Below are 57267 nucleotides of genomic sequence, written 5' to 3'. Positions count from 1 at the left end.
TTCAGCTGGTTGTCGCCCGGCAGGAACAGCGCCGGATTGACCGGAATGGTGATGTTCTGACCACCGGATTCCGCCGGGGTAAGGCGAATGGTGCGGACCACCTCGCCGTTCAGCAACACGACCAGTTGGCTGAGATCGCCGAGCATGGCCGGCGACCAAGCGAAGTTCAGCGTCAGGCTGCTATCGGTCACCACCTCGTTGCGGCGCATGCCGAAGGGAATGCCGATTTCGCCGCGCGTCCCGGCCAGGCGGATCGGCATCTTGACCTGCAGGTCGCGGAAGCTGAGCCGCTGCTTCTGCACGCCCGCCGCGGTGGCGGGTGCCAGCGTCGCGGCAGGTGCCTGTGCCGCCTGCGCGAAGGCGTGACCGCTGCCTGCGAGCAGCAGCGTCCCGATCGCGGCCAGGCCCAGCAATGCGGCCGCAGCCTGCTTGGCGGCTTTCGCCGCGGCGGCCAGGCGAACGGCCTTCTTCTGCTTGCGGCGCTCCGTGCGGTTGAGGCGGAACAGGCGCTTGAGGGTCATATAGTCGACCACGATGATATCCCAGAGAGAGTGCAGGGCCGAAACCGGCTTGCGGGGGGCAGCGGGCTGCCATGCATCGGCACGGCCCATCACCGCGCGGACAAGGTGGCGCGAAGAGATCATGTCCAGTTCCTGGAAGCGCAGATTGACCTCGCCCCGATCGAACCGGACCATTTCGACCGGGATCGTCAGCTTCTCGTCGCCCATCGGCAGCGACATATAGGCGACGCGCCGGTCGCGCAGCGGGAAGTCGGGCGGCACGGCGATCGCCGCGCCCCCCATCGAAATGTCGATCGTCGTCGCGTCGATCACATAGCCATCGGCCATGTAGAGAGTGACCGGCAATTCGGTGACGATGCGGATATATTCGCGCGCCTGCCGCGTCTCGCGCGCGACCGAAACGGCGGCGATCAGGATGATCAGACTGAACACGGCCCAGACGACGTTCAGCACCAGCGTATCGGTCTGGATGTTGAACAGATGCGGGAAGAAGACCCGCTTCACGATCGCCAGCCCGATGCCGAAGATGATGAGGCCGATGCAGATCAGGTGCGGGCGCACCGTCGACAGGTCGAAATAGGTCCGGTCGAGCAGGCTGCCCTTGTCCGTCACGTTGAACTTGCCCTTGCGCGGCTGGAAGAAGGTCATGACCGTCGGGCGCGCCAGGTGAAAGGCCAGAATCGTCTCGTAGATTTCACCCCAGAACGGTCGGCGATCCCCGCCCTGCGTATTCGCCGACGATGTCATCGAACAGACCAGATGCGGCAGCGCATAGGCGAAGATCAGCGATGCCGAGGCATGGATGATGTTCTGGCCGAAGATCAGATAGGCAAGCGGGCTGGTCAGGAAGACGATGCGCGGCAGCGGAAACTGGAAATGCAGCATCGCATTCAGGTAGCAAAGCCGCTGCTGCCAATTGAGGCCGCGCCCGAACAGCGGATTGTCGATCCGCAGGATCTGGGTCATGCCGCGCGCCCAGCGGATGCGCTGGCCGATATGCAGCACCAGCCGTTCGGTCGCGAGGCCAGCGGACAGGCGCGCGCCGATATAGGCGGTATTCCAGCCCATGCGCTGCAATTTCAACGCGGTATGGGCGTCCTCGGTCACCGTCTCACCGGCAAAGCCGTTGGTCTGGGCCAGCGCATCGCGGCGGATGACTGCGCAGGAACCGCAGAAGAAGGTCGCGTTCCAAAGATCGTTGCCAGACTGGACCGCACCATAGAACAGGTCGCCCTCACCCGGCAGGTCGCGCACCGTGCCCAGGTTGCGCTGGGCCGGATCGGGCGAATAGAAATGGTGCGGCGTCTGCATCAGCGCCAGCTTGGGATCCTGCTGGAACCAGCCGACGGTCATCTGCAGGAAGGCGCGGGTCGGCACATGGTCGCAGTCGAAGATGGCGATCAGTTCGCCATTGGTCTTCTTCATCGCGGCATTGAGGTTGCCGGCCTTGGCATGAAGATTGTCGCCGCGGGTCAGATAGCCGCAGCCGGCCTGGCGCGCGAACGCCTGAAATTCGGGCCGGCGACCGTCATCCAGGATGAAGACGCGGAAACGATCGGCGGGATAATCCATGTCCATCGCCGCGAACACGGTGTTGCGAACGATCTCCAGGCTTTCATTATAGGTCGGGACATAGACGTCGACGCTGGGCCATTGATCGGGCTCACCCTCGATCTCCACGACTTCACGGTCGAGCGGCCAGCCGGTCTGGAGGAAGCCCAGCACCAGGATCAGCCAGGCATAGACTTCGGCCAGATACAGGCCAGACCCCAACAGGAATTCTGCCAGGGTGCCAAACTCCAGCGTTTCGGTGGTGCGCCAGAACATGTAGCGGGTCGATACGATCATCGACAGGATCGCGAGCACCAGCAGGGCACGACGGCTGCGCATCCGCCCCAATATGGTCGCGCCCACGATGGTGATGCCGGCAAAGATCCACTGCGCTTCCAGATCGAGCGGCACGGTGATCGCCAGCAGGGCGAACAGCCCGGCCAGCACCAGCAACCCGTTGCTCAGGATCGCCTGCCGGGCCTTCACGAAGTAGCCTCCTCGGCCGCCTCAACCAGGCCAGCCGCCTGTTCCACGGTCGTGACCAGCCTGCGCAGATCGTTGAGCGCCACGCTGGCCGGCGCGAAGCGGGCCAGCGGCTCGAACATCGCGCTTGCCTCGTTCACCGCCTCGTCACGGCGGATCGTGCCGAGCAGCTTGCTGCCGAACAGTTCGCGCAGGAAGATATGCGTGTGGCGCGACAGGCGATGGGTATCGTCCAGATGGTTGAGCACGAACCCGGTCTTGGCGAGATCGATCGTCGCCGTGCCCGGCTCGACCTTGGGCAGGGCCGCGAGCGATCCGGGACGCGGATGCAGGGGGCAGACATGCAGGGCGGCATGCGGCAACAACATGTCCTTGGTCTCGCGGTCACCCGCCGCCACATCGGCAATGAAGATCTTCTTGCCGGCGAACGGCGAATGATCCGGCTTGCCCAGCAGATCCTGGAAGGTCGCGTCACGGCGCAGGCCATAGGCGGAAAAGAGCGCGACGCCCGACACCGCGATCTGGTCCGCGCTGCCGTCGTTCAGTTCCGGCAGGCCCTGGGCCGGGGTCAGGCCGAAATAGAGCTTGAGAGAATCCTGATAGGTGAAGTCGAGCGCGCTGACATCATGCCCGCGCTGCGCCAGATGGATCGCCAGTTGCGCCGCGATGAAGCTGGTGCCGACGCCGCCCTTGGGCGAATGACAGAGGATCAGCGGCATCAATAATCTCGCTTGTCGGGATCGTTCGACAGATGGCCCAGGAAATCGCGCAGATTGCCGCGCGGCGCAGCGGATGGTGGCGCGTCCTGATAGGCGTCGAACATGCTGGTCACATTGGCGCGGGGTGCGGGCACATGTTGCTCGGGCTCGGCGCGGCGGATCGCCAGCACGGCTTCGGCCTCGCGCGCTTCCAGTTTGGACAGGGGACGTCCGACCACGCGCGGGTCGGTCAGCAGGGCCTCGAAGATCGGCCACAACTCCATGTCCGCGAAACTGTCCGCGAACTCGCGATAGCGAAAATCCCGGCGCCCCAGCCGGGCCAGAAGGCTTTCTGCGTCGGAGCGCATGGCCCTGTTCTCCCTGATATCCAAGGAAAACCTAGAGTAAAATGGTTAACAAAATCTTTAGAAATTCGAAGAAGTTGCGGCATTGCGGGCGCTGCGTGCGACGCACCGTTCGTCGCACGCAGGAAAATCCCCTTTTTGCTTCAACATCTTGGCACCGCGAGCCGCAAAAACGCGCCGCGGCCATTGCCGCGCTTATTTGCGCGGCAATGCAACTTCCGCCTTGGCGGTCGCCAGGGTCGTGCCCAGCTGATTGACCATGCGGCAGTCGATCTGCACCACGTCGCGACCGTCATCGTCGACGAACTTGTCGACCACCGTGCCGGTCATGATCGTGATGTCGCCGGTGAAGGCCGGCCCGCGATAGGAAGCGACCGAATGGGTCACCATGCCCCATTCGCCGGCCCAGCCGGCCAGATAATCGACGATCCATGCGCCCATCGATGCACCATAGCCATAGGCCCGCGGCATGCCGATGAAGCGGGCCCAGCGCGGGAAGAGATGGCCGCGCGACGGCCCGAAATAGGCGCCGTCGGTCAGTTCCGGATTGATCCGCTCCATCACCGGGTCATTTTCATGCCCCGCCATTTCCTTGACGAAGCCGAGCGCCTCCATGTCGAGATCGGTGCGCCGGTGCGTGCCGCCCCAGATGGTGAACAGATAGGCGCGCCATTCGGTGGTGAAACTGGCGATGCTGTGCGGGCCGATGACACGTTCAGGCAGCGCGGCGCCGATCTGGATATCGTCCCAATAACGTTTGCCATGGCCCAGTTCGTGCAGCATCTGCACCCAGTCGAACTTGCGATCCTGGATCTGCGCCAGTTCCTCGTCGCTCCACACCGGATCTTCGGTGCCCTCGACCACATCGGTCGTCTTCTCGCGCCCCGCCTCGGCCAGATAGCGGATCGAGGTGGAGCGCTGCTTGGCAATCAGTTCGCCATTCTGGTTGTAATAATTATTGTCGCCACGCTGGAAACAGGTCGGCCCGGCGAACTTGGTATCCTTGACCGTATAGTCGAACGGGATGCGCTCATTATGGACCAGGTCGCCGCCCTGGATACGCGGGCCATAGAACCACCATTCATCGCCGCCGAACAGCAGATGCGAATTGGGGATGGCACCCACGCAGGCCGGCCCGGCGCCATGGCCGTCATCCATCGTCACGGCAAAGCTCTGCGGCGCGACCAGCCGGCCCCAGCGCCCCTCGGCGGCATAATCGGCATCATAATGGAGCAGATTGGGATAATGCATCGCCTGCGCCCAGCGGCGGATGTCATTATTGTGGATCGGCTCGCGCATCCGCGCAGGCTGCATCGGCTTGCCGAGATATTGGTCGATATCCGAACAGTCGAAGACGGCTATGCTCATGGTTCCCCTCCGAGGAAATCTTTGTTCCGCCCTGCCATGGCGGAGCAGCGCCCGACGGCACAAGTCCACGGCCGGCGACAGCATGCGCACCGACAGGCGAAAACATCCCGCCAAGCCGCAGAAAAGCGCGATTTTTCGTCGTTTATCGCGATGCCGATGTTTGTCCTGTGCGGCCCGGCGCTTGAACAGGGCGGCGATCGCAGCTAAATTGATGCCTCAATTCACCAGAAAAGAGACCGTGCCGTGGATTTCAACCTGACCGCAATGCCGATCCGCAACGCTGCCAGGGAAATTCATGCTCATGCCCGCCATATCCTGTTCCAATCTCGGCTGGACCACGCCTGACGGCCAGTCCGTCCTTTCCGGTCTAGACCTTCGTTTCCAGAGCGAGCGCACCGCCCTTGTCGGCCGCAACGGCGTCGGCAAGACGACCTTGCTGCGCCTGATCGCCGGCGATCTCACCCCCAGCAGCGGCAGCATCGCCGTGCAGGGCCGGCTCGCCCGCCTGCGCCAGGCCGTGCAGTTCGGCGCGGATGAACGGATCGCCGATCTGTGGGGCGTGGCCGATGCCATCGCCCTGCTGCGCCTCGCCGAAAGTGGCGATGCCACCGCCGAGCAACTGGCCGATGCCGACTGGACGCTCGAAAGCCGGATCGACGCCGCGCTGGAGCGGGTCGGGCTCGCTGCCGGGCCGGATACCCGGCTTTGCACTTTGTCGGGCGGCCAGCGCACCCGCGCCGCGCTCGCCGGCGCGATCCTGGAAGCCCCCGATTTCCTGTTGCTGGACGAACCGACCAACAATCTCGACCGGGCCGGGCGCGCGGCCGTCGCCGAACTGGTCGATGGCTGGCGCGCCGGCCTGATCCTCGTCAGCCATGATCGCGAGTTGCTGGAGCGCGTCGACGCGATCGTCGAACTTACCGGCCTCGGCGCCCAGCGCTATGGCGGCAACTGGTCCCATTATCGCGCGCGCAAGGCGGTCGAACTCACCGCCGCCGCCCATGATCTCGACATCGCGGAACGACAGGTCAAGCAGGCCGCGCGCAAGGCCCAGCTCGCGACCGAGCGCCAGCAGCGACGCGACGCCGCCGGCGCCCGCAAGGGCGCGCGCGGCGACATGCCCCGCATCCTGATCGGCGCGCGCAAGAACCAGGCGGAAGCCTCTTCCGCCGCTGGCCGCCATGTCGCGGAGCGGCTGCGCGCCGAGGCGGAGGATCAGGCGCAAGCCGCACGCAGCCGGGTCGAGATATTGGAGCCGATCCGCATCGCCCTGCCCTCGACTGGCCTGGCGCCGGATCGGATCGTCCTGCGCCTCACCGATGTCAGCGTCGGCCATGATCCCGCCACGCCCTTGCTGGCGCATGTCGACCTGCTGGTCGAAGGGCCGGAACGGATCGCCATCACCGGCCCCAATGGATCGGGCAAGACCAGCCTGCTTGCGACCATGGCCGGCACATTGCCGCCGCTCGCCGGACGGATCGACCGCCCGGTGCGCCACGCCGTACTGGACCAAACCGCCGCGCTGCTCGATCCTGCCCTATCGATCGCGGACAATCTCGCGCGCCTGCATCCCGAACTCGACGAAAATGGCCGTCGCGCCCTGCTCGCCCATTTCCGTTTTCGCGGCGACGCTGCGCTGCAACGGGTCGTTAGCCTCAGCGGCGGGCAGATGCTGCGCGCGGGCCTGGCCTGTGTGCTGGGCAGCGCGCCGCCGCCACTGCTGATCCTCGACGAGCCGACCAACCATCTCGACCTCGAAGCGATCCAGGCGGTGGAGGCTGGGCTGCGCGGCTATGATGGCGCCCTGCTGGTCGTCAGCCATGACGCGCGCTTTCTCGACGCGATCGGCATCACGCGCCGGATTGCGCTCGGCTAGGCGGCCCGCAACGCTTCCGCCAGTGGCTGCACCTGATCGCCCAGGATCAGGTGCAGCCAGCCATCGGCCGATGCCGGCAGCACCCAGGCCTTGACCCCGGCGCCCCGCAACGCCGCCGCGTCCACGGCAGCGGGCCGATCGACGCGCACCAGAAGGCGCGTGCCGCGCGGCTCGACCGCGCGCACGCCGGCGCCCTTGAGCAGAGCGACCAGATCGGACGTGCCCGCGATCGGCGCCGGATCATGCCCGGCCAGCGCGCTGCGGATCTCCGCTGCGACCTGATCGGCGATCGGCCCCAGCACCACCTGGAAACCGCCGTCGCGCAGGCGGACGACGCCGCGCGCGCCCAGCGCCCGCAAACGGGCCTCGTCCGCGATTGCACTGTCGCCCAGCACCAGACGCAGCCGGGTGGTACAGGCATCGACCGATCGTACATTGGACTTCCCGCCCAGCGCCGCGACCATCGCCGGCCCGCGCGCACCGGCCACGTTCGGCATGTCCACCGCAGCGGCAGCTTCATCCTCGCGTCCCGGCGTCTTCAGGTTGAAGCGGCGGATGCACCAGCTGAAGGTGGCATAATAGACAGCGAAATAGACAAGCCCGACCGGGATCAGCATCAGCGGCTTGGTCGCCAGACCATAATTCATCAGATAGTCGAACAGGCCAGCGGAAAAGCCGAAGCCCAGCTTCACGCCCAGCGCGTCCATGACCACCATCGACAGGCCGGTCAGCACCGCATGGACGACATAGAGGATCGGCGCCAGGAAGATGAAGCTGAACTCGATCGGTTCGGTCACGCCGGTGAGGAAGGAGGTGAGCGCAAGGCTGAGCAGCAGGCCACCGACGCGCTTGCGCCGATCCGGCAAAGCGGTGCGATACATGGCGAGGCAGGCGGCCGGCAGGCCGAACATCATCACCGGGAAGAAGCCCGACATGAAACCACCAGCGGTCGGATCGCCCGCGAAGAAGCGCTTGATATCGCCGGTCGCGCCATGGAAGTCACCAAGCAGGAACCAGGCGACATTGTTGATGATGTGGTGCAGCCCGGTAATCAGCAGCAACCGGTTGAGCAGGCCATAGACGAACAGGCCGAGCGGTCCGGCCGCCACCACCCATTGGCTCAGGCGATCGATCCCCGCCTCGATCCAGGGGAAGCCAAGGCCGAACATCAGCGCGCCGAACAGGCCGGCCAGCCCCGCGACGATCGGCACGAACCGGCGCCCGGCGAAGAAGGCCAGATAGTCGGGCAGCTTGATGTCGGAAAAGCGGTTGTAGAGCAGGCCCGCGACGATGCCCGACAGGATGCCGGCCGGCACGGAGACCTTGGCGATTTCCTTGGCGCGCCAGGCGGCCTGCGCCGCCTCCGCCACGTCGGGCGGCAGGACCAGCAATACCTTCGCGCCCTCGGTCGTCACCAGATAGGCGATCACCCCGGCGAGGCTCGCCGCGCCATGATTTTCGCGGGCGAGGCCCACGGCGACACCGGCGGCGAAAAGCAGGCCGAGATTGGAGAAGATCGCGTCGCCCGCTGCCGCGACGAAGGGAATGGCGAGCATGTCGGGCTGGCCAAGGCGCAGCAGCAGCGCGGCGATCGGCAACACCGCAATCGGCAGCATCAGCGCCCGGCCAAGGGGCTGTAGCCGGGCCAGCAGGTTGGCGGGACGGAAGCTCATGGCAGGACTCCTTGAGCCATTTCGCGCACGGCAGCGGGGCTTTCGGCGGCGCAGGCGCGCTCCGCCAGGTCGATGCAACGGGCCATGTCGAGCGTGCGCACCACCGCCTTCAACCGGGCAATGGCGGCGGGCGTGGCCGACAATTCGGTGATGCCAAGGCCGATCAGGATCGGTGCGGCGAGCGGGTCGGAGGCAAGGCCGCCACAGACGCCGGCCCAGCGGCCATGACGCTGCGCGCCGTGCCCGACTTCGCGGATCAGGCGCAGTACCGCGGGATGCAGCGCATCGATCCGGTGCGACACCGCCGCGTTGCCGCGATCGACGGCCAGCGTATATTGGGTCAGGTCATTGGTACCGATCGACAGGAAATCGGCCTCGGCCGCCAGCATGTCCGCCAGCATCGCCGCCGCCGGCGTCTCGATCATCACGCCCAGCGGCACCGGCGCGTCGATACCCAGCGCCGCCTTTTCCGCGTCCAGCATCGCCCTGACCGCGCGATAGTCGGACAGGTCCACAATCATCGGCAGCATGATGCGGCACTGGTCCGCCGGCACGGCGCGCAGGATCGCGCGCAACTGTACCTGCATCAAGTCCGGCCGGGCGAGGCTGAGGCGCACGCCGCGCAAGCCCAGCGCCGGATTTTCCTCGGCCGCCATCGGCAGATAGGGCACCGGCTTGTCGCCGCCAATGTCGAGCGTCCGCACGATCAGCGGCCGATCGCCCAATGTCGTTGCGATACCGGAATATATTTCTCGTTGTTCGGCCTCGTCCGGCGCCTCCGCCCGCTCCAGAAACAGGAATTCGGTGCGCAGCAGGCCGCACCCCTCGGCCCCGGCCGCCACGGCGGCGGCGGCATCGGCCTGCGATCCCAGATTGGCGAAAATCTCGATCCGGGTGCCGTCGGCCATGCGACAATCGGCATGAGCCTGCGCCCGGTCGCGGCTGCGCTGCTCGCGCGCGGCGGCGATCCGCGCGCTGACCTCCGACAATGTGTTCACGCCCGGATCGGCATCGATCCGCGCCCCGTCCGCGTCCAGGATGACCGTCCGCCCCTCGGCGATGGCCAGCACATCCCGGCCGGCGGCGACCAGCATCGGGATGCCGGCCGACGCCGCGAGGATCGCGACATGGGAAGTGGGACCGCCGGCCGCCGTGCAGATTCCGGCCAGACGGTCCCTATCGAGCGCCAGGAACTGCGAGGGGAGCAGATCCTCAGCGATCAATATGCTTTGAGGGGGCAGCGGCGGCACCGCGCTTGCCTCGCTGCCAAGCAGGGCGGCGATCAGCTGTCGCTCGATATCGATCAGGTCGGCGACACGTTCCATCAGCAGCGGATCGCCGGTCGCACGGATCGCCTCGGCCGCCTGGGCGGTCGCATGGCGCCAGGCGAAGGCGGCGCTGCGCCCGGCATCGATCTGGTGCCCGGCCGCCTCGGCCAGTTCCGGGTCGGCCAGCAGCGCGCGATGCGCCGCCGCAATCTCGGCCGCCAGGCCATGGCCCGCCGACAATTCGGCATCGACTGTCGCCATCGCCCGCGCGAGCGCGGCATGTTCGGCCGCGCCGCCCTGCCCGTCGCGCGGCACGTCGACATCGGCGACGCGCAGCTGCACCACCTGTCCGATTGCGAGCCCCGGCGCAGCCGTCACCGGGCCGTGCTGCGGCACGACCGGCGCGGGCGCGGGATGATCGACCTTCGCCTCCTCACCCAGCCCCGCTTCGATCAGCGCCACCAGCGCCTCGACCGCCGCGCGGGCATCGCTGCCTTCGCCCCGGATGATGATCTCATCGCCGCTACGCACGCCAAGGCCAAGCAGCCCAACGGTGCTGCGCGCATTGACGCTCTTGCCGTCCCGCACGATCGCCACCGGCGCGACGAAGGTGCGGAGCAGCGCCGCGATCCGCGCGGCCGGACGGGCGTGGATGCCATGGGGGGCGTCGACGCACACGACCCGTTGATGGCTGTCACCTTCGCTGTCACCTTTGACCGCTGCAGGCGCCAGCGCCGTGATCCGCGCAACGCCATCCTGCCAGCCGACCCGCCGGTCGAGCGGCTCCAGCGACAGGGCATAGCCCTCGCCCGCCAGCACCACCGGCGTGATCAGCGCCTTGGCCCCTTGCGCCACGGCGTCGAGATCGAAACCGATCAGCAGGTCTCCGGTCGCAACGGCATCGCCCGGCTTCACTTTCGGCGTAAAGCCCTTGCCGCCCAGCGTCACCGTCTCCAGCCCGACATGGATCAGCAGTTCCGCGCCATTGGCCAGGCGCAGCGAGACCGAATGGCCGGTCGGCGCCACCGTCAGCACGGTCGCGTCGGCCGGCGCGCGGACTTCGCCTGCGATCGGGTCGATGGCAAAGCCCTCACCCATCATCCCCTCGGCAAAAACCGGATCGGGCACGCTTTCGATCGGCGCCAGCCAGCCCGCCAGGGGCGCGCGCAAGGTCACGCTGGCCATCATCCCGCTCATGGGATCAGTTCCACCTGCTTGATCGCCCATAGGGGCTCAACATCCTTCGCCGTATAGGTGATGCACAAATTTGCCTTGCCGCTGCGCGGCGCGATCGGCCCGACCAGCCGGGTCACTTCCGGGTTCCCGACCGCCGGCGCCAGCGGCAGCACGGCGATGCGCTCGCCCTCGCAATTGCCGGCCCGCACTTCCATCTCGCCCGCCGGGGTCGCCGGGGGGCGGAAATGGATGGCGTCGCGATCCTTGCCGATCTGGAAATTGAACGGAAGCTGGCCGACCTCGATCGCGATCCTGGACGCGCCGCCAACCGGGGCGTCGACATAGAGCCAGCAAGGCTGCAAGATATCGATCAGGAAATGCGCCCGCTCGCCCTGCGCCGGGGCATCATCCTCCAGCGAGAGCACGACCTTGTTGGCGCAGCTTGCCAGTTGCTCGTCGGTGCGGCGGCGCAGGAAGGACGCGTCGAGACCGATGTCGATCGCGCCCGGCATCATCCCGCCGCGCCAGACGGTGCCGGCCCGCAACCGGGTGCCGACCGGCAGGCTGAGACCGTCCTTGTAGACCGGCGCGCGTGGCGTCACCGCGCTGCCGTCCAGCGTATAATGGATCGGAAAGCCCGACTGGCTTTCCAGCGTCACCCGCGCCGCCTTGTCGCCTGACGCATAATCCGTCTTCGCCGTCACCGTCAGCGCGCTGATCGCGGGCTTCAGGCCCAGCGTTCCCATCCGCGTCATCTGCGGCACCAGCCGGTCCATGAAGCTGGCAAAATCATGGCTCGCGACCGGCGACCAGCCGATTTCGGCGACGGCGCTGCCGCGCGGGAATTGCTGCCACTGGGCGCGTTCCTCGGTGCGGACATGCTCGGTGAAGAGATTGCCCTGCAGCCCCAATATATGCTGCTGCTCGGCGGCGCTCAGCCCTTCGGGTTCGGGATTGAAGTCATAGACGCTGTGCAGGTCGGACAGATGGCCGCGCCCCGGCGACTCCAGCGGCCCAAAGCCCTGGCGATTGTCGAAATAGAGGATCGGCGCCGGGCTCAATATCGCGTCATGGCCGGACTTGGCGGCGGTCACCGCCCCCTCGATCCCGCGCCAGGAGGTGATGGTGGCATGGGGCGAGGCGCCGCCTTCCAATATCTCGTCCCAACCGATCGGCTTGCGACCATGCTTGGTCAGGAAATCGTCGATGCGGTGCATGAACCAGCCCTGCATCGCATCCTCGCTGCTGATGCCCAGCGCCTTCATCTTCGCCTGCATCGCCGGCGAGGATTTCCACTGGTCCTTCACCGCCTCGTCGCCGCCGATATGGATATAGGGCGACGGGAACAGCGCCATCACATCGGTCAGCACGTCCTCCAGAAAGCCAAAGGTCGCGTCATCGGCATTATAGAGCCAGGGGAAGACGCCCCAGTCGGACTCCGTGCCCGGCGGGATCGGCACGCCCATGCCGAGCTTAGGATAGGCGCGGATCGCCGCCAGCGCATGGCCCGGCATCTCGATCTCCGGCACGATCATGACGCCGCGCGCGGCGGCGTAGGCGACGATATCGCGAATTTCGGCCTGGGTGTAGAAGCCACCGACCTTGGGCAGCGGCGGCGCGCCGGGTGCGCCAGCGGGCACGCGCCAGGCGGAAACTTCCGTGAGGCGCGGATATTTGGGAATCTCGATACGCCAGCCCTGATCATCGACCAGATGCCAGTGTAGCCGGTTGAGCTTGTTGACCGCCATCCAGTCGATCAACTGGCGCACATAGGCGGGCGACTGGAAATGGCGGGCGCTGTCGAGCATCAGCCCGCGCCACTGGAAGCGCGGCGCGTCGGCAATGTGCATCGCCGCGACCGATACCGGGCCAGCAGCCTGATCCTGCGTCATCGCCTGCCACAGCGTCACCGCGCCATAGAGCAGCCCCGCATCGTCGCCGGCGGCGATCGTGGCACCCTTGCCGGTCACGTCGAGGGTGTAGGATTCCGCTGCACCGGTCTTGGCGCGGCGGAACACTATCGCATTGTTGGCGTCAGCGCCCGTCTCGATCCGGGGACGAAAGCCCCGGCTGCGCGCGACCAGATCGGCGAACCGCTCGGCCGCGTTGCGGGCAGCGGCATCGCCGACAGGCACCCGGATCGGCGTGGTCGAGCTGATGAGAAAAACGCCCTGCCCTTCCCGCATCTGCGCGGGCACCGGCAACAGGCGGGGCAGTTCGGCCATGGCCGGGGCGGTGGCGATGCCGGACAGCATCAGCGACGCAAGCAGCGTCAGGCGGCGGGCACGGATCACGAAACAGGCTCCCGAAAATAGCGTGCCCTTGCCGCGCCGCGCGGACGCGACAAGGGACGTGCGGCGGGCGGACGCTGTTGCGTTCCGTCCCGCCGTCTTCAAGTCATGCGCCTTCTGACAGGCGAGGCAATCAATAGTTGAAGTTCACCGTCGCCAGGAACTTGCGGCCCGAGCGATAGACGCCGCGCGGCAGTGCCGTGGTGTTGGCATAGGCATAATATTCCGCGTCGGTCAGGTTCATGCCCGACAGGGTGATGCCGATCTGCGGCGTGACATTATAGGTCGCCGACACGTCCAGATTGTCGGAGTCCCGCACGAACATATTGTCGCCGCGGTCGATGCCGGTGAAATATTTCGACCGCCAGGTGTAGGTGGCGCGCAGCGCGACCGGGCCGCTTTCGAAGAAGGGGCTGACGCTGGCCTGATGCTTGGAATTATAGGGCAGCGCCTGGCCGCCTTCACCCGAACCGTCGGAATAGGTGTAGTTGGCCAATATGCCGAAGCCATAGGGCAGGTTCTGCTGATAGGCGACGGCAAAGCCCTTCACCTCGGCCGAACCGGCATTGTAGGGACGGCTGATCTGATAGGTCGTCACCCGGCCCTGAGACTGGTTGAAATAGCTCTCGGGCGCCGTCTTCTGCAGGATATAGTTGCTGATATCCTTGTAGAAGACTTCGGCCGACAGGATCGACCCCTGCTTGAAATACCATTCGACCGAGGCGTTGAGATTACCCGACGTGTAGGGCTTCAAGTTCGGGTTGCCGCCACCGCCGGTCAGCACCGTGTCCGACAGCCAGAAATAATTGGTCATGTCGGCATAGTTGGGACGCGACATCACCTTGGCGGCGGAGAAGCGCAGGATCAGATCCTGCTGCGCGGTCCAGGCGATATTCGCGCTGGGCAGCCAGTTGTCATAGCTGCGCTCGGTCGTCTGCCAGGTCCAGTCAGCTGCGCTGTTGCAGGGCGCGCCAGCGTTGCAGACATAGCCGGCGCTGTCGGTCTTGGTATTCACATAGCGCACGCCGAAATTGCCGCGCAGCGTGCCGGTGTCGAAATTGGCCTGGGCATAGACCGCGTTGATATCCTCCTGGATGTTCCAGTTACCGGCGGTAAATTCCGCCGCCGCGAAGATCGACGGCGTCGGTAGTGTCTGGCCTTCCAGATAGTCGACCATCGACGGGCCGCTGATGATGAAGCGGTCGGTCATCTGGTCGTTCACGCCGCTGAAGCCGCGCAGATAATTGCCCGCCACCGTCTTGGGATCGAACTGCGCCGCCGCGACGCCCAGACCATTGAGCGCAATGCCCGCATATTGCTGGCCGGTCTCGTGATGGCGATATTTATAGCCGATCTGGATGCGCTTCAAAGCACCGTCGAAATCAAAGCCGAGGTCAGCCTGGCCGTAACGCTCCTTGTCGCTGGTCGGCTTGGTGACGGTGTTGCCGCTCCAGCCCGGATCGGTCACGAAGGCATTGGGGTTGCCCTGAACATCGGTGGCATAGCTCAGCGAGCCGGGCGACTTGGGGGCGCCGCCGATATTCACGGTATAATCCGCCCAGTTGAGGAATTCGAGGAAGACCTGCCGCTTGGTGCCGCCGTCCGCGTCCGACAGGCCGCCTTCGACCGTCAGATCCCAGGTGCCACCGTCCCAACGCGCCTTGCCGCGATAGGTATCGGACTTCATTTCCGCCTCGCGATACTGGACGTCCAGCACCGACAGCGCATTCTTGAAGGTTGCGCTGGTGACGATGCCGTTATTGACCTCCAGACCGGTCAGCGCCCCCAAGCTGTTCCAGGTATTGCCCTGGAAGGCATACATGGACTGGTTGAGGTTGTTGTAGGTGGCGTCGATCTTGAGCCAGCTCGCTTCCAGGGTCAGCTCGTCGACCGGCTTCCACTGGGCGGTGGCCGAATAGGTCAGGCGCTCACGGCCCTGTTCGAAATAGGAGGTGCCAAAGGCGTTGGGGCTGATCGCGTCGAGATTATTGCTCAGCGTGGTGGCGCATTCGCCGACGCAACCATTGTCGCGCGAGTCCACCGGATTGTCGGCATTGCCGCCGGCCCACTGATCGGCCTTCATCGTGCCATAGGTTTCGACGCCGTCGCGGCGCAGCCGGTCCTTGGCGCGCTGGAACGAGGCGAGGATGCCGAACGTGCCTTCCTCATTATGCCAGCTGACCAGCGCCGATCCCTGGATATCGCCCTTCTTCGAGCGATCATTATAGAGATAGCCAAGCTGGCCCGCCATGGTGAAGGGTTTCAAGTCCAGCGGCTTGCGGGTCACGACATTGACCGTGCCGCCGATCGAACCTTCGTCGATGCGGGGTTCGGGCGACTTGTAGACATCGACCCGGCCGACCAGTTGCGGCGCGAGCAGCGCATAGTTGAAGGTGCGGCCCGGCGAGTCGAGGATGAACCAGTCGGCCGACGCCACGGTCTGGCCGTCCAGCAGGGTGCGGTTGAGCGCCGGATCGGTGCCCAGGATCGATACCTTTTCGCCCTGGCCAAACTGGCGGTCGACGGTGACGCCCGGCACCAGCGTCAGCGCTTCGGCGACATTGGTATTGGGGAATTTGCCGACATCTTCGGCGGAAATGCTGTCGACGATCGCGTCAGCGTTACGCTTGACGTCGATCGCCTTGGCGAGCGAGGCGCGATAACCGGTGACGACGATATCGCTGGCATTTGCATCGGCGTCCGGCGCGGAAGCATCGCTTCCCTGCGCATGCGCGGCACCGGAAAACAGCGCGATGGCGCTGGCGGTACCGACCAGAAAAGTCCGAATCCCCATATCTCACCCCTTATTTATATTTGATGCATGGCACCAATTGGGCGGACCAACTGCATACCAATAAGCAGACCATCCGCCGAAGTCATACCGCCGTCAAGAGGGATATTTTCAAAATTGTGACGGGGTTTGAAATTTTTCACTGGCATATGGTATTTAATTGGTCTTAGTGTGCAGACAACACAGATGCTGGTGGAGACGAGATGCCGCTGCTTGCCGAACAGATTGGACCGCTCGACGCGCTGGGCGGTGGCCCGCTCTATCGCCGGCTCGAAGACGCGCTGCGCGAAGCGCTGCGCACCCAGCGACTGAAACCCAATGAAGCGCTGCCGCCCGAACGTGACCTGGCATCGGAACTCTCGGTGTCCCGCATCACCCTGCGCAAGGCGCTGGATTCCCTGGTCGAGGAAGGACTGCTGGTCCGCAAGCAGGGCGCCGGCACCTTCGTCGCCAACCGGGTCGAAAAGCAGTTCGCCAAGCTCTCCTCCTTTTCCGAGGATATGGCGGCACGCGGCCGCACGGTGCGCAGCGAGTGGCTGGGCCGCAGCATCGGCGCCGTCACGCCCGACGACGCGCTGACGCTGGGCCTCAGCCCCGGCGCGGCCGTCTACCGTTTCAACCGCATTCGCTATGCCGACGATGTCGCGATGGCGCTCGAATATTCGACCATTCCCGGCTTCGGCCTCGACGGTGTCGATGTCGTCGGCGCCTCGCTCTATGCAGCCCTGGAAGCTGCCGGCAACCGTCCGGTCCGTGCCCTCCAGCGCCTGCGCGCCGTCCTGTTCAACGCCGAACAGGCCAAGCTGCTGGGCATCGAGGCAGGGGCGCCCGGCCTCTATATCGAACGGCGCGGCTTCCTGGACGATGGCCGCGTCATCGAAGCGACGCAAAGCTGGTACAGGGGCGATGCCTATGACTTCGTTGCCGAACTCGACATGCGCGCCCGACCGAAAAGATGCCTGATACGATGCTCAATCCGCAAGATACCCTGATGTTCGCCGAGGCCGCAGAGGCCGGCGCCGTCATCGCCCGCCAGTTCGCCGCCAACGCCGAAACGGTCAAGGCGCTGGCCGCCAGCCTGCGCGCCGATCCGCCGCGCGGCATCGTCACCTGTGCCCGCGGCAGTTCCGATCATGCGGCGACCTTCGCCAAATATCTGTTCGAAACGCGCCTGGGCCTGCTGACCACGTCGGCCGCACCCTCGATCGCTTCGGTCTATGGCACCGCCCCGGCGCTCGCCGACATGCTGGCCATCGCCATCTCGCAGTCGGGCAAGAGCCCCGACATCCTGGCCACGGTCGATGCTGCAAAAAGCGCGGGCGCAAGGACCGTCGCGATGGTCAATGTCGCCGACTCGCCGCTTGCCGGCCAGGTCGATACGCTGCTGCCGCTCCACGCCGGCCCGGAACGCAGCGTCGCCGCCACCAAATCCTATATCGCCTCGATCGCCAGCCTGCTGAACCTTGCCGCCCATTGGAGCGAGGATGCGGAATTGCTGGCGGCGCTGGAGACTGCCCCTGCCCTGCTCGCCCAGGCCTGGGCCTGCGACTGGACGCCGCTCGTCGAACAGCTCGCCACCGCGCGCGGCCTCTACGTCATCGGCCGCGGCATCGGCTTCGGCATCGCGCAGGAAGCTGCGCTCAAGTTCAAGGAAACCAGCGGCCTTCATGCCGAAGCGTTCAGCGCGGCCGAGGTCAAACATGGCCCGATGGCGCTGGTCGGCCCCGATTTCCCGCTGCTGGTGTTCCGCCAGGCGGATGAAACCGCCGAAAGCGTCGATGAACTGGTGCGCGAGGTCGTTACGCGCGGCGGCCAGGTGTTGATCGCCGGGGAGCCGGTGGATGGCGCCATCCACCTGCCGGTGCCCACCGCCCATCCGGCGATCGAACCGATGCTGCAGGTCCAGGCCTTCTACCGCGCGGTCAACGCGCTGTCGGTCCGGCGCGGCTTCAACCCGGACCAGCCCCCGCACCTTGCCAAGGTGACGGAGACCCTCTGATGCGTCACGCTCTGGTCAACGGGTCGATCCTGATCGACGGCCACTTCCATGCCGGCAAGGCGCTGCTGATCGAGGGCAATCGCATTGCCGCGATCCTGCCCGACGCCGATGTCCCGACCGATGTCGCGCGGCGCGACCTGGGCGGCGACCGGCTGGTGCCCGGCTTCATCGATACGCAGGTCAATGGCGGCGGCGGCGTGCTGTTCAATGATGCCCCGACGGTCGAAGGCATCGCCGCGATCGGCGCCGCCCATCGTCGTTTCGGCACCACCGGCTTCCTGCCGACGCTCATCAGCGACGATCTGGCCGTCATCCGCCAGGCGGTCGCCGCCGTCGATGCCGCGATCGAGGCCGGCGTGCCGGGCGTGCTCGGCATCCATATCGAAGGGCCCTATCTCAATATCGAGCGCAAGGGCATTCACGACGGCGACAAGATCCGCCCGCTCGATGCCGAGGGGCTGGAAGTGCTGTCTTCGCTCAGGCGCGGTCGCACCCTGGTCACGCTGGCGCCCGAGCGGACCTCGCCCGACATGGTGCGCCAACTTGTGGAGCGCGGCGTGATCGTCGCGGCGGGCCACAGCAATGGCGGCTATGAGGATATGATCGGCGCGGTCGAGGCCGGCCTGTCCGGCGTCACCCATCTCTACAATGCCATGTCGCCACTGGGCTCGCGCAAGCCCGGCATCGTCGGCGCCGCGCTGGAGCAGGACAGCGTGACCTGCGGTATCATCGTCGATGGCCATCATGTCAGCGCCACCGCGCTCAAGATCGCGCTGCGCTGCAAGCCGGAAGGCACGCTGATGCTCGTCACCGACGCCATGCCCTCGGTCGGCTCCGACGCGGACGAGTTCATGCTCCAGGGTCGCCATATCCTGGTCCGCAACGGCGCCTGCACCGATGATGCCGGCACGCTGGCCGGTTCCAATCTCGACATGATCACCGCCGTCCACAACAGCGTCGCCATGCTGGACGTCCCGATCGAGCGCGCCATCGCCATGGCATCGGCGGCCCCGGCCGCCTTCCTCGGCCTTGCCGCCGAAACCGGTCGCATCGCGCCCGGCCTGCGCGCCGACCTGCTGCAATTGAATGCCCAGGGCGCGGTCGTGCGCAGTTGGATCGGCGGCAGCTACTGAACCAAACATCGCCGGGGCGGTTGGATCGCGCCCCGGTTCCCTGCCTGCTCGGCCCCGCTTATGATACAGATCGTCTCACGGCCGCTGGACGTCGGGACAAGACCTGTTGCCTTGAGAGGATGCTGATGAAAACCGCCCTGATCGCCACCAGCCTGATCTTCGCTGCGACCACGCCGCACATCGCCATGGCGCAGGCCCCTGCCGCCGCGCCTGCCCCAGCCTATAGCGTCGAGACGACCGACATCGGCACATTGCTCGACAATCCGGCGACCAAGGCCGTCCTGGACAAGAATCTGCCGGGCTTCACCGCCAATCCGCAGATCGACATGGCGCGTTCGATGACGCTGAAGGGCGTGCAGCAATATGCTGCCGACACGCTGACCGACGCCGCGCTTGCCAAGGTGCAGGCCGATCTCAACAAAATTCCGGCCAAGAAATAAGGATAAGGCCGGCGCGCATCATCGCGCCGGCTGACCGGCTAGGCGGTGGGTTCGTCGGCATCCTTGCCGGTGGCGTGGCGCATCAGCGCCTCCACCATGGCCAGCGCCTCTTCATGGCCCAGCGTCACGCCCAGGCTCTGCTCCATCACGATCGACCGGGCCATGCCCGCCGTCAGCACCGAAAGCCCCACAGGCGACAGCCCCGCGCCGTCGGCCGCGCCGATCGCCCGCGCCTGGATATCCCGCAATTCCTCGACAAAGGCGGCGATTTCCTGGCGGATCGCCTTGCGATGGTTGGACAGCGCCATGAACTCCAGCACGATCGCGCTGCCATCCGGATCGGAATTGAGCTGCCACAGCGCGCGCAGCGGATCGGGCGTATCCAGCCGGCTGGCCAATTCTTCCTTGAACCGGGCCGACAGACTGCGGAACAGCGCCAGCAGCAGGTCGTCGGTCGTCGCAAAATGATAATGGACCAGCGCCGGCGTTACGCCGACGATCTTCGCCACGCGCCGGGTGGTGACGGCGGCATAGCCCTCCTCCACCATCAGCCTCTCGGTCGCGGCCAATATCGCGCCGCGCGCCGATGCGCGTTCCTTCCTGCCGGCGCGGGTTATGCCTTTTTCCATCGCCCCTGCGGCTTATTCGTCCAGCATGTCCATCACGTCGCGCGCGGCATTGCGATCGGCTTCATCCTCGAAGGCGACATCCAGATCAGGCGCCGCGCCCAGCATGTAGAGCAACGTCCACAGGGCGAAGCGCCGGGGACGGTCGGTCTCCAGCCCGAAGGCCACCTGCATCCGCTCGATCCCGGCCGCCATGCCCTCGGGCGGTACGCTGGCAAGGTCGTCGGTGCCGAAATAATGGCGAAATTGATCGTCTAAATCCATCGCCGCGCTATCCCACAGCGCGGCGCGCTTGACCAGACGGATCAGGCCGGCCGTTTGGGCAGTTCGATCTCCGCCTTGGCCGTGGCCAGCACTGCCCCCGCCTGATTGGCCATGCGGCAATCGACCTGCACCATGTACCGGCCGTCCTCATCCACGAACTTGTCGAGGATGGTGCCGGTGGTGATGGTGATGTCGCCGGTCAGCGCCGGGCTGCGATAATTGCAGGCGGAATGGCGGATCATTCCCCATTCCCCCGCCCAACCGGCGAAATAATCGGTGATCCACGCCCCCATCGACGCGCCATAGCCATAGCCGCGCGGCATGCCGATGAACCGCGCCCAACGCGGGAAGAGATGGCCGCGCGACGGGCCGACATAGGCGCCGTCGGTGAATTCGGGATTGATCGCCTCCATCACCGGGTCATTCTCATGCCCCGCCATTTCCTTGACGAAGCCCAGCGCCTCCATGTCGAGATCCGTGCGCCGATGGGTGCCGCCCCATTGCGTGAAGATATAGGATCGCCATTCGGTCGCGAAGGAGACGATCGAATGCGGGCCGACCACCCGCTCGGGCAGCGCCGCGCCGACCGTCGCATCGTCCCACCAGCGCCGGTCATGGCCCAGATCGTGGAGCATCTGGACCCACTGCATCTTGCGCGCTTCCAGTTCCTCCAACTGGTCGTCGGTCCAGACCGGATCGTCAAAGCCTTCGGTCGGGACATTGTCCTTGCCCGCTTCCTGGCTGTAGCGGATCGAGGTGGAGCGCTGCTTGGCGATCAGGTCACCCTGCTGGTTATAATAGAAATTGTCGCCGCGCTGGAAACAGGTGGGGCCGGCGAACTTGGTATCCTTGACAGTATAGTCGAACGGGATGCGTTCGTTGAGGATGCGGTCGCCCGCCACCATGCGCGGGCCGTAGAACCACCATTCGTCGCCGCCGAACAGCATGTGCGAATTGGGCACCCGGCCGATGCAGGACGGCGCGGAGCCATGGGCGCAGTCCATCGTCACGGCAAAGCTCTGTGGCGCGACCATGCCGCCCCAGCGGCTCTGCGCGGCATAACCCGCATCATAATGGAGCCGGTTGGGATAATGCATCGCCTGCACCCAGCGGCGGATATCGCCATTGTTGATCGGCTCGACCATCCGCGCGGGCTGGATCGGCTTGCCCAGATAATTGTCGATATCCGAACAATCGAGCGTCGGGCTGGTCATGGATCGTCTCTCCGCAAGGGTCTTGTTTGGCGCCAAGGCTAGCGACGCCCCGACACCACGACTTGACCAAAATGGACAGGCGCCCGGCCATTGCCGCGCCTCATAAAATTGCCCAGAAGCGGAGGCGGAGAAGGACGGAAAGGACGATATGGCTACCGCTCGCAGACTTGGCGCCGAAGGATCGCAGAACCGCGCCCGCTTCATCGACGCGGCCGAAGCGATCCTGACAGAGGTCGGCGAACATGGCATTTCCGCGCGGCAGGTGGCACAGCAGGCGGGCCTGAAGACCCAGCTTCTCTATTATTATTTCCGCACGATGGACGATCTGCTCCGCGCCGTGGTGCAGCGGATCAACGATCGGCGCATGTCCCGGTTCGAGCAGGCACTGGCCGCCCCCCGCCCGCTGCGCGCCATGTGGGAGATGATGCGCGATCCCTCGACCGCTGCGCTCGCGGCCGAACTCAGCGCCATCGCCCATCATCGCGAGGCGGTGCGGGCCGAGATCGTCACCGCCGCTCAGGCCTTTCGCGCGCATCAGGCAGAGGCAGTAGCAGCATTGCTACCAGCCGATCAGGCCGCCAACGCCAGCGGCCTGGTGATGATCACCGCCTCGCTCGCCCGCATGCTGGTCAGCGAAACAGCGCTTGGCCTGACAGAGGGTCATGACCAGGCCCTGGCCATGATCGAGGCGATGCTGGACCAACTCGAAGCCAAATGATCGCCCCGGCGCTATTACCGACCCTGCCATCGCACCACCCCGCCCACCCCTGCTAACAACCTGTTCAGCATCGCGGTCCAGCACAGGCCAGCGGGGCAAGGAGAGGTCATGGCAGCACTGGAAAACAAGGTCGCGCTGGTCACCGGCGCATCCTCCGGCATTGGCGAGGCGGCAGCGCTCGCGCTGGCGCTTGAGGGTGTCAACATCGCTGTCAACGGACGGCGTCGCGATCGGCTCGACGCGCTGGTCGCCCGGATTGAAGCGGCAGGCGGCACGGCGATCGCCCTGCCCGGCGATGTCTCGATCGAGGTGGATGCAGCGGCCGCCGTCGCCGACACGGTGGCGCGGTTCGGCCGGCTCGACATCCTCGTCAACTCCGCCGGCGTCAACGAGGCGGGCGGGATCGAAAGCCTGACCAGCGCTCAGTGGCAGCGCGTGATCGACATCAACCTGATGGGCACCATCCATGCCTGCCGCGCCGCCTTCCCGGTGATGAAAGCACAGGGCAGCGGCGACATCGTCAACATCTCCTCGACCGCCGGCCGCCGATCGGGCTGGCGCTTTGCCGCCTATTCGACCAGCAAGTTCGGCCTGACCGGCTTCACCGAAAGCCTGCGGCAGGAGGGCGGCCAGGCTGGCATCCGCGTGTCGATCATCGAACCGGGCGCGACCGCGACCGAGATCGCCAGCTCCATTTCCGACCCGCAATGGCGCGACATGATCCAGCAGCACACCCACAAGGACGGCGCGATGGCGCCGGACGATATCGTCGCAGGCATATTGCTCGCCGTCAGCCTGCCGCGCCGGGCCAATCTCAGCCGTATCCTGATCCAGCCGACCATCGACACGGAGCCGATGCCATGAGGCTGGCGGGCAAGAGCGCGGTCATCACCGGCGCGGGATCGGGCATGGGCAAGGCGATGGCGCAGCGCTTCGCGCAGGAGGGCGCGCGCGTGCTGTGCGCCGACATCAGCGGCGCACAGGATGAGGTCGCCGCCGCCATCGGCAATGGCGCGATCGGCCTGCATGTCGACGTGGCCGAGGAAGCGGACGTGCAGGCGATGATCGCCGCGGCCCGCGACGGCTTTGGCCGGGTCGACATCCTCGTCAACAATGCCGGCTTCGGCGGCGGCATCATGCCGCTGCACGAACAGAGCAGCGACAATTGGGACCGGGTCCATGCCGTCAATCTGAAGGGCGTATTCCTGGGCATGAAATATGGCGTGATCGCCATGCTGGAGAGCGGCGGCGGCGCGATCGTCAATATCGGATCGGCCACTGGCATGGTCGGGTGGAAGGGCCATGGCGTCTATGCCGCCGCCAAGGGCGGGGTCAGCCAGATGACAAAATGCGCCGCGCTCGATTATGCCGCGCACCATATCCGCGTGAACGCCGTGCTGCCCGGATCGATCTGGACCGGGCTGGTGCCGATGGCAAAGGATCATCCCGAACCGCCGCCGGGCATCTTCCGCGTGCCCGGCATCCCGATGGACCGGTGGGGCCTGGCCAGCGAAATCGCCAATGCCGCTTTGTTCCTCGCCAGTGACGAGGCGTCCTACATCACCGGCACCTTGCTGCCGGTCGATGGCGGCTATTGCATCGGCTTTTCCGGCATGGCCGCCGAACAGGGTTGAGATCGAAGGAGCAGGATCATGAACGTCATTCACAAGAGCCGCGTGACCTTCCGCCCGGTCAAGCCGCTGATCGGCGCGGTGGTCGAGGCCGATCGGGAGGCGCTGTTCGATCCCGAGGTGGTCGCCCAGTGCCGCGACATGCTGGAGGAGCGAACCGTCCTGGTCATGCCGCAGGTCCATTTCACCAATGAGGAGCAACTGGCCTTTACCGATCTGCTCGGCGGGCGGCTCAACCTCACCAGCGAAGCGACGACCAACAAGGACGAGGACGTCTATCAGGTGACGCTGGATCGCAAGATCAACCGCGCGCCGGAATATGTGCTGGGCACCTTCTTCTGGCACATGGACGGCATGCCGATGGAAATGCCGCCGCCGCTCGCGACCCTGCTCTCGGCCCGCCGGCTGGCGCCCAAGGGCGGCCAGACCGAATTCGCCAACACCTTCGCGGCCTATGAACAGATGCCGGAATCACAGCGCACCGAGATCGAGGATCTGCGCATCATCCACAGCGTCGCTGCCAGCCTACGTTCGATCGCCGACGCTATTCCCGAAGCGGAAAAGGGCAAGCTGGCGATCGGCGTCGAGAAGGAACGGCCGCTGGTCCAGACCCACAAGAACGGCCGCAAGAGCCTGATCGTCGGGTCGACCGCCGACCGGATCGTCGGCATGGAGCTGGCCTATGGCCGCGCCTATATCGCCCGGCTCAACGAATGGGCGACCCAGCCCGATTTCGTCTATCAGCATCAATGGCACGCGGGCGACTTCGTCATTTGGAGCAATACCGGCGCGCTGCACCGGGTGGTTCCCTATGCCCGCGATTCCGGGCGGATGATGCACCGCACCTCGATTGCGGGCTGAAGGATCAGGCGGGCGCGTGCAACCGCGCCCGCAACCGCGTCGGCGACGCGCCGAACCAGTGATTGCAGCTGCGCGTCATCACTGACTGTTCGGAAAAACCCAGCTTCTCCGACACATGGGCGAAGTCGATGTCAGTCTGCTCCAGATAGTAGCGCAATATGTCGCGTCGCACCTCGTCCTTGATCTTCTGGAAACTCGTGCCCTCCGTCGCCAGCCTCCGGTGCAGGGTCCGCGGGTGCAGCCCCAGTTCAGCCGCGACCCGGTCATTCGAGCAATGGGCGGTCCACAGCCATTGCATGACGATACCGCGCACCTGCGCATGCAGCGGCGGGTGGCGATTGGGAAATTCCCGTTCGATATAGGCGGTGACGGCGGCGAAGACCGCAGCGTCCCGGTCGATCACCGGGCATGCCATGTCGCGCTCGGAAAAGCTGATCCCGTCCTCATTCTGGCCGAAATGGACCGGGCATCCAAAATAGCGGCGATAGATGCGCGCCGGCGAGATCGGCTGGTGGCGGAAATGCACCCGCCGCGCCCGTGCCCGGCCGCCGGTCAGTTCCATCGCGAAAAGATGGCCGACCAGCAGGATATGCTCCATCGCCTGCGCCCGGTTGGGCACGCCATCGAGCAGGATGTCATGCCCGACGAAGACATGGCGGACCGCGGGAAAGCGGCGGAGCCAGACCGACGCCGCCAGGCTGTGCGCATAATTATGGCTGCACACATAATCGATCGCCGCGCCAAAGGTCGGCGCGTTGCGCATCGCGTCGCCGAGCGGCCCGAACAGGTCCACGCCGCGCTGCCGCAGGGCAAGGCGCATGCCGAAATCCGGGCAGGCGAGCCGATGCGCCGCATCCTCGATCAGCGCAATGGTCTGGCGATAGCTGGGCGACGCATCGCCGCTGTCCGGCGCCTCGCCGCCCAGTTCCGCCACCAGCTCCGGCAGGAACCGCAGCATATGCGCATTGATCGCCTCGAACGCGTCGCGATCCTCATCCATCGCCTGACCTCCCATTCGGACAGGCTGGCACCGCCTGTCCGAATAGGTCAAGCGACTGCCGCTCCATTTCGGCGGGGCGATGTGCTCAGAGCCAGTTGAGCTTGCGGAACCGCCGATAGAGGATGGAACAGATCAGCAGGATCACCGCCAACACGACGAAATAGCCGTAGCGGGTCTTGAGCTCGGGCATATGCTCGAAATTCATGCCGTAGATGCCGGCGATTGCGGTCGGCACTGCCAGGATCGCGGCCCAGGCGGCAAGCTGACGGGTGATCGTGCCGGTGCGCTGCTGTTCCAGCAAATTGCTGAACTCGAAGACGGAATTCAGCACCTCGCGCAGATCGTCGACCATCGTCTGTACCCGCCGCACATGGTCGCGCACATCGCTGAAATAAGGTCGGGTTTCCGGGTCGATGCAGGGCAGGTCGATCTTGACGAACTTGGTCGCGACCTCCTGCATCGGCCCCAATATGCGCTGGAAACGGATAAGCTGCCGCCGCAGATTGAAGATACGGGTGATCTCGTCACGGCCGAGGAAATTGTCGACCGTGTGCTGCTCCATGGTCAGCACTTCCTCCTCGATCCCCTCGACGATCGGCAGATAGCCGTCGACGATGAAGTCGAGGATGGCGTGCAGCACATAATCGACGCCATGGGCCAGTCGGTCCGGCACCGCCTCCAGCGCATGACGCAGCTCGATATGCCCGCGCGCCGAACCATGGCGGACACTGATGATATGGCTGTGGCCAACGAAGATGGCGGTCTCGCCATAGGCGATCGTCTTCTCTTCGACATGGGCGGTGCGGGCGACAACGAAGAGTTGCTCGCCATAAATGTCGACCTTGGGCAGCTGGTCAGCCTTGATCGCATCTTCCACCGCCAGCGGGTGAAGATTGTAATTTTGCTGCAGCGTCCGCATTTCCTCGGCCGTCGGGCTGGCAACGCCGATCCAGACGAACTCCGACTTGTCTTCGGCGCAGTCGATCCGTTCGGTGATCGACACTTCGCGCACGCGCTGGCCGTTGCGATAGAGATAGGCGGCAATGACGGTCATTCGGGCCTCGAAATCATGCTATTCTGTCAGCTTAGCGCGGCCAGCCTTGATCGGGAAGGCGATCAGGCGGCGGGCGACGGTGCCTGCACCACCAGCATCGCGCCCTGCGCGTCGCGCAGCCGGACATAAAGCTTGCCGTCGGTCGGTGCCGGGACCGTCAGGGTCGATCCGGTAAAGCCCTGCGCCACCGGAGCCGGCTGATCGAAGGCGGGATTGCCGGCGACGGCATCGACCAGAAACAGGTCGCGTCCCTTGATGGTGCAGCCCTGATCCTTCTGCTCCTTGCCCGCGCAATCCACCGCCTCGATCCGCGGCAGGCGGGCAAGCGGCATCAGCGGCTGCCAATCCCCCTGTTCGCGGCCCCGCACGATGCGGAATTGCAGCGGACCAAAGGCGGGGCCGAGCGCCGCCGGATCAAGCGTCGCCACCATCACCTGCGGACTTTGCAGTTGCAGGCCGGAACCGGCCGTCAGCCGAACGCTGGCGCCGCCATCCTGCGTCGCCACCTCGATCGCATCGGTCATGGCCAATTTGGTGCCGTCCTGCGCCTGCACGGAAAAGATGAGGCGGCCATTATTGGGCAGCACATCCGATCCACCCAGCGTCACCGGCAGACCCGTTGCCGCAGCTGGCGTGACGCTCTTGTTGAGCAGGGTCACGCGGGGCCGCGCGGGGGCGATCGTGACCGGCACGGATACGATGCGCCCATCCTCCAGCTGCACGCGGGCGCTGGCGCCTTCGGCGGGCACAGTCCCATCGCCCGCGGCCGTCAGACGGAGCCGATCGACCGAACCGTCGCGGGTCAGGCCATCGGGTTTCCAGCTACGCCCGCCAAGGTCGACGCTCGCCACCTGATCGAGCCGTTGCCCCGTCATTTCACCCCAGGCATCGCCCTGATGCACGGTCAGCCAGTCCAGCTTGCTCGCCGGGGCATAGGCGCGCAGCGCCATGGAGAATGGCTTGGCGACGCCCTGATATTTGACATCGACAGTGACAGGTCCGGCGCGCCGATCAGCAAGCGGCAGGGTCAGGTCCAGAGCATCGCGGCCCTGCACCTTCCAGCCGATCGCCTGGGGCGCTGCATTGCCCTGGCGCAGGGTGACACTTTCGACGCAAGAAGGCGCACCGCCCGTCAGCGTCAGGCCATTGTCGCGGCCGACGACCAGCGTCGGCGCCTCGCCCTTCACCTGCCAGGCCGCGTCATCGGGCCGCTGCAGGATATAATCGGGCCCTTCGAACCGGTCGAACCCCCATTGCCCATAGACATGGGCCTCGATCGATCCCCTGAAGTCAGCCGGCCAGGGACCATCGGCGCGGATCACATAACCGCCCCGGTCGGCCCGTGCCTCCAGCGGATATTCGATCGTCTGGCCCGACGCCGCCTTCAACTGCACCGTCATGCCGCGCGCATAGCTGGTCGAATAGATGAGCGGCGCTCCCTCGACCGGCAGCACCGTGCCGGGCAATGCCGCGCAAATCGGCGCCTGCGCACCGCTGCGCAAGCGTGGCGGGCTGTCCGCCTCGATCGAGGGCATGCCGACCACCATCACCGACTTGGGCTTGGCAAAGGACGGCGCCTTGTTCAGCATCAGCCCGATATTGTCGTCGCGGCGCAGGCTGACGGTCGGCAGATATTCGAAACTGGGGCTGCTAAAGGCCCCGAACATCCGGGCCAGATCGCGCACCACGCCAATATAGGGGCTGTAATAGCCATAGCCCGCTTCACGCGTGGAGGCGAGTTGCAGGGCCAGGTCGGTCGGCGTGCCGCTCAACGTCTCGGCAATCGAACTGCTGTGAACATCGGCGAGGACCAGCTGATCCTTATTCTCCAGCAGACAGGCCGCCTGAAGCTCGATCACCTTGGACAGGCAATCCTCGTTGAGCTTCATAGACAGGCTGCGGGCCAGCGCCGGGGCGACGCTGCGCAGGAATTCGGGATGGCTGTTTTCCTGTGTCCGGATTGCCGTCATGAAGGCATCCAGCCGCGAGCGATCAAGCGACGCCTGATTGAGTTCCTGCGTAGCCCGCACGAACTCGCCCGGCTTGCCGCGCACCGCGTCACTAACCGTACCCTCGCCACCGCCGGTCTCGGGCACCAGGAACAGCACCATCTGTCGCGCGCCGTCCGGCACTGTCAGGGCGAGGCGGCGATCCTTGTCCTTCTTCTTCCATGTCTCCGCGCTGTCGATCCAGTCCTTGGGCGGCGGGTTTGTCGCGCCCCGCAGGAAGGCCGACATCAGCACGAAATTGGCGCCCTGTTCCTTGGGCAGGTTCGGCTCGATCAGCAGCTTGTCGCCGGCCCGCAGGCTCGGCACCTGGCTGATCGGCAAGCTGGTCGTGCCGCGGGTCACGCTGACCTTGAGGTCCGGCCCGGTCAGCTCGAACGGCGCAGGCTCGGCCGCAAGGCCCGGCGTCAGCAATGCAGCCCCCAATGCCGTTCCGATCAACAGGCCGATCGGCTGGCGCAGGCGCGCGGTCGGGATCGGGGCGGAAGGCTGGGGCATGTCTCTCTATCCGGCTATCTATGTTTTTCGGCGACCATTGCGCCTGTCCCACAGGAATTCGGCAATTCCAAGGCGGCAGCAAATGCGGGCCATGCCACCCCCTCGCTGAACCTGCGACAACGGGCTAAGAGGGGCAAATTGCACGCAATCAGGCAGGGCCATGCAGACCGGAACGCTCAAGCTCAAGATCCAGATCCTTTGCGGGGGCGAGATCGCCATGGGACCGGGCAAGGCCGATCTGCTAGACGCGATCGCGCAGCACGGCTCCATATCGGCGGCCGGGCGGGCGCTGGGCATGAGCTATCGGCGCAGCTGGCTGCTGGTTGATACGATGAACCGCTGCTGGAACGACCGGCTGGTCGAGACGGTCGCTGGCGGCGGCCGTGATCGTGGCGCGCGGGTGACGGAAGCAGGTCAGGCCGTGCTCGCCGCCTATCGCGCGCTGGAAGAGGTCGCGCTCACCGCGACCGGCGGACAGGCGCAGGGCCAGCTTGACGCCCTGCTACGGCAGATCCCCCTGCCCGCCCCTCTTTCATAGTTTCTTGCCGCAGGCTTCAGCCGGCATGGCGAAGCGTGGATCGGTGAGGAACGCCTGATCGGTCAGGCTGTCGAGGAAAGCCGTGATCGCGATCCGTTCGGCGTCGGTCAGTTTCTGGCCATGGCGCAGGATCGCCGCATCCAGCGTTTGCGCGGACCCATCATGCCACCAGGGGCCGGTCACCGCGACGTTGCGGAGCGGGGGTGTGCGAAACCGTCCCGCATCACTGGTCAGCCCCGTCTTTTCGGCCAGTCCCGGATCGGTGGCCGTCGCCGGTTCCAGCCGATGATAGGCGCCGTCACTGAAATCCCGCCCCGCATGACAGGACGCGCAGCCCTTGTCCGCGAACAGATGTGCGCCCCGCCGGGCCGATGGCGACAGGGCATCGGCCTGCCCCCGTCGATCGCGATCATAGGGGCTGTCGCGCGAAATCAGCGTGCGTTCGAACGCCGCCAGCGCCGCCGACACCGTCGCGATGTCGATCCGGCCGCGACGGTCCGGGAAAGCGCGCGCGAACATCCGGCGATAGCAGGCATCGGCGCCCAGCCGACGCGGGAGTTCCGCCTCCAGCCCCTTCATCCCCATTTCGACGGGATGCTCGCCGAGCAGCGGCACGGCGACCTGCGCCTCCAGGCTGGTGATCGCCGGATCAGCAATGGTGAGGCGCGGCAACCAGGCGACATTGGCCAGGCCCGGCACATTGCGCAGCCCCGGATCGCCATGGACGCCGGGCCGCGTGCGATTGCCGTCGGCAAAGCCACGATGCTGCTCATGGCATCCAGCACAGCTCAACGTGCCATTGGCCGACAGGTCGGCGTCATAGAAAAGGCGGCGGCCAAGCTCGACCTTCGCCGCGCTCATTGCGTTGCCGACCGGGACTGGGGGCGGCGCTTCGCCCAGGGCCAAGCTCCAATGCCACGGCCGCCCCGCCCCGATCAGCAGCAGCGTCGCGAGCAATAGCAACCAGCGCGCCGGCTTCACGGCAGACGGGTCACCAGCACCGTCATCTGCGGATCGCCATTGGCCGCGAGTTGCAGGATATAGTCGCCTGGTTCCAGGCTGTAATCGACCATCTTGCGGATGCCGGTGCAATCGGGGCCATGGCCATGCGCGATCGAGGTCGCGGCAGTGCCGTCCTTCACCACATCGACCCAGGCGCCACTGCTCAGCGCCACCCGCCATGTGCCGGGCTGATCGACGGTGAAATGGACGATGCCACCGAAGCTGACACTGCCGCCGGGTTTGGCCGGCCGAAGCGGATAGCTGATCCTGGGCGTCGGCAGCAGGGTCAGCGCCACGGCCTGCCCGGCTTTCAGCTTGACCTTGCTGGCTCCCTTGGCATCCGCCGCCGCCTTCATCGGCTGCGGCGCGCGCCAGGATGCCATCTCCGCCGGCGGATCGGCCGGGGCAGCGCAGGCCGGCGTGCCCGACATTTGCGCGAAGGCCGATGCCGGCACCACAGCCGCACACAGGGCCGGAAACAGCAGGAACAGTGGCTGACGCACGGACTTCCCTCCCGAAGGCAAAACTATATACGGCGGGATATAGCGAGTCGAACGACCAAGAATAGGGGGATTTTCATGCGACAGACCATGATGCGCATTTTGCTGGCCAGCGCCTGCTGCTGGACCGCGACGGCCCAGGCACAGGGCGCGCCCGACGCGACCGGCGACAGCGATCGCTTCTCGCTCGGCCAGATCATCGTCACCGCCCCCCGCACCAGCGGGATCGAGATTGACGGCAGTACGCTGTCTTCCGATGCCATCTACAGTTTCAACCGCACCTCGCTCGACGATGCGGTCAACCTCATGCCCGGCGTGTCCGCCGGCAACAGCGGCGGCACCCGCAACGAGAGACTGGTCTTCGTGCGTGGCTTCGACCGGTTCCAGGTACCGCTCTCGATCGATGGCATCCGCGTCTATCTGCCCGCCGACAACCGGCTCGATTATGGACGCTTCCTGACCACCGACATTGCCGAGGTCCAGGTGGCCAAGGGCTATGCCTCCGTGCTGGACGGCCCCGGTGCCATGGGCGGCGCCATCAACCTGGTGACCAGCAAGCCGACCAAGGCGCTCGACATCGATCTTCGCGGACAGGTCAACTTCGACAATGACATGGACTATGCCGGCTATACCACGTCGGCCAAGGTCGGCACCCGGCACGATCTCTGGTATGCGCAGGCCAGCTATGCCCGCAGCTTTACCGATCATTGGGACCTGCCCAATGATTTCACGCCGCGCGTGTCCACGCTCGAAGATGGCGGGGCGCGCGACTTTTCACGGGCGGAGGACTGGCGGGTCAATGCCAAGCTCGGCTTCACTCCCAATGCCACCGACGAATATGCGCTGAGCTATACCTATCAGGAAGGATCGAAGAGCGCGCCGCTGCATATCAGCGACACGGTCACCACGGCCCGTTTCTGGGACTGGCCGTCCTGGGACATCACCAGCGTCTATTTCCTGTCGACCACGGCGCTGGGCGACCGGGCCACGCTCAAGACCCGCGCCTATTATAACCAGTTCGATTCGATGCTCCGCTCCTTCAACGACCGGACGCTGACCACGCAGAGCCGGCCCTACGCCTTTGACAGCCCCTATGAAGACAAGGCGTGGGGCGGATCGGCCCAACTCGATTTCACCGCGACCGATGCGGACACGCTGCGCCTCGCCTTCCATTATCGCCATGATGAGCATGTCGAATATCAGACCAGCTTTTCGACGGCCGGCGTCGCCACCACGGAGCCGAAACAGACCCAGAGCGAGGCCACCTATTCCATTGCGCTGGAAAATGAGCTGGCGCTGAGCCCGACGCTTCGCTTCACCCTGGGTGGCAGCTATGACTGGCGCAACCTGGAACGGGCCGAGGAATATGGCGCCCCGCTCGGCACGTCGGGGACGCCATCGGTCATCTACAATTACCCGCGCAGGGACGCCGACACTTGGAATGCGCAGGGCCGATTCGACTGGCAGGCAGGCGACGCCCTCGCGCTCCACGCCAGCCTCTCGTCTCGCGCCCGCTTCCCGACCATCTTTGAACGGTTCAGCCAGCGCTTCAACACCGCCATTCCCAACCCCGACCTGAAGGCCGAACGGGCGACCAATGCGGAGATCGGCGGAAGCTGGAGTCAGGGATCGATCCGGCTGGAAGGCGCGCTCTTCTACAGTTGGGTGCGGGACGCGATCTTCAGCGTGCCGACGCCGGCCTATCCCTGCACCGCATCGACCACGCCGCCCGCCGTGCCGACCACGGGCTGCGCCCTCACCAACCTCAGCCAGAGCCGCAATGTCGGCAAGGGCGAATATTATGGCATCGAACTGTCGGCGTCGGCGACGCTGCTGCCGTGGCTGGACGCGGGCATCAACTATACCGGCATCAAGCGCGACCTGACCGATCCGTCCAATGCGCGCTTCCGTCCCACCGGGGTTCCCACGCACAAGGGCTTTGCCTATCTCGACTGGGCGCCGGTCGAACGGCTGCACATCGTCCCCAGCGTCGATCTGGCGTCGAACCGCTGGACCCTGTTCACCGCAACCCCGGCGTCGCAGCCAGCCCGCTATTACCGCACCGGCGCCTATGTGAATGCCAGCCTGCGCGTCGATCTGGCGCTGACCGACCAGATCGACCTCAGCATTGGTGGGCGCAATCTGTTAGATGACTATTACACGCTGACGGATGGTTTTCCCGAACCGGGACGCACCGTCTATGCATCGGCGCGTTTCCGCTATTGAACCGAACGTGGCCGGGTGGGGATAATGGTTTATCTTTGCCCGGCCGCAGGTTATCGTGATCTGCGGTCGCTATTCTCGCATCGCATCGGGAATGATGATGGTCGATCTGTTTCCGCCACCACAGGATCGCAATGCCGGACACGACAGCGCCCGGTCGGCGCCACGGCATGATCCCGTCCCGCAGCATGGCGAGGATGCGGATGGCCCGAGAATCTGGCCTTTCCCCCATCATCTGGCCGAATCCGGCGTGCAATTTCTGTCACGTTGGGCCGGCCCCGTGGCCCTCGTCGGCGCATTCCTTCTGATCGGCTGGTGGCTGTTTCGCTGAGCGATTTGATTCGACGTCGTTTCCATCAGGCCGGCAAGGCCTCTCACCGCGTCTGATCGTTTTTCCCTGCGACAGAACGAAGGGGCGGCAGGATGAAAAATGGGCGCTCAACGGATCGTCGGAAATGTGCGTCCGAATATCCCTCCCCCAATTGTAACAACCGAGCAACTATGTCCTGCTGCTACGCAACATAAATCAAAGGCAGCGGATGTCCTGGGGAAAGATCGCCACCGTCTGACGACGGGCGGGCGGACCATGACGTCACGACGCATTTAAAGGGTTGCCGATGTCCAAAATAGATCTGGCGATTGCAGGAACCCCCAGTCGCCAGCCCGCCACCGCCGCTTTCCAGCGGAACGCGCGCCTGTGGCTGAGCCTAGTTCTGCTGCTTGCAGACATGATGGCCCTCGCCGCAGGGTTCGTCATCGGCCTGCGCGTGGCGGGTATTCCGATCCTGTCGATGGAGGTCTGGCAGCCGCTCGCCGGCGGGATCTTGGTCTATGGCACCATCGCCTTTCACAATCAGGCCTACAACCCGCGCTGCCTGACCAGCATGACGGCTTCATGCCGCAGTGCAGTAATGGCCTTCGCCGGAACCCTGCTGATCTTCCTGCTGGTCGTCTTCTCGCTGAAGGTCACCGACAATTTCTCGCGCCTGGGCATCAGCACTGGCCTGTTCTTCAGCGGCGCGCTGATCGTGATGCAGCGGGTGCTGGTCGTCCGCGCCGTTCGTCGCCATTTCGCCGAAGGACTGTTCGCCCAATTGCTGATCATCGACGACGGCCTGATCCCCGACGATGTCAACGGCATGACGATTGTGGACGCACCGACGCTTGGCCTGCGCGCCGATCTGGACGATCCCTATATGCTGCATCGCCTGGGCATGCTGCTGCGCGATTTCGATCGCGTGGTCATTTCTTGCCCGCTGGAGCGCAAGGCCGACTGGGCGCAGATGCTCAAGGGCGGCAATATCCTGGGCGAGATCATCGTGCCGGAACTCGACCCGATGGCGCCGCTCGCGGTGCAGAGCCATCGCGGCGTGTCGACGCTGGTGGTCGCCCGCGGTCCGCTCAACCTTGCCAATCGCGCCAAGAAGCGGCTGCTCGACATCATCCTGACCGTGCCGGTGCTGATCGCGCTGGCGCCGCTGATGATCGCCGTTGCCGTCGCCATCCGGCTGGACTCGCCGGGCCCGGTCTTCTTCCGCCAGGAACGGATCGGCCGTGGCAACCGCCTGTTCCACATCCTCAAGTTCCGCAGCATGCGGGTGGAACAGTGCGACACCGCCGGCGCCACCTCGACCCAGCGCGACGATAACCGCATCACCCGCGTCGGCCGCTTCATCCGCAGCACCAGCATCGACGAGCTGCCCCAGCTCCTCAACGTGCTGCTTGGCGAGATGAGCCTGGTTGGCCCGCGCCCCCATGCGCTGGGTTCGACCGCCGAGGACCAGCTGTTCTGGCAGGTCGACCGCCAATATTGGCATCGCCATGCGCTCAAGCCTGGCATCACCGGCCTGGCCCAGATCCGCGGCTTCCGCGGCGCGACCGAAACCCGGCGCGACATTCTGAACCGGGTCGAGGCGGATCTTGAATATCTGCACGGCTGGAGCCTGATGCGCGACATCGGCATCCTGGTCGGCACGGCACGGGTTCTGGTTCACCGCAACGCCTATTGATCCCACGCCCTGACGAAGCCCCAATGTTTACAGGGGCTTTGACCAGGATTGAGGATTTTCAGCATCAGAAGCCGGCTTTTGCGATGAGCTGAGCCGGCTTTCATGCCGATGTAAACTATTTGTGAACCCTAAAATCCTATATTAACGACCGTTCATAAAGTTCCCAGGATGACGGTCGTGGCTGATGAATTGGCGGCAGTTGCCGCAACGAAAACCTCCTTTTCCGATGCGGGCATCGCCGTCCGCGATCTCCCCGAAAACGGCCATGTGCTGTCGATCGCCGACCGCGCGGAAGGGCCGATTCAGTTTGTTTCGCGCTGGGCAGGCATCCTCGCCTTCTGCGCGGCAATCGGTGCGATCGCTTATCTGATCTTCTGATCGGGGCCAGTTTCCTTGCCCTCAGATTAACAGCCGGGATCGGCTGTTAACGGCTCCTTTCGTCGATGAAACGAGCCGTTGTTTTGGCGCGACAAGTCGCGTCCGGACCCGTGTGCATTACGTAAAAATACGATTAGCATGCCCCTTGTTGCTGCAATGCAATAAGGATTCATGCGTTTGGATAATGCCCATAACCCGTGTTTGCGGGCGCGCCCCTGTGCGCCCGCAGCAAATGATTTTGCATGGCCGCATGCGGCCGCCATGGCCGCTCTTGGCGGCGCAATGCTGTTCGCCGGCCTGCCCTCCACGGCGCAGGCTCAGGATGATGACAAGCGCATAGATACGCTCGGCCTGCACCTGACGGCTGGGCTCGATCTTCTCTATGACGACAATGTCTATCGCGTCGACGACCGGGTCGAAGACCCCACCGGCGACCTGATCGTCACGCCCTCGATCGAGGCGACCTATGCCCATCCGATCGGGCGGCACGACATCCAGATCCGGGCCAAGGCCGGCTATGACCAGTTCGTATCGGAGACCCAGCGCAGCAAGCTGCGACTCGATGCAGAGGCCAGGGCGACGATTCGATTCGGAGCGACCTGCGGCATCACGCCGCGCGCCAGCTATCGCCAGCAGCGGGCCGATTATGGCGACATCAACGCCGCGACCGAAAATCTCCAGCGTTTCTCCACGCTGGGGGCCGACCTGTCGTGCGAACGGCCAGGCTTCTTCCCGGTCGCCGGCTACCAGCATGACACGACCCGCAACGCCGATGATTTCGACTATGCCGACCAGGACAGCGACAGCTTCAAGGTTGGCCTTGGCTATAACAAGCCCAGCTTCGGCACGCTCACCACTTATTATGAGCGCACGGTCAGCGACCGGCGCACGCTGGGCATCAAAAACCGCATCAACGCCTATGGCCTGCGCTTCCAGCGGTCGGTGACGCCGATCACCCAGATCGACGCCGACCTGCAATGGCTGGATGTCAGCAGCGATTCCGCCGCCGTCGGTAATTATAATGGCATGGGCTGGGATGTGCGGCTGTCGACCAGCATCATCCCGCGCGTGAAGCTGACCGCCTCCACCGCCCGCGACATCATGAACGACAGCCTGATCGCCAGCGGCTTCGCGATCCGGTCCAGCTATCGGATCGAAGGGGAGTTCGCGATCAGCGAACTGACCTCGGCCGGCCTTTATGCCGACTGGCAGAGGCGCAAGTTCCGGCAGGATGCGGCGCTGCGCCCCTTCTCGATCGAGGCGGACCGTAATCGCCAGTTCGGCGCGACGCTCAAGCGCAAGCTGACCGATCGCTTCGATCTCAGCCTCGACGCCCAGCATTACCGCCGTCGGACCGACACCGATGTCTCCAACTATAGCGGCACGCAGGTGACGCTCTCAGCCCTGCTGCGCTTTTGACCCGAAGGGAGCCTGACCCATGAGAATAGCGACACGCTTCCATATCCTTGCCGCCCTCCCCCTGCTGGCGGTGCCGACCGCATTGTCGGCGCAAACTCAGACGGCACAGGCGCCTGCGGCGGCTGCGGCGGTTGCCGCCACGCCAGCGCGGCCGGCGACGCCCGCGCCAGCTGGCTATCTGCTCGGCCCGGACGATCAGCTGAAGATCTCGATCTTCGGCCAGCCCGACCTGTCGACCGAAACCCGGATCAAGGCCGACGGCACGGTGCTGCTCGCGCTGGTCGGGCCGGTGGATGCGAAAGGCAAGACCACGTCCCAGCTCGCGTCCGACATCGCCGCCAGCTATGCCGGTGGCGGCTATCTGACCAAACCCTCGGTCAGTGTCGAAGTGAGCGACTATGTCAGCCGCTCGGTCACGGTGCTGGGCAATGTGCCCCAGGCCGGCAATTATCCGCTCGACCGCAACTATACCGTGGCGTCGATGCTGGCCAAGGCCGGCGGCGCGACGACGGCCGGCGCCAATGCCGTCATCCTGACCCCGGCCGATGGCAGCGGCGCCGTGCGCATCTCGCTCACCGACATGAGCGCCGGCGCCGGCCGGCCGCTCCAGGCCGGCGACATCCTGTTCGTGCCGCCGGCCGAGAAGGTCTATGTCTATGGCCAGGTCCAGCAACCCGGCGCCTTCTCCTATGTCGCGGGCCAGACCTTCCGCCAGGCGCTTGCCCTGGCCGGTGGTCCGACCCTGGCCGGTTCGACCCGCAGCATCAAGGTGAAGCGCGGCGGACAGGAGGTCCAGGCCAAGCTGGATGATCCGGTAAAGCCCGAAGACGTCCTCATCATCCGGGAGAAGCTGTTTTGACCGCGATGGAACATGATTTCGGCGCCCGCTCGGCGGGCACGCTCGACTGGCTCTGGTCCCTGCCGCGCCGACTGGCCGGCGGCTCCAGCCCCTCCGCCCGTGTCATCCCCGATCAGGCCCCGTTGCTGCTGGAGGAACCGGTCGCACCGAGCTTCCACCGGACGGCCGAGCCCGAACCGGTGCCCGACGACACCCCGCGACCGCTTTCGATGGGCGCGATGGCAACGCCGCTCAAGCCCATCAGCCTGCGCCGGGATTCGATCTACAGCGCCTTCAACACCGCCATGCCGGTGACCGACCGCCATGGCCTGGCCGGCCGCAACAATGAGCTGGAAAAGCTGGTCGAAGCGATCGTGGTCCAGCGCAAGCATGCGATCATCTTCGGCACGCGCGGATCGGGCAAGACCTCGCTTGCGCGCGTCTTCGGCGATCTGGCGGACGAGGCGGGCTGCGTTGCTCTCTATGGATCGGCGAGCGGCGAGGCCGATTTCGACTCGCTGTTCCGTCCCTTCCTCACCGAACTGCCGATGAGCGGCGCGGGTCAGGAACGGGCCCGCAAGCTCGCCACCGGTCCGCTGGACGTGAATGGCCTTGCGACCCTGCTGGTCGAGGAGGTGCGCCAGCGCTCCATCCTGATCCTCGACGAATATGACCGGGTCCGCTCCGACACCGCCAAGCAGGATGTCGCAACGCTGCTCAAGCTGCTGACCGATATCCATTCGCCGGTGCAGGTGGTGCTGGTCGGCATCGCCGGCGATGTCGACGGCCTGATCGCCGCCCATCCCTCGCTTCGCCGCCATATCGCGCCCCAGCGGGTCAGCCCGATCGCCCGCCCCGAACTGGAACTGCTGCTGGCAAGCTGCGGCGAGAAGGCCGGGCTGTCGATCACGCCCGAAGCCGTGGAGGCGCTGGCCGGCGCGGCAATGGGGTCGCCCTATCATGCCCGGCTGTTCGGCATGCAGGCGGCGCTTGTGACCGAGGCCGGCGGCCGCGAGCAGGTGACCGCCAGCGATGTCGAACAGGGGCTGGCCAGCGCGCTGGACGACTGGGCGGAAATGAGCAGCGCCAGCCATGGCCTGTTCACCCGCGCCCTGCGTGACAGCGCATCGGGGCGCCGGATGATCGCGCTGGCCGGCATCGTCGCATCGCAGATGTCGGCAATTTCGCTGGAGCGGCTGCTGCGCGTCGGCAGCGACATATTGGGCGAATATCCGGGCATGGAGGCCGATGCCAGCGATGCGCTGGCCCGGTTGCAGCCAGCCCTTACGCCCACGCCGGGCGGCGAATTGTGGATGTTTGAAGATACGCTGGCGCCGCAATTCCTGCTGCTGATGGCCAAGCAGCCCGCGCCGCGCACGGTCGCGCCGACGCCGGCCGAGGAAATGCGCGCCATGCTCCGAGGAGTGGACGGACTATGACGATGAACCCCCTGGACCTTGCCGCCGCCGTCAAGGCGCGCTGGCGGGTCGCCGCGATGATCGGCGGCGCCCTGTTCCTGCTGATCGCGGTCGCGGCCTTCATGCAGTCGCGCCAATATATGGCGACCACCTCGCTGATGCTGGACCTGTCGCAGACCGATCCGACCGACACGACCCAGAATCAGGGCCGGGTCGAGGTGGACTCGATCCTGGGCACCCAGACCGACATCATCCGCAGTGCCAAGGTGATCAACGCGGTCGCCAAGGAAGCGGGTTTCATCGACGCGCTGCCCGCGGACATGCCGGCCGATGCCCGCCTGCAACAGGCCGCCGCGCGCGTGCGGGCCGGGCTGCTGGTGACCACCGGCCGCCAGAGCAACGTGCTGCAGATTCAGTATCTCGATCCCGATCCGCAGGTCGCCGCCCGCGTCGCCAACCTCGCCGCGCAGATCTACATGCGCGAGCAGGTGGAACTGCGTGCCTCGCCGGCGCGCACCTCGGCCAAATGGTTCAACGAACAGACCGCCGACGTGCGCCGCCGCTATGAGGATGCGCAGAAGCGCCTGTCCGACTTCCAGCGCGCCCATGACATCATCGGCATCAACCGCATGGATCTTGAGGCCGAGAAGCTGAAGAACATGTCCTATCAGCTGACCCAAGCCCAGGCCGAAGCCGCCGCCGCGCGCGGCAAGGCCGGCGCCGGTTCGGTGTCCGACATCGAAGGATCGCTGATCGTCCAGAATTTGCAGGAACAGGTTGCTGCCCAGTCGGCCAAGGTGCAGGAACTGGGCAAGACGCTTGGTCCGAACCATCCGACCATGGCGGCCGCTTCGGCGCAATTGTCCGAACTCCAGACCAAGCTTGGCGCCGCCCGCGCCAGCCAGGCCGGTGCGGTCAGCGCCAACAGCGTCGCCGCCAGCCGCCGCGAGGGCGACCTCAAGTCGAACATGGCGTCGCAGGAAGACCGCATGATCCGCATGTCCGACGTGCAGGACCAGTTGATGGTCATGCAACGCGACGTCGATGCTGCCCGCCAGACCTATGACACGGTGCGCCAGCGCTTCAACGAAGCGGCGCTCAAGAGCCAGATCTCGCAACCCAATGCCAGCCTGCTCGACGAGGCGACCGTACCGCTGCTACCCGCCAAGCCCAACCTGCTGCTCTGGCTGGTGGGCGGCATCGCCCTTGGCCTGGTCGGCGGCATTGCGGCGGTCGTCCTGATCGAAATCGCCCAGCCCCGCGTCCGCTCCGCCGCCGGCGTGGCCCGCGCGACCGAGGTCGAAGTCATCACCGAATTGCTGCCTGCCCCCGCACGGGGCGGCTGGCTCCCCAAGCGACAGGAGGCCGCATGAGACTGCGTTCCACGGCTAGTGCCCATCCCCATCTGACCGCCGGCGCCACGACCGGCCTCAAGCCCCGCGCCCGCGACACCAAGGATTTCGCGCAGCTCGCGGTCGAACATGGCTTCCTCGCCGAAACCGACATCGGCCGGATCGAAGCCCATGGCCATGCCGCCGGCCAGCCCTTCCAGCAGGCCGCGATCGACCTTGGCCTGCTCGATCCCGAGACGGCGGGCATCATCCTCGCCATGCAGGGCGGCTTCCCGCTGCTGGCGGCCGGTGACCAGCGGGTCGATCCGCTGGTGGTCAGCGCCTTCGACCCGGCGGACGCCTATGCCGCCAAGGTCCGCACCATCCGCGCCAAGATGCGCGCGGCGGCAAAGGACAGCGACGGCGCAGCCCTGCGCCTTGCCATCCTGTCGATCGACGCGGGCGACGAGGCCGCGATCCTTGCCGCCAATCTGGCCGTCGTGATGGCGCAGATGGACGGGCAGACGATGCTGGTCGATGTCGATATCGACCGCCCCTCGCTCGATCGGCTGTTCCGCGTCGCCAACAAGGCGGGTCTGGCCGAACAATTGCTTGGCAGCGCCGCGCTGCTGCCTGCCGCGCGCACGGCGGTCGATGGCCTGTGGCTGATGACCGCCGGCCGGGCATCGGGCAGCGCATCCAGCCTGGTGACCAAGGGACCGCTGGCGGACACCGCCGCCGGCTGGGGCCTGCACGACACGTCGATGCTCTTTTACCTCGCCCAGCGGCGCGGCGAGCAGACGCCGTTCGGCTCTATCCTCGCGGGCTTTGATGCCGTCACTATCGTCGCCCGGCGCGGCGAGACCGCGATCGCCGACATGCGCCGCGTGATCGACGATCTGGACCGTCATAATATCAGCATCGCAGGGAGCGTGATCGCATGAGCCTGGAGCAGGCCATTCCCCGTCAGCCGCTGCAACAGCCCGTGTCCACACCTGAGGAGATCGCCCTGGTCGGCGGCATTCCGGTGTCGACCCTGTCGCTCGACGCGCTGATCGACCGGATGCTGGGCGAGGCGCCGCTGCGCCGCGCGCTCGACCAGCGTCCGCTGCTGATCTTCGACTGCAATGGTCAGGGCCTGTCGATGAACGCCACCGACAAGGGGTTTCGCGACAATCTGGCGCAGGCGGACCTGATCCATGCCGATGGCCAGATCGTCGTCGCCGCCTCGCGCTGGGTCGGCCAGCCGCCGATCGCCGATCGGTCGAGCACCACCGACATGTTCATCGACAGCCTGGTGCCCGCAGCCAAGGCGAGGGTCAGCTACTATCTGCTCGGCGGCGAGGAGAAGGTGAACGCCGCCTGCGCCGATCGGATCATCGAGATGGCACCCGGCCTCACCGTCGCGGGACGCCGCAACGGCTTCTGGAAGCCGGAGGAAGAAGATGCGGTGATCGACGCGATCAACGCGGCCGCGCCTGACGTCCTCTGGGTCGGCACCGGCAAGCCGCGCGAGCAGGCCTTTTGCGTGCGCAATCGCGATCGGATCAAGGCCGGCTGGATCGTCACCTGCGGCGGCCTGTTCAACTATATCACCGGCGATTATCCGCGCGCGCCGATGTGGATGCAGCGCAATGGCCTGGAATGGCTGCACCGCATGGGCACCCGGCCCAAGGAACTGGCCTGGCGCTACATCACCACCAATCCTCATGCCCTGTGGCTGATCTGGAAGCACCGCCATGGCTGAGGCGCAGGCGGCTTCCGGCCGTACCCAGCGCCTGGGCACCATATTCGGCCGCTTCGGCCTCGCCAGCTTCTCCTCGGCGATCGTCTCGGTCAGCCATCTGCTGGTCCAGCTCTTCTCGATCCACCATCTCGCTACCACCGGCATCGGCGTGCTCGCCTTCCTGCTGGTCATCATCCAGTTCGGCTACAGCCTGTCCAACGCGCTGGTGTCGACGCCCTATACGATCGCCGTCAATCAGGGCGAGGATGTCGATCGCGCGGCGCATGGCTTCTTCTTCCCGGTCAACCTGCTGCTCTCGCTCAGCCAGGGGCTGATCTGCGCCGCCATCGCCTGGACCACCGCCTCGCCACAGGCCGCGCTGGTCTTCGGCCTGGCGGGCACATTGTCGCTGGTCCGCTGGTTCGGCCGGTCCAACGCCTATGCCCATCATGCGCCGATGCAGGCGGCCCGATCCGACATCGCCTATGCCGCGACCATCCTCATCGGCCTGCTGGTCGCGATGCGCACCGGCGCGGACCTGACCGGCATCGGCACCATGCTGGTCGCCGCCAGCCTCGCTGGCCTGCTGCCCTTCGGCAGTCCCTATCTGCGCCGCCATGTCGCCATGTCGCCGCTGGCCGCCCTGCGCGCCTACCGCCCGGTGTGGAAGGAACAGTCGGCCTGGACGCTGGTCGGCGTGCTGTCGACCGAGGCGACGTCGAACGCCCACAGCTATGCCGTGACCCTGCTCGCGGGGCCGACCGCCTTCGCGCCGATCGCCGTCGGCATGCTGTTCTTCCGCCCGGTCAATGTCTGCATCACCGCCCTCACCCAGCTGGAACGCCCGCGCATGACCCGCGCGGTGGCACGCGGCGATCATCAGGCCGCGATCCAGTCGGAACGCATCTTCATGGGCGCCCTTGTCTTCCTGTGGCTCGGCACCTGCGTCGTCGCGGCCGGCGCGCTTTATTTCTTCCCCGGCCTGATCCTCAAGCCCACGCTCGACCATCAGCTGGTGATCACTGCCGTGGCGCTCTGCGCGCTGCTCTCGCTGGTCCAGTGCGTGCAGACGCCGATGAGCGTCATGACCCAGGCCCGCAAGGCGTTCCGTCCGCTCGCAGCCCAGAGCCTGCGCAGCTGCGGCGTCGGCATTGCCGCCGTCACCTTGCTGACCCTGCTGGTCGCGCCCGTCTTCTCGATCGCCGGCGTCGTGCTGTCGCAACTCGTCATGATGCTCGGCATCTGGCAGCTGGACCGCAGCTGGCGCCGCAACCAGGCGGAGGGTTGAGCGATGGCAAGCACCCCCTGGCATCGTGACATTCCCGCCCCGGTCCTGACCCGGCCGGGCGTCGCCGCCATCAAGAAGACCGAAAGCGCCCGGCTGATCCTGGTCGCCCAAATCTTCTATTTCACCTTCCTGATGCTGGTCTTCATCGGCCAGCAGCCCTTCGCCTCGCGCACCCAGGATGAACTTGTGGCCATGGCACAGGAAAATAACGGATCGGACCTGTTCAAGCAGGCGCTGTTCATCGGTTTTGCCATGCTGCTGACCGGCGTGCAGCTGATCCGCCGCTATCCGCCACGCTATCGCTTCACGCTCTGGCCGCTGGCCATCATGCTTGCCTGGTTCTTCATCACCTGCAGCTGGGGCGTCGATCCGTTCGTATCGTTCAAGCGGGCGATGCAGCAGCTGATCGTGATCTATATCACCTTCAGCGCGCTCAGCCTGATCGGTCCTGAAAGACTGCTCCAGGCGCTGCGCTATGCCCTGATCCTGTCCCTCATCATCTGCTGGGTCTCGCTGCCCCTGACCTCGGCGGCGGTCCATCCGCCGACCGAGAGCGACAAGGCGCTGATCGGCGCCTGGCGCGGCTTCTTCTTCCACAAGAATATTGCCGGCGCGGTCATGGCGCTCACCTTCATGGTTGCGGCCAATGCCTGGGTCGATACCAAGAAATGGTATTATGCCCTCTTCTCGGTGATGGCCTTCGTCTTCGTGATCGGCACCAAGAGCAAGACCTCGCTCGCCCTGTCCTTCGCCATCCTGGGCGTCTGCGCCGTCTATCGGGCACTGAGCGATTCCACCCAGAAACGGGCCGTGCTGCTGATCATGGTCGCGCTCGGCATGGTCGGGGTGCTGTGGCTCTATGTCGCTTTCCAGCCGGTGGTGGAGCGGATCTTCGCCGACCCCACCTCCTTCACTGGCCGCGTGTCCATCTGGGAAGTCGATCTGGCCTATCTCAAGGATCATCCCTTCCTGGGTGCGGGTTTCGGCGGCTTCTGGCAGGTCGGCGATCGCAGCCCCTCGCTCGATTATCTCAACCAGGCGTTCCAGACGCTGACCGCCCATTCGCACAATGGCTATCTGGAAATCCTGGTGACGACCGGACCGCTCGGCCTCATCATGCTGCTGCTGACCTTCCTGGCGCTGCCCGCCATCTGGTTCCTGACCGGGGCGACGCCGCAGAACCGGCCGATCATGGTGCCCTGCTTCGCGATCTGGGTCTTCGTCCTTTACCAGAATCTGCTGGAAACCTCGTTCTTCGACAAGGATCGGCAGGTCTGGGTGATCTTCCTGGCGGCCATCGCCGCTGTCCACGCCACCTACAAGGCGCGCCCGCTTCCGCAGTGGCGCCGCCGCTTTCTCGCCCGCCCGGAGGCTACCCATGGCTAATGTCGTCATCTGCATCGCGACCTGCAATCGCCCTCAGGGGTTGCGGCGCACGCTTGCCTCGCTCGCCGCGCTGGAAACCCGGCACCGAATCGATGTGCTGGTCGCCGACAATGACGCCAGGGAGCAGCAGGGGCTGGCCGTGGTGGAGGCGCTGGCGACATCGGGCTATCGCTGGCCGATCGAGGCGCTGCTGGTGCGGGAACGCGGTATCCCCCTGGTCCGCAACGCCTTGGTCGAGGCGGCTCTCGCCCGTCCCGGTGTCACCCATGTGGCGATGATGGACGATGACGAGGCGGCATGCCCTGGCTGGATCGACGCGCTGGTGACGGCGGCCGATCGCTGGGACGCCGATGTCGTCGGCGGCGCGGTGCTGCGCGAGATGGACAGCCCGCTGCCCGCCTGGGCCTCGCGTCATCCGCTGCTCCAGCCCAAGCGCCGCGACAAGTCCGGCCCGGTCTCGCTGGTCGACAGCACCGCCAATGTGCTGATGTCCGCCAACGCATTGCGTCGCATCGGCGCCCGTCCGTTCGACGAGCGCATGGCGCTCACCGGCGGGTCGGACAAGCAGCTCTTCACCCGAATGCAGCGCGCCGGCTTCCGCTTCGCCTGGTCGGAGGAAGCGCTGGTCACCGAACTCATCCCGGCCAGCCGCGTCACCGCCAAATGGCTGCTGATGCGCGGTTATCGCGTCGGCATGACCGACATGATCGTCGCCCGCACCCATGGCGGCGCCCTTCGTGCAGCGCTCAGCGAAAGCCCCCGCATCGCGGTCGGCTTCCTGGTCGGCGCGGTCGGCCCCCTCACCACATTGGACCGCGGCAAGCGGGTGGAGCGCCTCGGCAAGCTCTATCGCGCCGCGGGCAAGATCGCCGGCCTCACCGGCGTCCATTATGAAGAATATCGAAAGGTCCATGGCGCATGACCAACATCCCCTTCTTCTCCGTCGTCATCCCGCTCTACAACCGCGCCGACGTGGTCACCGACACGATCCGATCGGTGCTGGCACAGGACTGGACCGATTTCGAGATCGTGGTCGTCGATGACGGCTCGCATGACAATCCCCGCCCGGTGATCGAGGCGATCGGCGACCCGCGCCTGCGTTACATCCGGCAGGACAATGCCGGCGGTGGCGCGGCGCGCAATCGGGGCATCCTCGCCGCCGAGGGGCGCTACATCGCCTTCCTCGATTCCGACGACCTGTTCCTGCCCGGCAAGCTGTCGACCATGGCGGAAGCGCTGGCGGGCGACGGCGGCCGCACGGTTCTCTATTCGCGGATGAAAGTCGATCGAGGCGTCGATCGCTACTGGATCCGCCCCGACCGCGGCATTCGAGAAGACGAGGATGTCGGCGAATATCTCTTCTGCGCCAACCAGTTCATGCAGACCTCGACGATGGTCGTGCCGACCCGCATGGCCCAGCAGGTGCTGTTCGACCCCGCGCTCAAGAAGGGGCAGGATCTCGACTTCTGCGTCCGACTTCAGGGCGCCGGTGCGCGCTTCCGGATGATCGAGCGCCCGCTCACCATCTGGCTGGACGCGACCGAGGTCGGCCGCACCTCCTATGTGCGCGGCTATGAAACCTCGCTCGACTGGCTCGATCGCTGCGGCCATATGCTGACCAACCGGGCGCGGCGTGGCTATCGCGCCACCGTGCTCGCCTATCATATGGCGCCGATCCGCCCGGTCGCGGCGATCCGCGACCTTGCCATCGGCCTGACCGCCGGCGGCGTGCCGCCACGGGTGATCGCGCGCCAGCTGCTGCGCTCCTACATGCCCAAGTCGCTCTATCGTTCGCTCGTCAACGGCTTCGTCCTGCGCTTCGGCAAGGCCGATGCCCTCAGTAGCGGCGCCCGTTCGTGATGGCGGCCTGGCAACCTCCGTCCGCGCTGCAGGAACAGGCGGCCTCGCCGCTCTTTTCCGTGGTCATCCCGACCTATCAGCGCCGCGACAAGGTGGTCGACGCGGTCCTGTCCGCTCTCGACCAGACAATCGCGCTTATCGAGGTGATCGTCGTGATCGACGGATCGACCGACGACACCGAACAGGTACTGGCCGGGATCGCAGACCCGCGCCTGCGCGTCATCGTCCAGCCCAATCGCGGCGCATCCGCGGCGCGCAACACCGGGATCGCGCAGGCCCGCGGACGCTATATCGCCTTCCTCGACTGCGACGACCGTTTCCTGCCCCATCATCTCGCCGACCTGCTGCCCCTGCTGCAACAGGACGAAAATGTGGTCGCCTATGGCCAGGTGCTGGTCGATCGCGGCCAGGGCCGCAATTTCCTCAAGCCCCCGCGCGCGATCGCGACCGGCGAGACGATCGACCGCTATCTCATGTGCGATCGGGGTTTCATCCAGACCAGCAGCCTGGCGCTCAGTCGCGGCCTCGCCAACAAGGTCCGCTATCGCGAGGATGTGAAGTTCGGCGACGATACCGACTTTGCCGTTCGCCTGGCGCTGGCCGGCGGCCAGTTCCAGATGACCGCGCGGCCCGGCACGATCTGGGCCGACCGCGATGCCGAACATCGACTGTCGGCGGTGCGCGGCAGCGTCGGCAGCCTGATCTGGCTGCGCGACCTGCGCCCGCATATCTCGGCCCGTGCCTTTTCCGCCTATATGGGCTGGCATGCGGCCAAGAGCATCTGGCCGACCAGCCGGTTTCAGGCGATGCGCTATTATGTCGGCGCGGTGCTGCGTGGCGCCTTCGGCCCGCGGCTGGCCGCCACCGTGCTGATGCAGATCATCCTGCCCGACCCGGTCTATCGCCGGATTTCCGACCGATGGATCGACATGGCCCAGATGGTGGGCGGGAGGCCGCGCCTGTGAAGCGTCGCGAATTTCTGGCCGGCGGCATGGCGCTGGCGGCGACGCTGCCCGTCGGCGTTGCGGCAGCCGCCATGCCGCCCGGCCTCGCCACCCATGCCCGCGCCAAGGGCCGTTATTTCGGCGCGGCGGTCAAGTCGCGCCAGTTGCGCGAGGATGCCGGCTTCACCCAGGCGGTAGCGCAAGAATGCAATATCCTGGTGCAGGAATATGAGCTGAAGCGCGGCACGACCGAGCTCAAGCCGGGCCAATATGATTTCAGCGGTGCCGACCAGATCATCGATTTCGCCCAGAAGCATGACATGCGCGCGCGCGGTCATGCCCTGGTCTGGTATGCCGCCCAGCCCAAATGGCTGGAACCCGCACTGCAAGCCGCCAGCGATCGCGGCCGCCGGAAACTGATGACCAGCTATATCACCACGGCCATGCCCCGCTATGCCGGCCGCATCCAGGAATGGGACGTGGTGAACGAGGCGCTGGAGCCCAATGACGGCCGCGCCGACGGGATGCGCGCCGACAGCATGTGGATGCAGGCGCTGGGCGAACATTATATCGACATCGCCTTCCACACCGCGCGCGAGACCGATCCCAAGGCGACCCTGTTCCTGACCGATTATGGCATCGAACATGACTCGCCCCGCTGCGAACGGCGCCGGACCGCGATGCTGAAGCTGCTTGACCGGTTGAAGGCCCGCGACGTGCCAATCGACGCGATCGGCATCCAGGGTCATCTCAAACCCTATAAGGAAGGGTTCAACGAGCGCCGCTTCGCCGATTTCCTCGACCAGTTGCGCGGCTATGGCCTGAAGCTGGAGATTACCGAGTTCGACATTGCCGACATTGGCGGACCGCCCAACCCGGCCAAGCGTGACAGCGAAGTTGCCAGTGTCGGCCGGGCCTTCATCGATGTCGCGCTGGACAATCCGGCGATGCAGGCCGTGCTCTGCTGGGGTCTGTCGGACCGCTATTCCTGGCTGTCCAACTACAAGGATTATAAATGGCCCGACGGCCAGCTGTCGCGCGGATTGCCGCTGGACGGTTCCCTGCGCCGCAAGCCGCTGTGGGACGCCATCGCCGCCGCCTTCGACGACGCGCCGCCGGCCGGGAGACATGCCGCATGAGAATTTCCTCGCTCACGGGCCTGCGCGGTATCGCCGCCGTTTCGGTCCTGCTCTACCATATTCCCCATGCGCCGGCCTTTCAGGCCTTCGCGATCCCGCTTTTCTCGCGCGCCTATCTGGCGGTCGATCTTTTCTTCATTCTCAGCGGCTTCGTCATTTCCTACGGCTATTATGACCGGCTGATGCACAATCTGGGGCGGTCCAGTTACATGGACTTCCTGATCAACCGCACCGCCCGCGTCTGGCCGTTGCACCTGATCGTCACCCTGGTCTTCATGGCCCGCATCCTGGTCAATGTATCGGGGACGCAGGCGATCCCGCTCGACCTGCCGAACATCCTCACCAACCTGCTGATGATCCAGAGCTGGGGCTGGGGCACGCAGCCGATTGCCGGCAATAGCTGGTCGGTCAGCACGGAGGTCGCCGCCTATCTCCTCTACCCGCTGATCGCGATCATGGCCTTTTCCCGCTGGGCCTGGGCGCAACTCGCGCTGTGCGTCGGCATCCTGGTGCTGGTCGCCAGTTCCGGCCGAGGCGCCAGTGGCCCCATGGATGTCAACGATTATGACACAGTGCTGACGCTGCTGCGCTGCCTTGCCGGCTTTGCGCTGGGCGTCCTGACCTATCGCATCCGCGACATGGCGCTGACCCGCAGCCTGCTTGCCGGCCCCGGCCGATTCGCCGCCATATGTGTCATCATCGCTGTCGCCTTGATGCTGCCCCGAGCCGCCGACGTGCTGGTCGTGTGCCTGATGCCGGCGCTGGTCCTCACCTGCTATTATGATGGCGCCGCCGCCCGCGCGGTGATGGCCAACCCGGTCAGCTATCATCTGGGCCTGATCAGCTACTCCATCTATCTGTGGCATCCGCTGGTCCGCGACATCATGGCCCGCGTCATGGGGATCGCCCATCGCCATGGCTTTGTCGGCCATGACTGGATCTTCATCGCCGCCATGCTGGTCGCTACCTGGTTGCTCTGCTGGGCCAGCTATCGCCTGATCGAACTGCCGGGCCACAAGATCATCAAATGGCTGCAACGCGGCGGGCGTGCCCGCCCGGCCCCGGTCAAGGTTGCTGCCTGATGCCCCCCGCCCCGACCATCTGGATCGCGATCCCGACCTTCCGCCGGCCGGGGCAGTTGCGCCACCTGCTCGAAAGCCTAGCCGCCGTCGTGCCGCATGACGATGTCCAGTTGCTGGTCGCCGACAACGACCCCGTCGGGCAGGAAGGCGCGCTGGTCGCGCACGAGATGCAGGATGACCCCGATTATCCTTTGCCGATCCATATCCTGCATGTGCCAGAGCCAGGCCTTTGCTCGGTCCGCAACGCGATCGTCGCCACCGCGCTCGCGGCTCCGGCTATGCAGTATCTGGCGATGATCGATGATGACGAATGGCCACAGCCCGGTTGGCTTGACGCACTCCTTGCGGCCCGAGAAATGTGTGGCGCCGATGTGGTTGGCGGCCCCGTCGACGCCCATTTCCTGCGTCCCCCGCCACACTGGGCACGCGAAGCGCTGGTATTCCGGGCCGAGGATCGGCCCTCGGGCGCCACCGACATGCTTTGGGCCAGCAACAATCTGCTGCTCAGCCGCGCGGCGCTGGAGCAGCTGCCCGCCCCCTGGTTCGATCCGCGTTTCAACCTTAGCGGCGGCGAGGATCTGGATTATCTGACGCGCCTGCGCGATGCCGGCATCGGTTTCGGCTGGGCCGCAGATGCGCGCGTCAGCGAATGGGTGCCGCCCGAACGGGTCCGGCTCGGCTGGATACTGTCCCGCATGTGGCGGATCGGCTTTACCGAGACGCTGACCCGCCGGAAGCATCGGCCCGGCATCGTCGGCACCCTCACCCTGTTCGGGCGGACGTTGGCGGTGTTCGCGATGCGCACCGCCGGCCTCCTCGCCATGTTACTGCCCGGCGCGCGACGGGTCGACATCGCCGGGCAGTGGATCAAATGCTGGGGCCGCCTCTATGCCCTGACGGGCCGGGGCAGCCGGGCTTATTATGGCGCCGAATAGACCTTGAAGCTGCGGATGGTCATGTCGCCGCTGCCATCGTCATAGGCACCCGTCGTCTTCACCGCGACATTCATCAGCGGATAGAAGCGGAAGCCCTTGAACGGGTTGACCGACTGGTAGGTTTCCTTGCCGTCGACGAACCAGGTGATGTAGTCACGCTGGATATCGACCGCGAACTTGTGGAAATCCTGCGAATAGCCCGACAGGCCATAGGCCTGTTCGGTCTGGATGACGATGCCACGCTGGTCATAGCGGGTGCTGTTGGCGCCGACATGGATCGTCTGGCCGACATGGCGATCGAAATCCCAATAGCTCTGATAGCCAAAGCCTTCATAGACATCGATTTCCGGCGGCCAGCCGCTGGTCGAGATCAGCCAGAAAGCGGGCCAGGAACCGCGCCGGTTGGGCATCTTCGCTTCCCACTCATATTGGCCATAGCCGATCTGCGAGGCGAGGAAATTTCGGCCATCCAGAATCGACGCGCCATAATTATAGGTCACGCCCTGATAGCTGATCGGCGTCTTGAGCACCTGGCTGTGCAGCACCAGGCCCTTGTTGCTCCAGTAGACCGGCCCTTCGATCCCCGGATAGGTGGTGGTGTCGACATAGAGGCCGGTCTCGCCATTGCCGGTCTGCGCCCGGCCATGCGACAGGGTCGTGGCCCAGCGGTCCCAGCCGCCATCGACCGACCGCTTGTGCGTGTCCTTGAGCAGTTCGAACTGCAGCGTGCCCGAGGCCGCGAAGGTCCGCGCTTCGCGGAAGGTGCCGCTCGCCTTCTCGGTCGCCGCGACATAGGCCTTGGCCGTGACGGTTGCCGTCGACTGCCCCTGCAATGCGCCCCAGGGCGCCTCACGCAGCTTCACGCTGAACTGCTGGCCTTCGGTCGCGCTGATAACCGGCACTTCCACCGTCTGTTCCAGCGGGTCGCCCGGCCGGAAGATGACGACGGTATCGACCGTCCTGTAGTTGGTGCCGGACGTGGCCTTCAGCGTGCCGGTGCCGTTCACCGTGGTGATCCGCGCGATCACCGTGTTGGGCGTCGCCCGATCGAGATAGACCGGGACATAGGCGGTGCTGCTGCCCGGCTTGTAGGTGGCGTTGCCGATCCAGAGCGTCGCCTTGCCCGGCAACACCGTGCCGTTGGCGAAGTCGAAGTCGGCAAAGCTGTTGCTGGTGCTGCTGGTCGTCGCCGTGCTGGTCGTCGCACTGCTCGCACTGCTGCTGGAGATGGTGACCGTGCCGCTATCGGCCGTGCTGGTCGATGAACTGCTGGTCGTACTGGTTCCGCCCGACAGGATCGTGGCGGCGCCCGCCGCGAAGACAGACGTAATGATTGCTCCGGCTCCGATCATGGAGCCAGCCGATTTGCTGCGCATAATGCAACCCCCGTTTTGGTGTCCCTAAAGGGTCCGCCACGAGGGTTAACAATTGCTTCCAGACAAGCTCGCCTCGTCGCAAATCAGCCATTTTTGCGACGAGGCGAGGAACTTTTACTCGGCAGCTTCAACCAGCATTTCGGGCTCCGGCGCCATGCCACGGCCAACGCTGTCATAGATAAATCCAGCCGCTTCAGCGACTTCGGGCCGATAGATGTTGCGCAGGTCGACCAGGCCATTGCCAGCCATCACGCCGCGCAGGCGCGACAGGTCGAGCGCGCGCAGCGCATCCCATTCGGTGACCAGCACGACGGCCGATGCCCCCTGCGCTGCGGCATAGGGATCGTGGAAGAAATCGACATTCTGCAGCAGCGGCTGGGCAGCCTCGATCCCTTCGGGGTCGAAGGCGCGGATCTGCGCGCCACCGTCCTGCAGTGCCTGGATGATCGACAGCGACGGCGCATCACGCATATCGTCGGTATTGGGCTTGAAGGTCAGGCCCAGCACCGCGATCGTCTTGCCACGCACCGATCCGTTGCACACGCCGATCACCTTGCGCGCCATGGCCCGCTTGCGGCTTTCGTTGATCGCGACGGTGGTTTCGATCAGGCGAATGGGCGCGCCGGAATCTTCTGCCGTCTTGACCAGCGCCAACGTATCCTTGGGGAAGCAGGAGCCGCCATAGCCGGGTCCGGCATGCAGGAATTTCGAACCGATCCGGTTATCCAGGCCAATGCCGCGCGCCACCTGCTGCACATCCGCGCCGACCCGTTCGCACAGTTCGGCCATCTCGTTGATATAGGTGATCTTCATCGCCAGGAAGGCGTTGGCGGCATATTTGATCAGTTCGCTGGTGCGACGACCGGTGAACAGCAGCGGCGCCTGGTTGAGATAGAGCGGGCGATAGACCTCTTCCATCACCGGACGAGCACGCTCGTCCTCGATGCCGACGACGATGCGATCCGGGCGCTTGAAATCCTCGATCGCGGCCCCCTCGCGCAGGAATTCGGGATTGGAGGCGACCGCAAACTGGGCGTCGGGATTGGTTTCACGAATGATCCGTTCGACCTCGTCACCGGTGCCGACCGGCACGGTCGACTTCGTAACCACAACGGTAAAGCCCTTGAGCGCCCGGGCAATCTCGCGCGCAGCATCATAGACATAGCTGAGGTCGGCATGGCCATCGCCCCGACGCGCCGGCGTACCGACCGCAATGAAGACGACATCGGCGTCTGCCACGGACGTTGCCAGATCGGTCGTGAAGCTCAACCGGCCCGCCTTGACGTTGCGCGCGATGAGATCGGCCAGGCCCGGCTCATAGATCGGCACGCCGCCTTCGCGCAACTTGGCGATCTTGCGCTCATCCTTGTCGACGCAGATGATTTCGTGTCCGAAATCCGCGAGGCAGGCGCCCGATACCAGACCAACATAACCAGATCCGGTCATCACGATCCGCATGACAATTCTCCTTGTCCAATGTGCAAGCTAATCGACAATATGCCCGCAACCGATCGCCCCGATCCGGACAGGACGCGACAGAGCACTCCGGAAAATCCGGATGCGCGCACCTCTCGCCCTGACAAAGATCGAAGCCCCCGGCCTGTTCGGACAGTTGCCGCGTCAGTGGAACCAGCCACCTGTTGACGCGATGCAGCATAAGTCGGGTCATGACGCCGTTGCAACGCGACTTGGCGCTACGCGGGCACATGTGGACGTGGGGCGAAGGGAAAATGCGCCGAACCGCCGAAGCATGCGGGCACGATTAACCGGATCTGCGGGTCAATCCTCGACGATGCGCATCAATTTGCGTTCGACAGGCGCCAAGATGCCCTGCAACTCCTGCCCGCGCTTGAGCACATGACCCGCTTCACCCACCAGCGCCCACATGCCCTGACGGTTGCGCAACGCCGGCCGCTTCTCGATCCGATATTCAGGACGCTCGGCAGAACGCCGGAAAGCGGAGAAAATTGCCGCCTCGCGCCCCAGGTCCATGGCATAGTCGCGCCAGTGTCCGGCGGCGACCATGCGGCCATAGAGATCCATGATCCGCTGCAACTCCAGGCGATCGAACCCGACCTGCCCCTGTTGCTGGCCGTTGGGTGCTGGGAACGGCGTCACATTGGACATCAGGCCCGGCCACGCTCCTTGAACAGGGCTACGTCATCGGCAGGCAGTTCGGGCGCCTGCTTCTGCGCCAGCAACTCGGCCAGACGCTTCTGCAACTGCTCCACTTCGCACTGCAGCAATTCCAGCTTTTGCTTTTCCGGATCGAAGCAATCGGAGCAGGGCGTGCCATAGGGCAGGAAGTCGCGCTGATAGGCGGTGACATCGACCAGCATCGCGCGCGCGGGGATGCCGACCATGGTCGCGGCCTCCGCAACATCCTTGGTCACCACCGCATTGGCGCCGACACGGGCACGGGCGCCGACACGGACCGGGCCCAGCACCTGCGCGCCCGACCCCACGATCACGCCATTTTCCAGCGTCGGATGGCGCTTGCCGGCGATCCCGTTGGCGGGATCGGTCCCGCCCAGCGTCACATTCTGATAGAGAGTGACGTCGTCGCCAATCTCCGCCGTCTCGCCGATCACGGTGAAGCCATGATCGATGAAGAAGCGCTTGCCGATCTTCGCGCCGGGATGAATGTCATTGCCGGTCAGGAAGCGCGACAGATGATTGACTGCCCGCGCCAGGAAATAGAGCCGCGCCCGATAGAGACGATGCGCCACGCGATGGAAGGCCAGCGACCAGATACCGGGATAGAGCAGGATTTCCGCCCGCGATCGCGGCGCAGGGTCGCGCGACTTGACCGAATCCAGATAGGCGATGAGATTACGCAGCATCGAAACGTCCCTGAACGGACCCGCCCTGCTGGCGCGCCCCTTTTACCCTGTTGCCAGCAACATAGAGATTAAGCGGCAATTTTTCCAGAGCGCGCCCTAATTCGCCTTCCCGGCCCAAAACAGAAACTTGCTTGGCGCCTCAAGATATACCAATCATTGAGGTAGACAATTAGAACGAAGGTGTTTGGATGATCGACACATTTATCGCCCATTTTGGCGAAATACTGCCCTTCATCCTGATCGGCTTCGGCGCGCAGATTATCGATGGCGCCCTCGGCATGGCCTATGGCGTGATTTCCAGCACCCTGTTGCTGGCCATGGGCGTGCCGCCCAGCCGCGCGTCCGCCAGCGTCCATGCCGCCGAAACCTTCACCACCGGCGTGTCAGCGATCAGCCATATCCTGCACCGCAATGTCGACTGGGGCCTGTTCGCCCGGCTCGTCATTCCCGGCGTGATCGGCGGCGTGGCCGGCGCCTACCTGCTCTCCAATATCGACGGCGCGATCATCAAGCCCTTCGTCCAATTCTATCTGGCAGCGATCGGCATCTACCTGATCTGGCGCGGCTTCCATTTCCCCCCGCACAGCAAGAGCCCGAAATGGGTCGCGCCGCTGGGCCTGGTCGGCGGATTCATGGACGCATCGGGCGGCGGGGGCTGGGGCCCGGTCGTGACGTCCAACCTGCTGATCCAGGGATCGAGCCCGCGACACACCATCGGCACGGTCAACAGCGTCGAATTCATCCTGACCCTGTCGATCAGCCTGACCTTCCTGTTCCATTTGGGCTGGGAAAGCTTCACCACCTACACGATCGGCCTGCTGATCGGCGGCGTGGTGGCAGCCCCCTTTGGCGCCATGCTGGCCCGCCATGTCGCCCCCAAGGTGCTGTTCGTGGCCGTCGGCATCATCCTGACCCTGACGTCGGCCTTCGGCATCGCCAAATATCTTGGTTATATCGGATAATTCGCTTATATTCGGATTTCTAATTCAGGAATCCGATAAATGTCGAACTACATGCCCACGCTCAAGCAGCTGCAATATCTGGTTGCGCTGAAGGAACATGGCCATTTCGGCAAGGCGGCCGACAGCTGCTATGTGACCCAGTCCACCCTGTCGGCCGGCATCCGCGAACTGGAGTCCCTGATCGGCGTCACACTGGTCGAGCGAACGCGCCGCGTCGTGCGCTTCACGGCGCTGGGCGATCGCATCGTCGAAAAGGCGCACCGCGTCCTGCGCGAGGCGGAGGAGCTAGCCGCGATCGCCGAGGCGTCGGGCAAGCCGCTGACCGGTGAATTGCGGATGAGCGTCATCCCGACGATCGCGCCCTTCCTGCTGCCGCGCCTGCTGCCGCGCCTGCGGGCCGACCGGCCGGAATTGAAGCTCTACCTGCGCGAGGAAACGACCCAGGCGGCGATCGATTCGCTGCGCCATGGCAATGTCGACTGCGTGCTGATGGCTCTGCCCTATCCCACCGGCGAACTGGACAGCGAGATATTGTTCCAGGATCCGCTCTATGTTGCCTTCCCGC

50 protein-coding genes (2 of these 50 running past the window's edge) are annotated in these 57267 nt (G+C 65.4%); 30 read left to right on the top strand and 20 right to left on the bottom strand.

The genetic code is table 11. The features are described 5' to 3' along the window. The 4 genes from bcsA to DIZ22_RS05915 form a co-directional block, all read right to left on the bottom strand. A protein-coding gene (bcsA, locus tag DIZ22_RS05930) for a UDP-forming cellulose synthase catalytic subunit (protein ID WP_122928034.1) crosses the window boundary here: on the bottom strand, positions 1-2558 show its 5' portion. The gene continues 1819 nt to the left of window position 1, outside the view; the window shows 2558 of its 4377 coding nt (coding positions 1-2558); the start codon lies at positions 2556-2558; its stop codon lies beyond the left edge, outside the window. Next, positions 2555-3274: a cellulose synthase operon protein YhjQ/BcsQ gene (locus tag DIZ22_RS05925; protein WP_004212465.1), complete on the bottom strand. Its 720-nt coding sequence runs from the start codon at positions 3272-3274 to the stop codon at positions 2555-2557. Before DIZ22_RS05925 ends, bcsA begins: the two co-directional genes overlap by 4 nt. Then, a complete protein-coding gene (locus DIZ22_RS05920) occupies positions 3274-3621 on the bottom strand; it encodes a hypothetical protein (RefSeq protein ID WP_048936541.1) in 348 nt (115 codons plus the stop codon). The genes DIZ22_RS05925 and DIZ22_RS05920 overlap by 1 nt, the downstream gene beginning before the upstream one ends. A 192-nt stretch (positions 3622-3813) precedes the next feature. Further along, positions 3814-4986, bottom strand: a complete 1173-nt coding sequence (locus DIZ22_RS05915) for a MaoC family dehydratase N-terminal domain-containing protein (protein ID WP_037521545.1) — start codon at positions 4984-4986, stop codon at positions 3814-3816. Between the two features lie 295 nt (positions 4987-5281). Here DIZ22_RS05915 and DIZ22_RS05910 point away from each other — a divergent pair, with 295 nt between their 5' ends. Beyond that, positions 5282-6862, top strand: a complete 1581-nt coding sequence (locus DIZ22_RS05910; RefSeq protein ID WP_122928033.1) for an ABC-F family ATP-binding cassette domain-containing protein — start codon at positions 5282-5284, stop codon at positions 6860-6862. Here the strand turns inward: DIZ22_RS05910 and nagE are convergent. From nagE to DIZ22_RS05890, 4 genes are all read right to left on the bottom strand, one after another. Next, positions 6859-8535, bottom strand: a complete 1677-nt coding sequence (nagE, locus tag DIZ22_RS05905) for an N-acetylglucosamine-specific PTS transporter subunit IIBC (RefSeq protein ID WP_048936543.1) — start codon at positions 8533-8535, stop codon at positions 6859-6861. The genes DIZ22_RS05910 and nagE overlap by 4 nt on opposite strands. After that, on the bottom strand, positions 8532-11000 hold the full coding sequence (gene ptsP, locus DIZ22_RS05900) for a phosphoenolpyruvate--protein phosphotransferase (RefSeq protein ID WP_048936544.1): 2469 nt from the start codon (positions 10998-11000) through the stop codon (positions 8532-8534). The genes nagE and ptsP overlap by 4 nt, the downstream gene beginning before the upstream one ends. Further along, positions 10997-13273 carry a family 20 glycosylhydrolase gene (locus DIZ22_RS05895; RefSeq protein WP_048936545.1) on the bottom strand — a complete coding sequence of 759 codons (2277 nt, stop codon included), beginning with the start codon at positions 13271-13273 and terminating at the stop codon, positions 10997-10999. The genes ptsP and DIZ22_RS05895 overlap by 4 nt, the downstream gene beginning before the upstream one ends. A gap of 130 nt (positions 13274-13403) precedes the next feature. Then, a complete protein-coding gene (locus DIZ22_RS05890; protein WP_122928032.1) occupies positions 13404-16064 on the bottom strand; it encodes a TonB-dependent receptor in 2661 nt (886 codons plus the stop codon). A gap of 200 nt (positions 16065-16264) precedes the next feature. On the opposite strand from DIZ22_RS05890, the gene DIZ22_RS05885 reads away from it, so the two are divergent. From DIZ22_RS05885 to DIZ22_RS05870, 4 genes are all read left to right on the top strand, one after another. Continuing rightward, complete coding sequence (locus tag DIZ22_RS05885) at positions 16265-17053, top strand: GntR family transcriptional regulator (protein ID WP_122928031.1); 789 nt, start codon at positions 16265-16267, stop codon at positions 17051-17053. After that, the gene (locus tag DIZ22_RS05880) at positions 17017-18060 is read left to right on the top strand and encodes an SIS domain-containing protein (protein ID WP_170978339.1); all 1044 of its coding nucleotides are present in this window, start codon (positions 17017-17019) and stop codon (positions 18058-18060) included. Before DIZ22_RS05885 ends, DIZ22_RS05880 begins: the two co-directional genes overlap by 37 nt. Beyond that, positions 18060-19193 (top strand): N-acetylglucosamine-6-phosphate deacetylase, encoded by a 1134-nt coding sequence (gene nagA, locus DIZ22_RS05875; protein WP_048936549.1) that lies wholly within the window; start codon positions 18060-18062, stop codon positions 19191-19193. Before DIZ22_RS05880 ends, nagA begins: the two co-directional genes overlap by 1 nt. 125 nt (positions 19194-19318) lie before the next feature. Next, on the top strand, positions 19319-19633 hold the full coding sequence (locus DIZ22_RS05870; RefSeq protein WP_037521534.1) for a hypothetical protein: 315 nt from the start codon (positions 19319-19321) through the stop codon (positions 19631-19633). Positions 19634-19671: 38 nt separating this feature from the next. Here DIZ22_RS05870 and DIZ22_RS05865 read toward each other — a convergent pair whose 3' ends face one another. From DIZ22_RS05865 to DIZ22_RS05855, 3 genes are read right to left on the bottom strand one after another with little or no spacing between them, the layout of a single operon-like run. Continuing rightward, entirely contained in the window at positions 19672-20262 is a 591-nt protein-coding gene (locus tag DIZ22_RS05865; RefSeq protein WP_048936550.1) for a TetR/AcrR family transcriptional regulator, read from the bottom strand. Between the two features lie 12 nt (positions 20263-20274). After that, positions 20275-20523 (bottom strand): hypothetical protein, encoded by a 249-nt coding sequence (locus DIZ22_RS05860; RefSeq protein ID WP_004212448.1) that lies wholly within the window; start codon positions 20521-20523, stop codon positions 20275-20277. 41 nt (positions 20524-20564) lie between these two features. Further along, positions 20565-21737: a MaoC family dehydratase N-terminal domain-containing protein gene (locus DIZ22_RS05855; RefSeq protein WP_048936551.1), complete on the bottom strand. Its 1173-nt coding sequence runs from the start codon at positions 21735-21737 to the stop codon at positions 20565-20567. A gap of 148 nt (positions 21738-21885) precedes the next feature. On the opposite strand from DIZ22_RS05855, the gene DIZ22_RS05850 reads away from it, so the two are divergent. The 4 genes from DIZ22_RS05850 to DIZ22_RS05835 all read left to right on the top strand — a co-directional run bounded on the left by DIZ22_RS05850 (position 21886) and on the right by DIZ22_RS05835 (position 24947). Beyond that, the gene (locus tag DIZ22_RS05850; RefSeq protein WP_048936552.1) at positions 21886-22455 is read left to right on the top strand and encodes a TetR/AcrR family transcriptional regulator; all 570 of its coding nucleotides are present in this window, start codon (positions 21886-21888) and stop codon (positions 22453-22455) included. Between the two features lie 108 nt (positions 22456-22563). Next, a complete protein-coding gene (locus DIZ22_RS05845) occupies positions 22564-23319 on the top strand; it encodes an SDR family NAD(P)-dependent oxidoreductase (protein WP_048936553.1) in 756 nt (251 codons plus the stop codon). Continuing rightward, a complete protein-coding gene (locus DIZ22_RS05840) occupies positions 23316-24089 on the top strand; it encodes an SDR family NAD(P)-dependent oxidoreductase (protein WP_048936554.1) in 774 nt (257 codons plus the stop codon). The genes DIZ22_RS05845 and DIZ22_RS05840 overlap by 4 nt, the downstream gene beginning before the upstream one ends. An 18-nt stretch (positions 24090-24107) precedes the next feature. Beyond that, a complete protein-coding gene (locus DIZ22_RS05835) occupies positions 24108-24947 on the top strand; it encodes a TauD/TfdA family dioxygenase (protein ID WP_048936555.1) in 840 nt (279 codons plus the stop codon). Positions 24948-24951: 4 nt separating this feature from the next. Here DIZ22_RS05835 and DIZ22_RS05830 read toward each other — a convergent pair whose 3' ends face one another. The 3 genes from DIZ22_RS05830 to DIZ22_RS05820 form a co-directional block, all read right to left on the bottom strand. Then, complete coding sequence (locus DIZ22_RS05830) at positions 24952-25947, bottom strand: AraC family transcriptional regulator (RefSeq protein WP_048936680.1); 996 nt, start codon at positions 25945-25947, stop codon at positions 24952-24954. A gap of 85 nt (positions 25948-26032) precedes the next feature. Then, on the bottom strand, positions 26033-27001 hold the full coding sequence (locus DIZ22_RS05825; protein ID WP_004212440.1) for a magnesium and cobalt transport protein CorA: 969 nt from the start codon (positions 26999-27001) through the stop codon (positions 26033-26035). Positions 27002-27063: 62 nt separating this feature from the next. After that, entirely contained in the window at positions 27064-29505 is a 2442-nt protein-coding gene (locus DIZ22_RS05820) for a hypothetical protein (protein WP_048936556.1), read from the bottom strand. Between the two features lie 160 nt (positions 29506-29665). Here DIZ22_RS05820 and DIZ22_RS05815 point away from each other — a divergent pair, with 160 nt between their 5' ends. Then, positions 29666-30043, top strand: coding sequence for a LysR family transcriptional regulator (locus tag DIZ22_RS05815; RefSeq protein WP_048936557.1), 378 nt, complete (start codon positions 29666-29668; stop codon positions 30041-30043). Here DIZ22_RS05815 and DIZ22_RS05810 read toward each other — a convergent pair. Both DIZ22_RS05810 and DIZ22_RS05805 read right to left on the bottom strand, forming a co-directional pair. Continuing rightward, positions 30038-31024, bottom strand: a complete 987-nt coding sequence (locus DIZ22_RS05810; RefSeq protein WP_048936558.1) for a cytochrome c peroxidase — start codon at positions 31022-31024, stop codon at positions 30038-30040. The genes DIZ22_RS05815 and DIZ22_RS05810 overlap by 6 nt on opposite strands. Continuing rightward, positions 31021-31548 carry a hypothetical protein gene (locus DIZ22_RS05805; protein ID WP_048936559.1) on the bottom strand — a complete coding sequence of 176 codons (528 nt, stop codon included), beginning with the start codon at positions 31546-31548 and terminating at the stop codon, positions 31021-31023. The genes DIZ22_RS05810 and DIZ22_RS05805 overlap by 4 nt, the downstream gene beginning before the upstream one ends. A gap of 75 nt (positions 31549-31623) precedes the next feature. Here DIZ22_RS05805 and DIZ22_RS05800 point away from each other — a divergent pair, with 75 nt between their 5' ends. From DIZ22_RS05800 to DIZ22_RS05715, 18 genes are all read left to right on the top strand, one after another. Further along, on the top strand, positions 31624-33771 hold the full coding sequence (locus tag DIZ22_RS05800) for a TonB-dependent receptor (RefSeq protein ID WP_122928030.1): 2148 nt from the start codon (positions 31624-31626) through the stop codon (positions 33769-33771). Positions 33772-33862: 91 nt separating this feature from the next. Beyond that, positions 33863-34099 (top strand): hypothetical protein, encoded by a 237-nt coding sequence (locus tag DIZ22_RS05795; protein WP_234415555.1) that lies wholly within the window; start codon positions 33863-33865, stop codon positions 34097-34099. A 286-nt stretch (positions 34100-34385) separates the two neighbouring features. Continuing rightward, positions 34386-35777 carry a sugar transferase gene (locus DIZ22_RS05790; RefSeq protein WP_004212431.1) on the top strand — a complete coding sequence of 464 codons (1392 nt, stop codon included), beginning with the start codon at positions 34386-34388 and terminating at the stop codon, positions 35775-35777. A 168-nt stretch (positions 35778-35945) separates the two neighbouring features. Beyond that, a complete protein-coding gene (locus DIZ22_RS05785) occupies positions 35946-36155 on the top strand; it encodes a hypothetical protein (protein WP_048936561.1) in 210 nt (69 codons plus the stop codon). Between the two features lie 261 nt (positions 36156-36416). Next, positions 36417-37574 carry a hypothetical protein gene (locus DIZ22_RS05780; protein ID WP_037506992.1) on the top strand — a complete coding sequence of 386 codons (1158 nt, stop codon included), beginning with the start codon at positions 36417-36419 and terminating at the stop codon, positions 37572-37574. Between the two features lie 19 nt (positions 37575-37593). Beyond that, on the top strand, positions 37594-38433 hold the full coding sequence (locus DIZ22_RS05775) for a polysaccharide biosynthesis/export family protein (protein WP_048936562.1): 840 nt from the start codon (positions 37594-37596) through the stop codon (positions 38431-38433). Positions 38434-38438: 5 nt separating this feature from the next. Continuing rightward, positions 38439-39851: an ATP-binding protein gene (locus DIZ22_RS05770; RefSeq protein ID WP_048936563.1), complete on the top strand. Its 1413-nt coding sequence runs from the start codon at positions 38439-38441 to the stop codon at positions 39849-39851. Next, positions 39848-41203: a GNVR domain-containing protein gene (locus DIZ22_RS05765; RefSeq protein ID WP_017499212.1), complete on the top strand. Its 1356-nt coding sequence runs from the start codon at positions 39848-39850 to the stop codon at positions 41201-41203. The genes DIZ22_RS05770 and DIZ22_RS05765 overlap by 4 nt, the downstream gene beginning before the upstream one ends. Beyond that, positions 41200-42105 carry a hypothetical protein gene (locus tag DIZ22_RS05760; protein ID WP_004212423.1) on the top strand — a complete coding sequence of 302 codons (906 nt, stop codon included), beginning with the start codon at positions 41200-41202 and terminating at the stop codon, positions 42103-42105. The genes DIZ22_RS05765 and DIZ22_RS05760 overlap by 4 nt, the downstream gene beginning before the upstream one ends. After that, positions 42102-42908 (top strand): WecB/TagA/CpsF family glycosyltransferase, encoded by an 807-nt coding sequence (locus DIZ22_RS05755; RefSeq protein WP_048936564.1) that lies wholly within the window; start codon positions 42102-42104, stop codon positions 42906-42908. Before DIZ22_RS05760 ends, DIZ22_RS05755 begins: the two co-directional genes overlap by 4 nt. Then, on the top strand, positions 42901-44175 hold the full coding sequence (locus tag DIZ22_RS05750) for a polysaccharide biosynthesis protein (RefSeq protein ID WP_048936565.1): 1275 nt from the start codon (positions 42901-42903) through the stop codon (positions 44173-44175). The genes DIZ22_RS05755 and DIZ22_RS05750 overlap by 8 nt, the downstream gene beginning before the upstream one ends. A gap of 3 nt (positions 44176-44178) precedes the next feature. Then, positions 44179-45561 (top strand): O-antigen ligase family protein, encoded by a 1383-nt coding sequence (locus DIZ22_RS05745; RefSeq protein WP_122928029.1) that lies wholly within the window; start codon positions 44179-44181, stop codon positions 45559-45561. Beyond that, positions 45554-46483 carry a glycosyltransferase gene (locus DIZ22_RS05740; protein ID WP_048936567.1) on the top strand — a complete coding sequence of 310 codons (930 nt, stop codon included), beginning with the start codon at positions 45554-45556 and terminating at the stop codon, positions 46481-46483. The genes DIZ22_RS05745 and DIZ22_RS05740 overlap by 8 nt, the downstream gene beginning before the upstream one ends. Continuing rightward, on the top strand, positions 46480-47421 hold the full coding sequence (locus DIZ22_RS05735) for a glycosyltransferase family 2 protein (RefSeq protein WP_048936568.1): 942 nt from the start codon (positions 46480-46482) through the stop codon (positions 47419-47421). The genes DIZ22_RS05740 and DIZ22_RS05735 overlap by 4 nt, the downstream gene beginning before the upstream one ends. Further along, on the top strand, positions 47421-48386 hold the full coding sequence (locus tag DIZ22_RS05730) for a glycosyltransferase family 2 protein (RefSeq protein ID WP_004212417.1): 966 nt from the start codon (positions 47421-47423) through the stop codon (positions 48384-48386). Before DIZ22_RS05735 ends, DIZ22_RS05730 begins: the two co-directional genes overlap by 1 nt. After that, positions 48383-49504 carry an endo-1,4-beta-xylanase gene (locus DIZ22_RS05725; protein WP_122928028.1) on the top strand — a complete coding sequence of 374 codons (1122 nt, stop codon included), beginning with the start codon at positions 48383-48385 and terminating at the stop codon, positions 49502-49504. Before DIZ22_RS05730 ends, DIZ22_RS05725 begins: the two co-directional genes overlap by 4 nt. Continuing rightward, the gene (locus tag DIZ22_RS05720) at positions 49501-50586 is read left to right on the top strand and encodes an acyltransferase (RefSeq protein WP_048936570.1); all 1086 of its coding nucleotides are present in this window, start codon (positions 49501-49503) and stop codon (positions 50584-50586) included. Before DIZ22_RS05725 ends, DIZ22_RS05720 begins: the two co-directional genes overlap by 4 nt. Continuing rightward, positions 50586-51521, top strand: a complete 936-nt coding sequence (locus DIZ22_RS05715; protein ID WP_048936571.1) for a glycosyltransferase — start codon at positions 50586-50588, stop codon at positions 51519-51521. Before DIZ22_RS05720 ends, DIZ22_RS05715 begins: the two co-directional genes overlap by 1 nt. On the opposite strand, the gene DIZ22_RS05710 is transcribed toward DIZ22_RS05715, so the two are convergent. From DIZ22_RS05710 to epsC, 4 genes are all read right to left on the bottom strand, one after another. After that, positions 51506-52651 (bottom strand): family 16 glycosylhydrolase, encoded by a 1146-nt coding sequence (locus DIZ22_RS05710; RefSeq protein ID WP_048936683.1) that lies wholly within the window; start codon positions 52649-52651, stop codon positions 51506-51508. The genes DIZ22_RS05715 and DIZ22_RS05710 overlap by 16 nt on opposite strands. A 360-nt stretch (positions 52652-53011) precedes the next feature. Then, positions 53012-54355 (bottom strand): UDP-glucose/GDP-mannose dehydrogenase family protein, encoded by a 1344-nt coding sequence (locus DIZ22_RS05700; protein ID WP_122928027.1) that lies wholly within the window; start codon positions 54353-54355, stop codon positions 53012-53014. A 321-nt stretch (positions 54356-54676) separates the two neighbouring features. Then, a complete protein-coding gene (locus tag DIZ22_RS05695; RefSeq protein ID WP_004212406.1) occupies positions 54677-55024 on the bottom strand; it encodes a DUF2794 domain-containing protein in 348 nt (115 codons plus the stop codon). Continuing rightward, positions 55024-55740 (bottom strand): serine O-acetyltransferase EpsC, encoded by a 717-nt coding sequence (gene epsC, locus DIZ22_RS05690; protein ID WP_004212405.1) that lies wholly within the window; start codon positions 55738-55740, stop codon positions 55024-55026. The genes DIZ22_RS05695 and epsC overlap by 1 nt, the downstream gene beginning before the upstream one ends. A 188-nt stretch (positions 55741-55928) precedes the next feature. Here epsC and DIZ22_RS05685 point away from each other — a divergent pair, with 188 nt between their 5' ends. Next, positions 55929-56702 carry a sulfite exporter TauE/SafE family protein gene (locus tag DIZ22_RS05685; protein WP_004212403.1) on the top strand — a complete coding sequence of 258 codons (774 nt, stop codon included), beginning with the start codon at positions 55929-55931 and terminating at the stop codon, positions 56700-56702. Positions 56703-56741: 39 nt separating this feature from the next. Further along, positions 56742-57267, top strand: partial view of a hydrogen peroxide-inducible genes activator gene (locus DIZ22_RS05680; protein WP_004212401.1) — the 5' portion only. The gene runs 404 nt beyond the window's last position; the window shows 526 of its 930 coding nt (coding positions 1-526); it begins with the start codon at positions 56742-56744; its stop codon lies beyond the right edge, outside the window.

Source organism: Sphingobium sp. LF-16, from assembly GCF_003711185.1.
In the GTDB taxonomy this organism is placed as follows: domain Bacteria; phylum Pseudomonadota; class Alphaproteobacteria; order Sphingomonadales; family Sphingomonadaceae; genus Sphingobium; species Sphingobium yanoikuyae_A.
The sequence above is the reverse complement of the archived record's forward strand: the minus strand, read 5'-3'. Positions and strand labels throughout refer to the sequence as shown.

What these genes read in the sequence shown, in the direction of transcription:
- DIZ22_RS05925 (WP_004212465.1), bottom strand. Translation starts at nt 3,274, where the DNA reads ATGCCGCTGATCCTCTGTCATTCGCCCAAGGGCGGCGTCGGCACCAGC.
- DIZ22_RS05920 (WP_048936541.1), bottom strand. Translation starts at nt 3,621, where the DNA reads ATGCGCTCCGACGCAGAAAGCCTTCTGGCCCGGCTGGGGCGCCGGGAT.
- DIZ22_RS05915 (WP_037521545.1), bottom strand. Translation starts at nt 4,986, where the DNA reads ATGAGCATAGCCGTCTTCGACTGTTCGGATATCGACCAATATCTCGGC.
- DIZ22_RS05910 (WP_122928033.1), top strand. Translation starts at nt 5,282, where the DNA reads ATGCTCATGCCCGCCATATCCTGTTCCAATCTCGGCTGGACCACGCCT.
- nagE (WP_048936543.1), bottom strand. Translation starts at nt 8,535, where the DNA reads ATGAGCTTCCGTCCCGCCAACCTGCTGGCCCGGCTACAGCCCCTTGGC.
- ptsP (WP_048936544.1), bottom strand. Translation starts at nt 11,000, where the DNA reads ATGAGCGGGATGATGGCCAGCGTGACCTTGCGCGCGCCCCTGGCGGGC.
- DIZ22_RS05890 (WP_122928032.1), bottom strand. Translation starts at nt 16,064, where the DNA reads ATGGGGATTCGGACTTTTCTGGTCGGTACCGCCAGCGCCATCGCGCTG.
- DIZ22_RS05885 (WP_122928031.1), top strand. Translation starts at nt 16,265, where the DNA reads ATGCCGCTGCTTGCCGAACAGATTGGACCGCTCGACGCGCTGGGCGGT.
- DIZ22_RS05880 (WP_170978339.1), top strand. Translation starts at nt 17,017, where the DNA reads ATGCCTGATACGATGCTCAATCCGCAAGATACCCTGATGTTCGCCGAG.
- nagA (WP_048936549.1), top strand. Translation starts at nt 18,060, where the DNA reads ATGCGTCACGCTCTGGTCAACGGGTCGATCCTGATCGACGGCCACTTC.
- DIZ22_RS05870 (WP_037521534.1), top strand. Translation starts at nt 19,319, where the DNA reads ATGAAAACCGCCCTGATCGCCACCAGCCTGATCTTCGCTGCGACCACG.
- DIZ22_RS05865 (WP_048936550.1), bottom strand. Translation starts at nt 20,262, where the DNA reads ATGGAAAAAGGCATAACCCGCGCCGGCAGGAAGGAACGCGCATCGGCG.
- DIZ22_RS05860 (WP_004212448.1), bottom strand. Translation starts at nt 20,523, where the DNA reads ATGGATTTAGACGATCAATTTCGCCATTATTTCGGCACCGACGACCTT.
- DIZ22_RS05855 (WP_048936551.1), bottom strand. Translation starts at nt 21,737, where the DNA reads ATGACCAGCCCGACGCTCGATTGTTCGGATATCGACAATTATCTGGGC.
- DIZ22_RS05850 (WP_048936552.1), top strand. Translation starts at nt 21,886, where the DNA reads ATGGCTACCGCTCGCAGACTTGGCGCCGAAGGATCGCAGAACCGCGCC.
- DIZ22_RS05845 (WP_048936553.1), top strand. Translation starts at nt 22,564, where the DNA reads ATGGCAGCACTGGAAAACAAGGTCGCGCTGGTCACCGGCGCATCCTCC.
- DIZ22_RS05840 (WP_048936554.1), top strand. Translation starts at nt 23,316, where the DNA reads ATGAGGCTGGCGGGCAAGAGCGCGGTCATCACCGGCGCGGGATCGGGC.
- DIZ22_RS05835 (WP_048936555.1), top strand. Translation starts at nt 24,108, where the DNA reads ATGAACGTCATTCACAAGAGCCGCGTGACCTTCCGCCCGGTCAAGCCG.
- DIZ22_RS05830 (WP_048936680.1), bottom strand. Translation starts at nt 25,947, where the DNA reads ATGGATGAGGATCGCGACGCGTTCGAGGCGATCAATGCGCATATGCTG.
- DIZ22_RS05825 (WP_004212440.1), bottom strand. Translation starts at nt 27,001, where the DNA reads ATGACCGTCATTGCCGCCTATCTCTATCGCAACGGCCAGCGCGTGCGC.
- DIZ22_RS05820 (WP_048936556.1), bottom strand. Translation starts at nt 29,505, where the DNA reads ATGCCCCAGCCTTCCGCCCCGATCCCGACCGCGCGCCTGCGCCAGCCG.
- DIZ22_RS05815 (WP_048936557.1), top strand. Translation starts at nt 29,666, where the DNA reads ATGCAGACCGGAACGCTCAAGCTCAAGATCCAGATCCTTTGCGGGGGC.
- DIZ22_RS05800 (WP_122928030.1), top strand. Translation starts at nt 31,624, where the DNA reads ATGCGACAGACCATGATGCGCATTTTGCTGGCCAGCGCCTGCTGCTGG.
- DIZ22_RS05795 (WP_234415555.1), top strand. Translation starts at nt 33,863, where the DNA reads ATGATGATGGTCGATCTGTTTCCGCCACCACAGGATCGCAATGCCGGA.
- DIZ22_RS05790 (WP_004212431.1), top strand. Translation starts at nt 34,386, where the DNA reads ATGTCCAAAATAGATCTGGCGATTGCAGGAACCCCCAGTCGCCAGCCC.
- DIZ22_RS05785 (WP_048936561.1), top strand. Translation starts at nt 35,946, where the DNA reads ATGACGGTCGTGGCTGATGAATTGGCGGCAGTTGCCGCAACGAAAACC.
- DIZ22_RS05780 (WP_037506992.1), top strand. Translation starts at nt 36,417, where the DNA reads ATGGCCGCTCTTGGCGGCGCAATGCTGTTCGCCGGCCTGCCCTCCACG.
- DIZ22_RS05775 (WP_048936562.1), top strand. Translation starts at nt 37,594, where the DNA reads ATGAGAATAGCGACACGCTTCCATATCCTTGCCGCCCTCCCCCTGCTG.
- DIZ22_RS05770 (WP_048936563.1), top strand. Translation starts at nt 38,439, where the DNA reads ATGGAACATGATTTCGGCGCCCGCTCGGCGGGCACGCTCGACTGGCTC.
- DIZ22_RS05765 (WP_017499212.1), top strand. Translation starts at nt 39,848, where the DNA reads ATGACGATGAACCCCCTGGACCTTGCCGCCGCCGTCAAGGCGCGCTGG.
- DIZ22_RS05760 (WP_004212423.1), top strand. Translation starts at nt 41,200, where the DNA reads ATGAGACTGCGTTCCACGGCTAGTGCCCATCCCCATCTGACCGCCGGC.
- DIZ22_RS05755 (WP_048936564.1), top strand. Translation starts at nt 42,102, where the DNA reads ATGAGCCTGGAGCAGGCCATTCCCCGTCAGCCGCTGCAACAGCCCGTG.
- DIZ22_RS05750 (WP_048936565.1), top strand. Translation starts at nt 42,901, where the DNA reads ATGGCTGAGGCGCAGGCGGCTTCCGGCCGTACCCAGCGCCTGGGCACC.
- DIZ22_RS05745 (WP_122928029.1), top strand. Translation starts at nt 44,179, where the DNA reads ATGGCAAGCACCCCCTGGCATCGTGACATTCCCGCCCCGGTCCTGACC.
- DIZ22_RS05740 (WP_048936567.1), top strand. Translation starts at nt 45,554, where the DNA reads ATGGCTAATGTCGTCATCTGCATCGCGACCTGCAATCGCCCTCAGGGG.
- DIZ22_RS05735 (WP_048936568.1), top strand. Translation starts at nt 46,480, where the DNA reads ATGACCAACATCCCCTTCTTCTCCGTCGTCATCCCGCTCTACAACCGC.
- DIZ22_RS05730 (WP_004212417.1), top strand. Translation starts at nt 47,421, where the DNA reads ATGGCGGCCTGGCAACCTCCGTCCGCGCTGCAGGAACAGGCGGCCTCG.
- DIZ22_RS05720 (WP_048936570.1), top strand. Translation starts at nt 49,501, where the DNA reads ATGAGAATTTCCTCGCTCACGGGCCTGCGCGGTATCGCCGCCGTTTCG.
- DIZ22_RS05715 (WP_048936571.1), top strand. Translation starts at nt 50,586, where the DNA reads ATGCCCCCCGCCCCGACCATCTGGATCGCGATCCCGACCTTCCGCCGG.
- DIZ22_RS05700 (WP_122928027.1), bottom strand. Translation starts at nt 54,355, where the DNA reads ATGCGGATCGTGATGACCGGATCTGGTTATGTTGGTCTGGTATCGGGC.
- DIZ22_RS05695 (WP_004212406.1), bottom strand. Translation starts at nt 55,024, where the DNA reads ATGTCCAATGTGACGCCGTTCCCAGCACCCAACGGCCAGCAACAGGGG.
- epsC (WP_004212405.1), bottom strand. Translation starts at nt 55,740, where the DNA reads ATGCTGCGTAATCTCATCGCCTATCTGGATTCGGTCAAGTCGCGCGAC.
- DIZ22_RS05685 (WP_004212403.1), top strand. Translation starts at nt 55,929, where the DNA reads ATGATCGACACATTTATCGCCCATTTTGGCGAAATACTGCCCTTCATC.